The organism is Gordonia sp. CPCC 206044, assembly GCF_048537895.1.
GTDB lineage: Bacteria > Actinomycetota > Actinomycetes > Mycobacteriales > Mycobacteriaceae > Gordonia.
In genome coordinates this window covers 115,343-158,614 of sequence record NZ_JBCLVL010000014.1, presented here as the reverse complement: position 1 = coordinate 158,614, position 43,272 = coordinate 115,343, and the positions used below count along the sequence as shown (strand labels likewise).

Here is a 43,272-nt window from a genome sequence, read left to right as displayed (position 1 = left end):
CGCGTCCGCTGATCGAGTAGCGTCCGAGCGCAGCGAGGCCGCGTATCGAGAACTGGTGCCAGAGCGTTGGTCTCGATACGGCACCTCGGCTAACGCCTCGGCACCTACTCGACCAGCAAGCGGGGCACCTCAGCACCCACTCGACCAGCGGAGGAATCAGCCCCGTGCCCGGTGATCGAGTAGCGTCCGAGCGTAGCGAGGCCGCGTATCGAGATCTGGTGCGAAAACGCAGGTCTCGATACGGTGCCTCGGCTGGCGCCTCGGCACCTACTCGACCAGCAAGTGGGGCACCTCGGCGCCTACTCGACCAGCAACTGGGGCACCCCAGCCCCTACTCGACCAGCGGAGGAATCAGCCCCGCGTCCGCTGATCGAGTAGCGTCCGAGCGCTAGCGAGGCCGCGTATCGAGATCTGGTGCGAGAGCGTTGGTCTCGATACGGTGCCTCGGCTGGCGCCTCGGCACCTACTCGACCAGCAAGTGGGGCACCTCGGCGCCTACTCGACCAGCAACTGGGGCACCCCAGCCCCTACTCGACCAGCGGAGGAATCAGCCCCGCGTCCGCTGATCGAGTAGCGTCCGAGCGCTAGCGAGGCCGCGTATCGAGATCTGGTGCGAGAGCGTTGGTCTCGATACGGTGCCTCGGCTGGCGCCTCGGCGCCTACTCGACCAGCAAGCGGGCACCCCAGCATCTACTCGCGTACCCGAAGGTGCCGCGGTTTGACCGGCGCAACAGCCGTTAGGCGATCACGCTGCGACTACCCACTCGTCATACGTACCGCTAAGCGTTTTCCTTCCGGAACACCGCGGTCCCCCACCAGGTTCCGAGCGCGGCGAGGATCACCGCGGCGAGCAGCCCCCAGGTCAGGGTCGACGATGCGAGATCGCCTGCGAAGCTGTCGCGGACCGCGTCGACGATCCACCGGAACGGCATGAAGTCACTGATCTTCTGCAGCCACGTCGGTCCGAGCGTCATCGGCAGCAGAATCCCCGACAGCAACAGCACCGGCATCATCACCATGTTGATCAGCGGCGCCATCACGTCCTCGCTCTTGGTGGTCAGGGCCACCGCATTGGATGCTGCGGCACACGCACCTCCGACGAGCAGGGTGATCACGATACCGACGATGACACCGACGACCGAACCGCGCATCCCCATCAGGTAGCCGAGGACGACCAGGATGACCGCCTGGACGAACAGTTGCAGGATGTCGCGCCACAGCCGGCCGTAGAGCAGGGCGGTGCGACTCGCCGGGGTCACCCGTTCGGCCTCGATGACGCCTTCACGCCATTCGCCGATCAGGCTGAATCCGGCGAACATCGCGCCGAAGAGTCCGAGCTGCACCAACAATCCCGGCACCAGGAAGGTGTACGCATTGTCCGAACCGCCGGGGAACGAACTGACCAGCGGTTTCAACAACGGCCCGAACAGCACCAGATACAGGACCGGCTGGAGGACGCCGATCAGCACCCACGCCGGATTGCGGAGGTTCATGCGGATCTGGCGGCGGAAGACGATCGAGCTCTCCCGGAAGAAATTTCCCTTCGGCAGCACGGCCACCGGGTGGCGCGCTTCTGTGTCGATGGTCATCGTTGTGCTCCTGTCGGGGTCGGGGTGTCGGCCGGGTCGTCGGCTTGTTCGGTCTCGGTTTCCGCGTCGCGAAGCGAGCGGCCGGTGAGGGCGAGGAAGACGTCGTCGAGGGTCGGACGGATGACCTCGATGGAATCCAGTGCGACACCTGATGTCTCGAGATCTCGGAGCAGTCCGGGCACCTGTCGTCCGGCACGCTGCACGCGGCCGCGGACGTGGCGACCGTCGGTTTCCACGGTGGTGGCGATCCTGCCCAGCTTCTCCGCCGACACGGCAACCATCGAACCGTCGGCGACCTCGAGGTCTACCAGGTCACCGGAGACCTGCGCCTTGAGATTGTCGGAGGTGTCGGCCGCAACGATCCGCCCGTTGTCGATGACCAGGATGCGGTCGGACAGTTCGTCGGCCTCGTCGAGGTAGTGCGTGGTCAGGAACACCGTCGCGCCGCGCTCACTTCGCAACCGGCGGATGTGCTCCCACAGGTTGGCGCGGGCCTGCGGGTCCAGACCGGTGGTCGGCTCGTCGAGGAACACCAGTGTCGGCTCGTGGACGAGCCCCATCACGATGTCCAGGCGACGTTTCTGACCGCCGGACATGTTCTTGGGCATGCGTTCCCAGAGTCCGTCGAGCTGCAGATCCTCGAACAGTGCTTTGCCCCGCCGAGTGGCTTCGGCGCGCGAGAGCCCATAGAGCATCCCGTGGTCGACGACCTCGTCACCGGCCTGCGCCTGACTGAAGGTGCCACCTGCCTGCGACACGTAGCCGATACTGCGCCGCACCATGACCGATTCGGTGACCACGTCGTATCCGTTCACGACGGCTGTACCCGCGGTCGGACGCAGCAAGGTGGTCAACATGCGAAGCGTGGTCGTCTTGCCCGCGCCGTTCGGCCCGAGGAATCCGACCACCTCACCCTCGGCGATGTCGAGATCGACACCGTCGACCGCTCGGACCTCCCGCTTCTGCTTCCCCCGACCCGTGTGAAATGTCTGCACGAGTCCGCGTGCGTGAATCATGTGTTTCCCTTCTGGCCGCTGAACTGCCCGAGCCCTGTCCCGCATCCGGGACAGTGTTCAATTTTGAATACCTACGACTATCCCTGTGTGAACGTCGGAAGTCAACGCAGATTTCCGACGCTCGGCGCGTTGCCGAATCCGGCCATTCCAGCCTTCTCCGGGTCCGACTTGCCTGATGTCAAGGATTCATCGAATTGCGGACAGATCCGGTCCTCGTCCCCCGAACGGTCACGACGTCCTACGCTCGGGTGTCATGGGCGCGACGACGACTCGGATGCTGCTGCTGGGGGCGGTGGGCCTCTTCGAGCCGGTCAACGGATATCAGATCCGTCGAGAACTGATGTCGTGGCAGGTCGACCGCTGGGGGAACCTCAATCCCGGATCGATCTATCACGGCCTGACTCGACTGACCGCGAACGGCCTGCTCAGACGCCACGATCTGTCCGACGGGTCGCGTGAGGTGGCGGTCTACGAGCTCACCGCCGACGGTCGTGTCGAACTCGACTCGCTGATCGAGTCCGCGGTCACCACGGTCGACATCTTCGACCGACGAGACCTGCACGCCGCCTTCGGACTCCTACCGATGGTGGACGCAGACAAGTCCGCCGCGTGGCTGCGCACCCGCCTGACCGCGTTGACCGCAGCCGTGTCGGAGATCCCCGAGACGATCTCACCGGACGACCACCCCTACGCACCCCCGCACGCCTTGCGCGGCATGGAGTTGTGGGGCGCAGAGGCCCGCGCCGAGCTGACCTGGCTGGCCGGCGTGGTCGAAGACCTGACGTCGGGGCGATTGAGCTTCGCACCGTCGGAGACGTACACATGGCAGCCGCCCGCCGACGACCCCGGGCATCAGATGACGGCAGACCGGGAACGGTACCGTGCCATGATCGGCGGTCGGTCCGCCGAGCACGGGGCTACTTCCCAGTAGGCCCAGGGTGTGAGACCGTCTATGGCGGGTCACATAGTGAAAGGGACACTCATGGCTGTCATCGCGGACACCGCCGGGATCAACAACATCGGCATGCTCGGCATCGGTGCATATCGCCCCGAACGCGTCGTCACCAATGACGAGATCTGCGAACAAATCGACTCCTCCGACGAGTGGATCTACACCCGTACCGGCATCAAGACGCGTCGGTTCGCCCGGCGCGACGAGAACGTGATGGAGATGTCGGTCAACGCCGGCCGCAAGGCGATCGCGAACGCGCTGCTGTCGGGATCCGACATCGACGCCGTCATCCTGGCGACCAACACCCATCTGCTGCTGACCCCGGCAGGTGCCACGGCGGTCGCCACCGAGCTCGGCGCAAACGGTGTCCCCTCCTTCGACATCACCGTCGGATGCGCAGGCTTCGGCTACGGCATGGCCGTCGCCTCCGACATGATCCGCGGCGGCAGTGCGACCCATGTGCTCGTCATCGGCGCCGAGCAGCTCTCGGTGACGATGGACATGACCGACCGCACCAACTGCTTCATCTTCGGCGACGGCGCAGGCGCGGTCGTCGTCGGTCCGACCGAAGATCAGCAGCTCGGACCGGTCATCTGGGGTAGCGACGGGTCGCAGTTCAACGCGATCCGCCAGGACATCGACTGGGTGAGTTTCCTCGACAGCGACCGCACCCAACGCCCGTACCTGCGCATGGAGGGCACCGCCGTCTTCCGTTGGGCCGCCTTCGAAATGGGCAAGGTCGCCCAGCGTGCGCTCGAAGCCGCGAAGATCGGTGCCGAAGAACTCGACGTCTTCGTCCCGCACCAGGCCAACTCGCGGATCAACGACCTGCTCGCCAAGAACCTCAAGCTGCGCGAGGGCACCGTGGTGGCCAACGACATCGAGCACACCGGCAACACCAGCGCCGCCTCGATCCCGCTGGCGATGGAGGAACTGCTGTCCACGGGCGCCGCACAACCCGGCGACACCGCACTCCTGCTCGGTTACGGCGCCGGACTCAGCTACGCGTCGCAGGTCGTCAAGCTGCCGCCGGTCCCGTTCGAATAACCGACCGATCGTCGTCGGCAACCGTTGCCACGGGTCCGCTGACCCGTGGCAACGCCTGTGTCGTGACCCCGACGCGTTTTGCCCGGTGAACGGGTCCGACGGTAGTTTCGACGGGTGAGCTCTGACGTAGCCGGCGAGGTCAAACGGCGCCGCACCTTCGCCATCATCAGTCATCCCGACGCCGGTAAGTCGACGATGACCGAGGCGCTGGCGCTTCACGCGCGCATGATCAGCGAGGCAGGCGCCATCCACGGCAAGGCCGGCCGTAAATCGACGGTCTCGGACTGGATGGAGATGGAGAAGGCCCGCGGGATCTCCGTCAGCTCGACCGCCCTCCAGTTCAACTACTCCGGCGATCACTCCGACCCGGACGTGCCGAACGTGATCAACCTGGTGGACACACCCGGTCACGCAGACTTCTCCGAGGACACCTATCGTGTGCTCACCGCCGTCGACGCCGCAGTGATGCTCATCGACGCGGCCAAGGGCCTGGAACCGCAGACGCTCAAGCTGTTCCAGGTCTGTCGTCATCGCGGCATCCCCGTGGTCACCGTCATCAACAAGTGGGACCGTCCCGGGCAGACGCCCCTGGAACTGATCGACGAGATCACCGAACGCATCGGCCTGACCCCCACACCGCTCTACTTCCCCGTCGGCATCGCCGGCGACTTCCGCGGGTTGCTCGATCGACGCACCGGCCAGTACATCCGCTTCACCCGCACCGCGGGCGGCGCCAAGGTCGCACCCGAAGAGATCATGGACGCCGACGCCGCGGCCGCACGGGAGGGCGATGAGTGGACCACGGCACTCGAAGAGAGCGAACTGCTCTCCGAGATGGGCCAGGACCACGACCAGGAACTGTTCCTCGGCGGTCAGACCTCCCCGATGATCTTCGCGTCGGCGATGCTCAACTTCGGTGTGCGCCAGCTACTCGAGACGCTCGTCGAACTGGCACCCGCGCCGACCGGCCGAGCCGATGTGGACGGTCGGGTGCGCGAGGTGACCGAGCCGTTCAGCGCCGTCGTCTTCAAGGTGCAGGCCGGCATGGACACCAGCCATCGAGATCGGTTGGCGTACATGAGGATCGTGTCCGGCGAGTTCGAACGCGGCATGGTCGTCATGCATGCGCAGACCGGGAAGCCGTTCGCCACCAAGTATGCCCAGGCCGTGTTCGGCCGGGATCGTTCGACGGTCGACGTCGCCTATCCGGGCGATGTCGTCGGCCTGGTCAACGCCACCGCCTTGGCCCCTGGCGACACCCTCTTCATCGACCCCAAGGTCCAGTACCCGCCGATCCCGTCCTTTGCCCCGGAACACTTCTCGGCTCTGAGGGTCAACACCGCCGACAAATACAAGCAGTTCCGCAAGGCGATGGACCAGCTCGACAGCGAGGGCGTCGTCCAGGTGCTGCGCAACGACCTGCGCGGCGACGCGTCGCCGGTGCTCGCCGCGGTGGGCCCGATGCAGTTCGAGGTCGTGACCGCCCGGATGAAGTCCGAGTTCAACGTCGCCACCACCATCGAACCCCTGGGCTACTCCCTCGCACGCCGCACCGACGCCGCCAGCGCACCCGAACTGGACCGTCAGCGCGGCGTCGAGGTGTTCACCCGTTCCGACGGCGCACTCCTCGCCCTGTTCAGCGACAAATGGCGGCTGCAGTACATCGAGAAGGAACACCCCGATCTCACCCTCGAACCCCTTGTGGCGACGGCGGATTGACTCGAGGATGACCCCACTGTCCCGGATGGTCGTGCTCGCCGCGGCCGTCGTCACGATGACCGCGGCCTGCGGCTCCGACGACGGGGCGGCACCGTCATCGTCGTCGGCGACCTCGACGACGCCCGCGGTGTCGGCACGTCTCGACGACGCACAGTGTCGCGAATCGCCGCCGACCGGCAAGATCGACCGCAGCGCAAGCGATCTGGAGTTCCAGGGCGGTGGCATCCGAGTGGCCATACAGCACGGCCCCGCCGCCACGCCGGGCGACACGAACGCCGACAGCGACTGCTACGGATTCAGCCGCTGGGGCGATCCGAACCCTGAGGTCCCCCCGGATTCGCTGCTCTTCGTCTTCAAGGGGCCCGGCACCGACGGCGCCCAGATCGAATTCCTGGTCGGCGAGCTGACCGGCGGAGTGCTGCCACCGATCGGCCCGGTTCGACCCACCGTGGGTCCCTTGACATCTCCGATCAACGCCCAGATCGGCGTCTCGGTGGCGGGCACGTACTACCACGCGGCGTCGTGCGCCCTCAAGATCACCACGATGTCGTCACGCGAAGCGGCCGGAGCCTTCACGTGTCCGGTGGCCACCTACAGCGAGGCCAATCCGTTCGCTCCCGACGACGACGTCTCCTACGACTCCGATGAGTCGGAGACAGCGGCCCCGAGCACCGGACCCGTCGGGCCACCGGGGGGAGCATCGCCGTCGACATCGACGTCGACGAGCCCCGGCAACACCGCCTCGTCCCCGGCCGCGGTCGCGTTGTCGGGGTGGTTCGAGCTGACTCCCTGAGCCATCCGGTTGCCGTCGGCGGGGTTTCGGTTGCTGTCGACGAAAACTCGGTTGCCGTCGGCGGGATATCGGTTGCCGTCGGCAGGGTGTGGTCGTGCTGGGCTCAGCGTGCGCCGATGATGCGGGCGACCACGGCCGGGTCGACGTCGTCGAGGTTGGCGGGCTCGAACCGGGCATCGCGCGACTTGTCCACGAGAACGGCCCGCACGCCCTCGGCGAAATCGTCGGTGCGGGTGATCTGTTCGGCTGCATGCAGTTCGCGGTCGAAGCACTCGTCAAGTCCCGACCGCGCTCCGGCCGTGATCATCGCCGCGGTCACCCACAGGCTGGTCGGCGACGCGTTCTCGATCAGATCGACCATCTCGGCGGCCCACTCGTCGCCGACGGCACCACGCAGACCACCGACGATCGCGGTGACGTTGTCTTCGCCGAAGTACTCCCCCACCTTGCGCAGCGGGACGTCGGTCGACGGCGGATCACGATGCTCGGCGAACACCTCTACCAGCGGTGTGCCCGAACGCAGCCGGTCCGCCACACCGGGCAACTGTGCAGACGGCACGAAATGCGTTGCCAGACCGACTTCCACGGCCTCGGCGCCACGGATACGCGCCCCGGTGAGACCCAGCCACATCCCGACACCGGCGGGCAGACGCGGCAGGAAGTACGTCGACCCGATGTCGGGGAAGAACCCGATCGCGGCTTCCGGCATCGCGATCACCGCCTTCTCGGTGACCACCCGCACCTCGCCGTGCACGCTGATGCCGAGCCCGCCGCCCATCGCCGCCCCGTCCACCAGTGCCACATAGGGTTTCGGGTAGTTGGCGATCAACTGGTCCAGGCGGTACTCACTGCTGAAGTAGTGGGAGACGGCCTCGACCTCCCCCGCCACCGCGTGCTCACGGATCGCGCGGATGTCACCACCCGCGCAGAATGCCCGCTCGCTGCCCGAGGTCACCAGCACCGTGTCGATCGCATCGTCGTCGCCCCACTCGGCGAGTACCGAGTACATGTCGTCGATCATCGTCTGATCGAGCGCGTTGAGCGCCTTGGGCCGGTCCAGGACGATCTCGCCGACACCGTCGGCCACCGAGGTACGAATAAACGACATGCCGGCCAGGTTATCGCCTTGCGTCAAACGGCCGTCAGACGCCGATCTCTGCGACCGAGCCGGGGGCCGCTCGTGTCAACGCGGCACGCGTGGCCGTCTGCACCGATTCGGGAACGTCGGGCGCGAACCTGACCTGAAGGGCGCAGTTCGACGCGGCGGGCAGCCAGGGCACGTCGCGCAACCCTTCCGGCGACTTGTGGACGACGGGCAGCAACACCACGCCGAGCCCCGCACGCGCCGCGGTCAGCACCCCGGACAGATCAGCCGACTCCACCACGATCGAGAACTCGACGCCCGCACGCGAGAGGACGTCGATCGCCATCGCCCGCGTCGAACACGGCTCGTCGAAGACGATCAGCGGCAACGGACCAGATCTCTGCGCATCGAAGCCCTGCGCGGCGAACCAGCGTGTGGCCACGATCGGACCGAGCGCGAGGGTGTCCGGCCCCATCGGTTCCTGGTACACGGCCACATCGACCTCACCGTTGTCCATGGCGGCCATCACCCGCCGACTGCGTTCCAGACGGAAGTTCACCGGTCGGCCCGGCCACTGTTCGCGCAGGATCTGCGAGAGGAATGGCAATGCCCAGTCGGCTCCGTGTTCGGTGGTGGCGACCGTGATCGGCGGATCGGAGGTGCGAATGTTCAGTCGGCGTACGGCCTCGTCGTGCGCGGCGAGGATCTTGCGAGCCTCGACGAGGAGCATCTCGCCGTCCACGGTGAACCGTGTGATCCGCCCGTCGCGCTCGACCAAGGTGAGCCCGGTGACCACTTCAAGGCGACGGACGTGCTGGCTCACCGCTGACTGGGTGAGATGTAGAGCGGTTGCCGCGCGATGGAACCCGCCGCAGGTCGCGACCGCCACCAGGCTTCTCAGCGGCGTGATGTCCAGAACCGGGTTGGGCATACCGCGAGCGTAGTCCGATAAGCAACTGTGATCAATCACGATAACTGATCATTGTTGGACGTGGTCGGCGCGTGCACCGAGGCTGGGAACATGAGGATCCCGGTAGGCCCATCGACGCTGTTCGTCGTCCTGTGGGCCTTTGCCTATCCCCTCGGCGCCCTCGGCGTCGGGGCCATGTCACCCATGCTGCTGTTGACCTGTCGTTTCGCCGGATCGGCGGTCGCGATGACGGCACTCGCGCTGGCGACCCGACGTCGGTTTCCGCGTGGACGAGCGCTCACCCACGTCGCGGTCGTCGGCCTGCTCACCCAGGTGACCCAATTCGGCGGCATCTACCTCGGTCTACAACTCGGCGTGCCCGCGGTCATCACGGCGTTGGTGATCGCGCTGAACCCGGTGGCGACCGCGGTCTTGGCACGTCCGATGCTCGGCGAACGCATCGGGCGTCGACGGCTCATCGGGATTCTGATCGGCGTGGCAGCCGTCTCGGCCGCCTGTATCCCACGCATCGTCGCCGACGCCGACGCGATGGGTGCCGCGGTGGCTCTCGCCCTGGTCGCGTTGATCGGCGTCGCGGCGGGCGGAATCCACCAGCAACGCTTCTGCGCCGACGTCGACCCGATCGCAAGCAACGCCGTGCAGTTCGCCATCGCCGCCGTGCCGGTCGCCGTGATCGCCGTCGCCACACCACAATCGGTGCCCGATCCGGCCCGAGCGGCTTGGGTGGTGCCCACCATGATCGTGCTCTCCTCGATGGTCGCGACCACGCTGTTCCTGAGGTTGGTGACAGCGGCCGGGGCCAGCGCGACGTCGATGCTGTTCACCCTGATCCCCTCGGTCGCCGCACTGCTCGGCTGGGCACTGCTGGGTGAACGACCAGACCTCTGGATCGTGCTCGGGATCGCACTGGCCGCAACATCACTCGTCGTCGCAGCGAGAAAAGAGGTTGGCGGAATCCGCCACGAGCGCGCTATGGTGGTCGGCAAGACGGTGTCGTCGGCGATTTCGAGAAGCCGGATCTCCGTGTCCCACGACCAGAGGAGTGATCAGCCACTCATGAACGACTGAGGTAGGTACACCCCCGCGACAACAGGTTTCGCATGTGCGGACGTCGCGACCCACCACCACCTCAGGAGTCCTGACATGGCACCATCCTCTTCGTCGGCAGCTCAGCCGAACTCTTCGATCGCACTCTCGGATGTCTCATTCGCATGGCCCGACGGCGCGATGATCTTCGATCACGTCTCACTGACGATCCCCGACGCGGTGTATTCCCTGGTCGGCGCCAACGGCGCGGGCAAGAGCACCCTGTTGCGGATGATCGCAGGCGAGTTGGAACCCACGACCGGCAGCGTCACCGTCCGCGGCGAGGTCGGACGGGTCGGCCAGCATCCCTACGACGATCCGGACGCGACCATCGCCGTGGTGCTCGGCATCGCCGACATCCGTGCGGCGTTGCGCCGCATCGAGTCGGGGTCGGTCGACGAACGCGACTTCGAGATCGTCGGCGACGATTGGGATGCCGAACAACGGGCCGCAGGCCATCTGGCCGCGCTGGGGCTACCCGAGGATCTCGACCGTGCGGTCGGCAGCCTGTCCGGCGGTGAGGCGACGCTGCTCGCGATCGTCGCCCAACTACTCCGCCGACCCGACGTATTGCTGCTCGACGAGCCCACCAACAATCTCGACAGTGATTCGCGCACAAGGCTCTTCGACGTGATCTCCGGGTTCTCCGGCACGGTCGTGGTGGTCAGCCACGATCTCGAACTGCTCGAGCGTGTCGATGCCACGCTCGAGTTGTATCGCGGGGACATCCGGCTCTTCGGCGGACCGTACTCGCTGTACCGGGCCACTCTCGATGCCGAGCAGGAGGCTGCCGAGGCCGCGGTCGCCACCGCTGCCAACGACCTGCGCAAGCAACGCCGCGAGATGGTCGACGCACAGATCAAACTGGACCGGCGGGCGCGGACCGCAGCGACCGCCGAACGCGAGAAGCGAGTGCCCAAGATCATCGCCCACCTGCGTCGAGATGCCGCCCAGGTGTCGGCGGGCAAGTTGCGCAACGCGCATCGCGACGACGTCAGCGCCGCCGCCGACCGACTCGACTCGGTGCGCGACGAGGTGCGTGACGACCGCACCGCGCGCATCGCGATGCCCGAGGTCGACGTCGCGACCCGCGCCCAGATCGTCGACGACGACCGGCTCCGCATCGACGGCCCCGAGCGGGTGGCGCTGGTCGGGCACAACGGTTCGGGGAAGACGTCCCTGATCGCCGACCTCATCGCATCCGGGCACGTTCTGGTCCCGTATGCGCTTGTACCCCAACGCATCACCTTCGACGATCCGACACTGTCGATCGCAGCAGCGGTGGCAGGCGCGCATCCGGACATCCCAGTTCAGAACGTGCGCGCACACTTGGCACGGTTTCTGTTCCGAGGCGCCCGCGCCGACCGGCCGCTCGCCGAGTTGTCCGGCGGGGAACGCCTCCGGGTGGCCCTGGCCACCGCATTGCTGGCCGATCCCACGCCGAAGCTGCTCATCCTCGACGAACCGACCAACAACCTCGATCTCGACACCACCGAGGAACTGGTGTCGGCGTTGCGGGACTGGGCAGGCGCGCTCCTGGTGGTCTCGCACGATCCGGGCTTCCTGGACCGCATCGGGATCGACCGGACCCAGACGCTGTCGACTCGGTGATCCGGCCGCGGTGGACGATCGCGGGCATACTGACATCTCGATGAGCACCATCGACTCCGCGGCGCCCACACCCGTCGTCCTCGTGCACGGTCTACGCGTCAGCGGCTCCTCGTTGCGACGTATCACCGCCGGCATCACCGACAGACCGGTGCGCACCCCCGACCTCCCCGGCCACGGCACCCGCAGTGCCGACACCTTCGACATGGACGGTGCGGTTCGGGTCGTCGTCGAGGCGATCGATGCGCTCGGGGCCCCGGCAGTGGTTGCGGGCATGTCTCTGGGTGGCTACGTGTCGATGGCGGTCGCCGGACGCCATCCCGAGCGGGTGCGCGGATTGGTCGTGATGTGCGCGACCACCCAGCCCAGTCGCATGCTCGCGTCGCCGTTTCGGGCTTTCGGTGCCGCGACGAGCGTGCTGCCCGCCCAGGCAGCCGTGATCAGCAAGGTACTCACCCGGGCCGTCGTGGGACGACAGGTCGCCGAGGACATGGAGGCCGGTGGACTGGCTCTGCACTCCATCCGGGACGTCGTGGGAGCACTGTCGGATTTCGACGCCTTGGCGGCCGTCGGCGATTTCCCCGGGCCGACCGCATTCGTCAACGGCGGCCGCGACCAGTTCCGCCTGCACGAGCAGCGCTTCCTGGCCGCGTCCGACCACGCCGAACTGCAGGTCATACCGGGTGCAAGTCACCTGTTCCCGCTCATCCAACCGGCCCGTACCGCAGGCATCATCACCGCATTCGCCCAGCGCTGCGATCGCATCCCGACCAGGTGAATTTCGCACCGGTACTCGACTACCGGGCCCGGACAGGTGTGTCCTCCCCTACAATCCCTGGAAGTCTGCGGTGTGTATCGCACCGCTGGTCGAGGCGTCGTGAGGTGTGTTGGTGAGAGGACGTGGGTGGGGACGTGCGGCGGGTCTGTTGACCATCGCACTGACACTGATGATCGGGGTGGGCACGGTGAGCGTGTCGTCGGCGCAGGCCGCCCCGACTCCGACGCCGGTGCGCTACACCGGCGGACCGTACGTGGCGATGGGCGATTCGCGGGCGTCCGGGGGCTTCTTCACCCCGACGCCCGACTACTTCCTCGGGTGTAAGCGCTCGGCGTTGAACTACCCCACGATCGTCGCGGCGATGACGTTGCCCCGGCGTTTCGTCGACACGTCGTGTGCGGGCGCCCAGGCACCTCAGCTGTATCGCGCAAGCCAGCACACGGCGTTCGGCAACAAACCGCCCCAGGTGTGGCTCGTGCCGCGCGACGCCCAGGTCGTCACCGTCAGCATCGGCGGCAACGACATGCGGTGGGGCGCCATCGTCGGGCGGTGCAACACCGCACCGTTCACCGATCGTCACTGCCGATCCAACCGTGGGCTCGCCGGCGAGGTGTCCTGGCGAATCGCCCGGATGGAGAATCGGGTGACCCCTGCCCTGCGGGCCATCCGGCGCAAGGCCCCGCGTGCCCAGATCATCGTCGTCGGCATCGGAGGTTTCATGGGCAGCCACGGGTGCTGGCCCGCGGTGCCGATCAGCGATCCCGATGTCCGCTGGCTCAACCGCGTGTTCGGCCGGGCCAACCAGGCGCTGCACCGTGCGACCGACAAGGTCGACGGCACGTTCATCGACGCCAATCGTCGGTCGGCCGGTCATGACCCGTGCAATCCGATCGGCGCATGGTACGAGAGCGCGATGTCCAACGGCAGTATCGCCTACGCCTACCACATCAACCAGCAGGGAGCGGTGGCCGTCGCGCACATGGTCAACGGCGCCATCCGACGCTGACACGGCCGAGCGCTCCGGCTGCCGCAGCAGCCACGCACGCGTGGGGCGTCATCGAACGGCGCGTCCACACACCGTCGGTACGGACCCGCCCGTGCGCGACCGCCTCGTCACTGCGGTCGGAATCCTTTTGGGCACCGACGATCTCACCGACGGCGGGTCGGCCGCCACGCCGCCCACCCGAGGAACAGGGCGGCGACGACCACCAGGATCGCACCCACCCAGATGTTGGCCCCGTCTCCCACCGACATGTCGATCGGGTTCGTGGACGGTGCACGCTCGTCTGCTCCGGCGGATGCCGACGCCGGGATCAGGCCCGCGATGAGCAGGATGATCCCGTAGATCAGCATCAGCGCACCGACGATGTTGCGGATGTCGAACAGACGTAGCAGGAGTTGGTTTCGCTTGTCGTTGTTCATGTCTCGAGCCTCCGGTGGGTCGGGTCAGTGGAAGACGATGTTCAGCACGATGACGAGCACGATGACGATCGCACCCAGGGGCACCGGCCGCGCGATCCACGGGGTTCCGCGGTCGTCACCCTGCAGCGTCGCCTTGTCGGTGAGCGAGTAGACGAATCCGGCGAGTTCGGCCTCGGGTCGCGGCTTGGTCACCAACGAGACCAGCACCGACACAACGATGTCGACGATGAACGCGCACGACGCGGCCACGAATGCCATTCCCTGCCCGGGCAGATCGATGACACCCGTCTCCTGCATGACGAAGACGACCACGGCCGCGGCGGTACCGCTCACCAAGCCCATCCACCCCGCGGTCGGCGTCATCCGTTTCCAGAACATGCCGAGGATGAAGGTGGCGAACAACGGAGCGTTGAAGAAGCCGAAAAGCGTTTGCAGGTAATCCATCAGGTTGGAGTAGCCGGCCGCGATGGTCGCCGTCCCGATGGCCAGGAGCACCGCCGCAACCGTCGCCACCCGGCCGACGGTGATGTAATAGCCGTCCTCACGGTCCTTCACCACGTACTGCTGCCAGATGTCGTAGCTGAACACGGTGTTGAAGGCCGAGACGTTGGCGGCCATACCGGCCATGAACGACGCGATGAGTCCGGCCACCGCCACACCCAGCAGACCGTTGGGCAGGATGTCGCGCATCATCAACAGGATCGCGTCGTTGTACGTCACCCCGTCGCCTGCGCCGGTGTTCTTCAGATGGATCATGTCGCCGATGGCCGCCGCGCAGATCATGCCCGGAACGACGACCACGAAGGGGATGAACATCTTCGGGATCGCACCGATGATCGGGGCACGCCGCGCCGCCGACGTCGAATCCGACGCCATCGCGCGCTGCACCTCGACGAAGTTCGTCGTCCAGTAGCCGAACGAGAGCACGAACCCCAGGCCGAACACGATGCCGACGACCGACCAGACGGGCGAGGAGAAGCCCGACAACGCCTGGCCCGGCCACGAGTTCAACTGTTCGTGCACGGTTGCGGTCACCGCACCGTCCGACGCGTGGGTGTCGATCACCTTGTCCTTGAGCCCACTCCAGCCACCGACCTTGATCAGGCCGATCACGGTCAGCGGGACGAGCGCGGCCAAGATCACGAAGAACTGCAACACCTCGTTGTAGATGGCGGCCGACAGACCGCCCAGAGCGGTGTAGGTGAGCACCACGGCGGCGGCCACGATCAACGACACCCACTCCGGCCAACCGAGCACGGCGTTGATCACCGTCGCCAGCAGGAACAGGTTGACACCCGCGATGAGGACCTGCGCCACCGCGAAACTCAGCGCGTTGACCAGATGGGCCCCGGTACCGAATCGTCGGCGCATGAACTCCGGGACGCTGCGCACCTTTGACCCGTAGTAGAACGGCATCATCACCAGGCCGAGGAAAACCATGGCCGGGACGGCGCCGATCCAGTAGTAGTGCATGGTCGCCAGACCGATCTGGGCCCCGTTGGCCGACATGCCCATGATCTCGACGGCACCGAGGTTGGCCGACACGAAGGCGATACCGGTGACCCACGCAGGCAGACGCCGACCCGACAGGAAGAAGTCGATACTCGTGGCGACCTGTCGTCGAGCCATGTAGCCGATCCCGAGCACGAACACGAAGTAGATGGCGATCAGGACGTAGTCCATCACCCCCGTGTTCAGCCGCAGGATCGCATCGGATGCCAGATTCACGGCAGCCCCCTTGGTGCGCTAAGCAATCAATGACCGTCAGAAACTAACAGAAGACAACATCAGATCGGTACGGGTCTGTGAATTTATGTGCGTTTTGGTTCGACCTTGCTACGATTTCGGACATGCTTGCAGCGGAACGGCGAGGACGTGTCCTCACCGCGGTGATCTCTCGCGGCGCGGTGAGGGTGGCCGACCTGGCCGCCGAACTCGGCGTCTCCGAGATGACGATCCGTCGAGACCTCGATCAGCTCGAGTCCGAGGGAGAGGTGAGCAAGGTCCACGGAGGTGCCGTCCGCGCGGACGTCGACCTGGCGGTGCGGGGTCTGGAACCGCCGTCATCGTTGAAGGCCACCCGGGAACCGCGGGCCAAACAGATCATCGCCGCCGACGCCCTGCGGTTCGTCGAGGACGGGATGACCATCGCCATCGGCGCCGGCACCACCACCCTCGAGCTCGCCAGACTCCTACGCGGCCGGGCCATCTCGGTGGTGACCAACTCGGTGTCGATCTTCCATCTGCTCACCGACCCGGGTGACGAACCCATCGACACCTCGACCGTGCAGCTGACCGGCGGGCAGCGCACCCCGTCGGACGCGCTCGTCGGCCCGATCGCGAATGCGGCGCTGGAGCGATACCGGACCGACCGAGCATTCATCGGCACCCATGGCATCGATCCGGCCGCGGGATTCACCACGCCGAATCTCGGGGAGGCGGAGACCAACCGGAAGTTGCTCGACACCGCACGCTCGACCGTCGTCCTCGCCGACCACACCAAGTACGGCGAGATCGGCGCACATCTGTTCGCCGGGTTCGACCGCATCGACCGACTGATCACCGACGACGGCCTCGCCGATGCCCAGCGGGCCGAGCTCTCCGACGCCGTCGCAACCACCATTGCCGAAGGACAGCCTCGATGACCTCAACGGACGACTCCCCCGGCGCCGACGATACCGGCCGCGTGATCCGCGAGCCTGTATCCGCACCGCTAGCCGACGGACGGGAGATCCTGTTCTACTCGGCCGGCGACGAACCTCCGGTCCCGGGCGTCGACCACCGCGATCTTCCTGCAGCACCCCGTGATTCGCCGACCAGGATACGACGCGATCCGCAGACCCGGGATTGGGTGATGATCGCCCCCACGCGGCAGGAGCGCACCTACAAGCCGCCGCGCAAGATGTGCCCGCTGTGCCCGGATCCCACGGGACGGTCGAGCGAGGTGCCCGCCGAGGATTACGACGTCGTGGTCTTCGAGAACCGATTCCCGTCGTTGTCGACGGCGCACGCCGGGACCGGCTTCACACTCCCCGAACCCGTCGACGAACTCCTCGTCGAGGCGCCGGGTTACGGTCGCTGCGAGGTGGTCTGCTTCACCAGCGATCACGACGGCGCCTTTTCTCGACTGTCACCCGAGCGCGCCCGGATGATGGTTGATGTGTGGTCGCAGCGCACCGACGACCTGCTCTCGCGTGACGGTGTCGAGGAGGTGTTCTGCTTCGAGAACCGTGGCGAGGAGATCGGCGTGACACTCACGCACCCACACGGGCAGATCTACGCCTATCCCTTCCGGACTCACCGCACCACGACGATGACCGAAGCCGCACGCGAGCACCGAAGCCGCACCGGTACAGACCTTTTCGAGACGATCCTGGCGACCGAGGTCGCCGACGGCCGCCGCGTGCTGCGTCGCACCGAGTACACCACCGCCTTCGTACCGTTCGCCGCACGGTGGCCTGCCGAGGTGCACATCTACCCCAACCGCCACGTACGGCGGCTTGCAGAACTCACCGATGCCGAGGCCGACGACCTCGCGCTCACCTACCTCGACGTCCTCCGCGCCTACGACGACCTGTACGGAAAACCGTTGCCCTACATAGCATCGTGGCATCAGTACCGTCCCGACGCCGACGAAGGCCATCTACACGCGGAGTTGTTCTCGATCCGCCGCAGCGCCGACAAGCTCAAGTATCTCGCCGGATCGGAATCCGGCCGCGACGCGTTCGTCACCGACAAGACCCCCGAGGACGTCGCCGCCGACCTGCGGAAGGTGCTCCGATGAACGACCGCCGCGCGTACGCGCCCGGACGCCTCAATCTCATCGGTGAGCACACCGACTACAACCTCGGCTACGCGTTGCCCATCGCGCTGCAGTTCGGCACCACGGTCACCTTCCGCGCCGACCCCGAGAGCACCGTACTGACCGCGGTCTCGGATTCCGAGGACGGCCGGGTGGACATCGGTCTCGACACCTCCCCCGGCGCGGTCGAGGGGTGGGGTGCGTACCTGGCCGGTTGCGTGTGGGCGCTCCGCGAGGCCGGGCACACGACTCCCGGTGGGCGCCTGGAGATCACGTCGACGGTGCCGGTCGGCTCGGGCCTCTCGTCGTCGGCGGCGCTGGAATGCGCCGTGCTGCTCGCACTCACCGCCGACCACGACCTACCCCGGCACGAGCTGGCCCGACTCGCACAGCGCGCGGAGAACGACTACGTCGGGGCACCCACCGGACTCCTGGATCAGCTGGCCAGCCTGTTCGGTGAACCCGACAACGCACTGCTCATCGATTTCCGTTCGCTCGACGTCACCCCCGTGCCGATTCCGTTCGACCAATCGGTACGGATTCTGGTCATCGATTCCCGTGCACCGCACCGCCATGCGGCCGGTGAGTACGCCGCGCGACGCGCGTCCTGTGAGGCGGCCGCGGCACATCTCGGTCTGCCGTCGCTGCGCGAGGCCACACCGGATGCCTGGCGCGAACTACCGGAGGGCACCGAGAAGCGAAGGGCTCGGCACATTCTCACCGAGAACGCGCGCGTTCTCGCGGCGGTCGACGCACTGCGCGGGGCCGACCTGGTGCAACTCGGGCGCCTCATGAACGAATCGCACACCTCGATGCGCGACGACTTCGAGATCACCACCGACCACATCGACCTGATCGTGGAGACGGCGAGCGAACTCGGCGCACTCGGCGCCCGCATGACCGGCGGCGGCTTCGGCGGATCCGTGGTCGCCCTGTGCTCGGCAGACGACGCACGGCGTATCACCGCCGACCTCCCCGCGATGATCGAACGCGCCGGGCATCCGACGCCGACGATTCGGGATGTCCGGCCCGGCGCCGGTGCACACCTGTTGTGACAGAACCGTTTGTCACCAGGTCCATTCGGCGGTGACCACGAGCTCGTCGCCCGGTCGAACCACGACCGGTGCGGTGTTGAGCCCGTCCGGTGGCCCCGACTGCGGCTCGACACACACCGCGAAGTCGCGGTGGTCGTAGACCACCACGAAGCGGGCATCGCTGCGGATCCGCAAACGCAACCGGTCCGGCCAATTCACCACGACGTCGACCCCGTCGGGCATGCCGAAACAGTCATCCCATGGTGGCGGCTGCGGGGCGATACGGCGACCCGTCGGCAGGTGATCGTCGCCGCGCTCCTCCTGCCAGGCAGGGTCGAACTCGACGCGCAGCGGTGCGCTCGAACCGTCGAGGTGACGACGGAACCACGGATGCCATCCCGCCTGCGCCGGAAAAGGCCTGTCCTGCGCGCGAATCCGCATCGTCATCGACATCGCGTTCGGCGCGAGCACGAACTCCTGGGTGACGGTGCCGCCGAAGGGCCACCGCGAATCGAGCTGCTGCACCAGCGTGACCCGGTCCGGGCGTGCGGCCTGCACCTGCCACGGGCGGTCGCGGACCAATCCGTGCAACGCATGTGGCGGGTCGTTGCGGTCGAACCGGTGCGTCGCGCCGTCGAAGGCGAGCTCTCCGTCGCGCATCCGGCCGCACCACGGCGCCATCGGGAAGCTGCCGAACCCGTCACCCCGGTGCAGCACCTCGACACCGTCGACGATCAGCGAGGCCAGGCTTCCGGTGGACGAATCGATCTGCGCCGCAGCACCTTCGACGTCCAACGAGACATCCGGGTGTGCCCCGGACATCACTCCACCTTCTCGGCCGCCTCGAGCCACTCCGACTCGGCGGTCTCCTTGTCGGCGACCACCTGTCGCAGCTCGGCGTTAAGCGTGGTGAGGCGTTCGGGATCGGTCGCGGCATCCACCAGCGCGGCGTGCAGGTCGTCCTCGCGCCGGGTCAGTTGTTCGAGCCGACGTTCCAGCCGGTTCATCGCCTTGCGCGCCTCCCGATGTTCGGCGGCGCTCACCGCCGGCGTCGAGGACTCGGCTGCCGCGGTGGTCGACGACGCCTGCGATGCGCGCGGTGCGGGTGCGGAAGCGATCTCGCGACGACGCTGCAGGTATTGCTCGATGCCACCGGGCAGGTTGGTGAGCTTGCCGTCGCCGAACAACGCCCAGGTGCTGTCGCAGATCCGTTCGATCAGATACCGATCGTGGCTGATCACCACGAGCGTGCCGGCCCAGCCGTCGAGGAGATCCTCGAGTTGCTGCAATGTGTCGATGTCGAGGTCGTTGGTCGGCTCGTCGAGGAGCAGCACATTGGGCTCGGCCATCAGCACCCGCGTCATCTGCAGGCGGCGGCGCTCGCCGCCGGACAGGTCGCCGACCGGCGTCCGCTGCCGTGCCGGGGTAAAACCGAGCCGTTCGGCGAGCTGCCCTGCGGACATCTCCTTGTCCCCCACCATGATCCGCGTGGCGACGGACTCGACTGCGTCGAGCACACGCTGATCGGGATCCAGATCGTCGAGTTCCTGGCGCAGCCAGCCGATGGTGACGGTGGTGCCCTCCACACGGCGTCCGGGTGAGACGTCCACCTCGCCTGCCAAGGCGCGGAGCAGGGTCGTCTTGCCCGAACCGTTGACACCGACCAGGCCGATACGCTCCCCCGGCGCCAGACGCCAGGTGAGGTCGTCGAGCAGGACCTGTCCACCTCGGTTGTCGTCGGACCCGGCGGCGGGTGTCGTGATACGCGCGTCTTCGAGTTCGATGACGACCCGGCCGAGCCTGCGTTTGGCGAACGCCGACAACGTGACGCTGTCGCGCGGTGGGGGCACGTCGGCGATCAGTCGTTCGGCAGCTTCGATTCGATAGCGCGGCTTGGACGTACGGGCGGGCGGTCCACGGCGCAGCCACGCCAGTTCCTTGCGCGCCAGATTCTGTCGCCGTTCCTCGGCCGCATCGGCCAGCCGCGACCGCTCGGCCCGTGCGAAGATCCAGTCGTTGTAGCCGCCTTCGTATTCGTCGACCCGCCCCGAGTGCACCTCCCAGGTGCGGGTGGCGACGGTGTCGAGGAACCACCGATCGTGGGTGACGACGACGAGAGCGCTGCGGCGCGCGACCAGGTGATCGGCGAGCCACTGCACACCTTCGACATCGAGATGGTTGGTCGGCTCGTCGAGGATCAACAGATCCGCATCCGAGACCAACGCGGCTGCGAGCCCCACCCTGCGCCGTTGACCGCCGGACAGTTCGTCGACGCGCGCATCGAGCAGGGCGGCGATGCCGATCCCGTTGAGAATCCCCCGGATTCGTGGGTCACCTGCCCATTCGTGGACGGCCACCTCAGGACCGCCGACAACGACCTCCGCGACCGTCGCACCGGCAGGCAACTCGCCGCGCTGGGTCACGGTCGCGATCCGGACGTCCGACGCGTGCGAGACGCGGCCCTGATCCGGTTCGGTCAGGCCGCCGAGGATCTCGAGCAATGTGGTCTTGCCGCCGCCGTTCAGACCGACGACCCCGATGCGTTGCCCCTCGTGCACACCGAGGGACACCGACTCGAGCAACGGCTTGATGCCGTAACTCTTGCTGATGCGATCGGCGTTGATCAGCGCGGTCGGATTCGCGGGTGCCACCGGTCGACCCTAGCAACGTGCCATCCGGTATCAGCGGTGGCCACCGGCGCACGACTGTGCCCGCACGTGCCGGGACGGAGTCGGCGATGCAGAGCGCATTGTCATCGTGACCCGGTCACCGGTCCACCTCTGTGCACCAATGGTCTGCGCCGGTGAAGAAGATTCTTTACCGTGAATACCCATGATCCTCAGACGATCACTCATCACCTTGTCGATCGCCGCCACCGTGGGCCTCACCGGTGGGCTGAGCACCGTCCCGGCCGGCGCGGCTCCCCAGGTCGGACCCGACGTCTCCAGCCACCAGCACCCCGGCAATGCCTCGATCAACTGGTTCGCCGTCCGGGCCGCGGGCCAGCAACTCGCGATGGTCAAGGCGACGGAGTCCACCTGGTACGTCAACCCGTATTTCGTGACCGACAGCCTCGCCATGCGGGCCGCAGGCCTGATCCGCGGTACCTACCACTACGCCGATCCAAGCCGGCCCGCCGCTCCTCAAGCACTCTTCTACGCGACGGTCGTCCTCGGACAGAACGGCATCCTCGACCTGCCGCCGGTCCTCGATCTCGAACATTCCGGCGGTCTGGGGCCACGCGCGTTGGCAGCCTGGGTCCGTGAGTACTTCGCCGTGCTCGAACCCCTCACCGGGCGCAAGACGATCATCTACACGTATCCGCAGTTCTGGAACACGGCGATGGGTGCCACCCGTGAGTTCGCCGACCATCCGCTGTGGATCGCGTCGTACAACGGCGGCGCGGGACCGCAGATGCCGCGCGGCGGCTGGCGGACGTGGCGGTTCTGGCAGTTCACCGACAGCGGGCGGTTGCCCGGCGTCCCCACCCGGGTGGATCTCAACCGCTACAACGGTTCGATCGGATCGTTGCGCGCCTACGGCAACGCCATCAACGTCTTCGGCAGCTGAGACCTCACTCGTCGAGGACGCGCGCTCCCGGAGCCGGGCCGCTCGCGGTGCGCACCGCTCGCGCGACACCGGCCCCCGACAACTCGGCCGCGACGTCGACCGCCGACGTGGCATCTGCGCACAGGAAGGCACATGTGGGCCCGGAGCCCGAGACGATTCCGCCCAGAGCGCCGGCGTCGACACCGGCGCGCAGGGTCCGCCGCAGGGTCGGCTGCAGGCTGAGCGCCGCAGCCTGCAGATCGTTACGCAACAGCGGTGCCACCACGTGCGGATCCCCGGACGTCAACGCGGCCATCAGTTCATCGGGCCGCGTGATCTCCGCGGTCGATTCGGACCTGTTGTCGCGCAACCTGTCCAGCTCCCGGTACACCGCCGGGGTGGACAGCCCGGTCTTGGACAACGCCAACACCCAGTGGAACTCGCCGCGAGCCAGGATCGGCATCAGTCGTTCGCCACGGCCGGTTCCCAGCGCGGTGCCCCCGCGCAATGCGAACGGCACGTCGCTGCCGAGCCCGGCGGCGATCTCGGTGAGTTCGTCGCGGTCCAGGTCGGCGTGCCACAGATTGGCCACCGCCACCAGGGCACCCGCGGCGTCGGCGCTGCCCCCGGCCATGCCCCCGGCCACCGGTATCCGTTTGACCACGTCGATCGCCACCTTCGGCGGACGGCCGACCCGGCGTCCGACCTCGATCACCGCCTGAGCCGCGAGGTTGGATTCGTCGGCCGGAACGTCGCCGGCACCTTCCCCGCTCGTGGCGACGCGCAACTCGGTGGCCGGACTGACCCGTACGTCGTCGTGGAGAGAAAGCGCCTGGAAGACGGTCATCAGGTCGTGGTAGCCGTCGTCACGGAGCGGGCCCACGGCCAGGTAGAGATTGACCTTGGCGGGGACACGCACGGTGACCGCGTCGGACACCACCGACAGCGAGGCTCGAGACACAGGGATCCAGGGTAATCGATCGCGGCAACACAGCCCGGAAGTCACCCCGCCGACTCAGCCCCGCCGACTCAGTGCGCCGGATGACTCCTGGGGCCGTCGGACGTCTGTCCGCGATCTCGAGGACAGACGGATCGCGCCGTGGGTTCAGTCGAGCGAGGCGAGACGTACGTAGTCGTCCACGGCGAGACGCTCCCCGCGCATCCCGGGGTCGATACCGGCCGCGCGCAGACGGCGCTCGGCCTCCACGGGACTGCCCGCCCAGGCCGACAGCGCCGATCGCAGCGTCTTGCGGCGCTGCGCGAACGCCGCGTCGATGACGGCGAAGACCCGGGCGCGCAGGTCCGGGTCGTCGGGGTAGGTGTCGGTCCGATCCACCCGGACCAGACCGGATTCGACCTTGGGCTCGGGCCAGAACACATTCCGGCCGACCGCACCGGCACGCCGGACATCGCCATGGTAGCGGGCCTTGACGCTGGGTACCCCGTACACCCGGCTGCCCGGAGCGGCCGCGAGTCGATCGGCCACCTCGGCCTGCACCATCACCAGAGCCGTTGCGATGCTGGGGAATTCACCGAGCAGGTGCAACAGCACCGGCACGGCGACGTTGTACGGGAGGTTGGCGACCAGGGCGGTCGGGGCGACCGGGAGATCCCCGCGGCGCACCGTCATCGCATCGGCGGTCACCACGGTGAGGTCGGCGGCCCGCGAGGGCGCATGGTCGGCGACGGTGGTCGGCAACCGTCCGGCGAGTGTCGGGTCGATCTCGACGGCGATCACCTGTCCGGCCTTGCCGAGCAGGGCGAGAGTCAGCGAGCCCAGCCCGGGCCCCACCTCCAGGACCACGTCGTCGGCGCCGACACCGGATTCGGCGACGATACGTCGCACGGTGTTCGCGTCATGAACGAAGTTCTGGCCGAGCGTCTTGGTCGGCCGGACACCGATCTCGGCAGCGAGTTGCCGGATCTGGGCGGGACCTAGGAGACGGGGTTCGTCGCTCAGCGCAGGCCCAACCGTGACGAGCAGGACGGCCACGCGCCCCACCCCTGTGCATCGAGGGTCTTCTGCGCGATGGCGATCTGCTCTTCACGCGACGCCAGGTCTGGTCGCGCGGCGTACTCCTGACCGCCCCACCGATCCCAGGTGTTCTGGTCGAACTGGATGCCACCGTAGAAACCGTTGCCGCTGTTGATCGCCCAGTTGCCGGTCGACTCACACTGCGCGAGCTGATCCCAGACCGATCCGGCCTCGACGTACGGGGCCCCGGGCTTGGTACCGACCTTGACGGTCGAGGCCAACGGCTCGGTGAGCACCTCGGAGTCGAGCTTGTCGCGCTTGACGACCTTTCCGTTCACCATCGTCACCGAGTATCGCACGCGCTGCTGACCGGGCTTGCCGCGCTTGAGGACGACCTTGCGGTCCCGGACGAGCGTCGGATCCTGCTGGGTGACCTCCGGCGGTGCGACGGCCTCGGTCTCGGTGGAGTCCATCGTGCGGATCCGGGTGACCTTGATCTTCATGCCGGGAGTGACCGGCGTGTCGGCGGCGGGGACGACCTCGTCCTCCTGGGCCAGCGGCTTGCCGGTCTCGGCCAGTAGGTCGCGGACCGTCTTGGCGGCGACCGTCGGACGGTAGGTCACCCGCCCGTCGGTGAGCGTGACCTTCTTGGGCAGCGTCACGTCGACCACACCCCCGGTCACCGGCAGAGACGCGGTGCGCGCGAAGTTCGTGTCGCCGGCTGCGGCGTGCTGGAGCCCGTGCTCGTCGAGGAGCTGGTGGATGTCGTCGGCGGTGGTGGTGACGTGTTTGCGCTCCCCGTCCACGTCGAGGGTCAGCTTCTTGAGCCGATGCAGCGTGATGGTCTGGCCGTCGGAGACGCCGGAGTCGGGCGACGGGGAGATGTCGTCACCGTCGACGGGCTCGAGCCCCTGGGACCGCAGGACGGAGTCCACCGACATCGCCATGGTGGAGACGTTCCGGACCTGGCCGTCGACGTTGATCTTCACGTCCTTCTGCATGGCGACACCCATCACACCCCCTGCGGTGAGCGTGGCCAGCACAGCGCCGACGGCGACGCGGGCACCGGTGGAGTGCGAACTGTTGATGCGAGCGAGAACAGACAAGATGAACATCCTGGTCGGGGACAACTGCGTCCACGCCACAACCAGAAGCGACTCTCAACCCCCCGGACTCACACACAGCCCTCACCGGCCGGAATCGCTGCCTGAGCAGCGGGATCACAATACGATAACGAACGGGTGCAGTTATCGCAAAGGTAACCCGTACACGCGTCGCGCGTTGTCGCCCAGAATCCGGGCCATCTCGACGTCGTCCACGCCGCGGACCTCCGCCAAAGCACGAGCGGTGTATGGCAGGCAATACGACTGATTTGGCTGGCCACGGTAGGGATGCGGGGTGAGGAACGGCGCATCGGTCTCCACCAGAAGCGCGTCGTCTGGCACCAGCCGGGCCGCCTCGCGAAGCTCCGCGGCGTTGGAGAAACTCACCGTGCCGGCGAAGCTCAACATGAACCCTCGATCGACACATTCCATTGCAACGTTTCGGTCACCGGAGAAGCAGTGCATGATCACGGTCTCCGGCGCCCCTTCGGCCGCCAGGATGTCCAGCAAATCGCGGTCGGCCTCGCGATTGTGGATCATCAACGGCTTGCCGACGCGCTTCGCGAGATCGATGTGCCAGCGAAACGCGTCGGCCTGCACTCGGGGGCTCGCGCACGATTCGGACCGCCCGGGCCAGTAATAGTCCAGGCCCGTCTCCCCCACGGCGACGACCCGTGGGTCGGCGACCATCTCCTCGAGTTCGGCCTTCGCCGCGTCGTCGAGCTCACCGGCGTGCATCGGATGCAGGGCCACCGCCGCGAAGGCACGGGTGTCCCAGCGCGCCGCGTCCATCGCCCAGCGCGCGTCGACCATGTCGTCGGCGACGGTCACCACCGCCTCGACGCCGACACGTTCGGCATGATCGAGGATCGATCGCACCGCATCGGGGTCACGGCCGCCGCAGGCCGCGAGATGGGTGTGGGCGTCGACGAGTCCCGGTAGCGGCGTCGGATCCGGTGGCGGCTCCCGGCGACGACGCTTGCGGGCCGCCTTGTTGCTCTCGGTTTCGCTGCGTTCGCCTCGGCTGGGTTCGGTGTCGCCGCGTTCGGTATCGCGCCGTCCGTGGGTGGATTCTGGCGTGCCGTCGGCGGAGGCGCGGGTGCTGTCGGCGGTGTCGCTCACAGGTTCACTGTGCCAGCGATGACCGTGGTGGCCGCACCCCCCACCCAGATGTCGGTTCCGTCGTCGGTCACGTGGATGCGTCCGGCGCGGCCCAGTACGGTTCCCTGCGCCGCGACATAGTCGGCGGGCGCCTTGCCCTCGCGGCGCAGCCAGACGGCGATTCCGGCGTTGAGGCTGCCGGTCACCGGGTCCTCGGGGACGCCGATGCCCGGGACGAAGGCGCGGACCTCGAAGGCGACCTCCGGTTCACCGGGCAGGCCGTCGGGATGGGCGCCGAGAAGGCCGACATTTTGCGTACCGAGCGCGGCCATGTCCGGCGTGACCTCACGGACCAGGTCGCCCGAGGTCAGTGCCACCACCATCCAATCCGGCCCGTTGGCGACCCATTCGGCATCGACGACGTCGGCGGGCTGCAACCCCAACGCGGCGGTGACCTCGCGGACGGTGTCGGAATCGACCGGCCCCGACCGGATCAACGGGGGTGCCGCGAACGCCAGTTCGGCGCCGTCCCGCCGGATCTCGACGAGTCCGATACCGCACTCCTGCACGATCCGCTCGCCCTTGGGCACGCCGCCCGATCCCAACCAGGCATGCGCAGAACCCAACGTCGGGTGCCCGGCGAAGGGCAGTTCACCGCCGGGGGTGAAGATGCGCAGTCGGTAATCGGCCGCGGCTGACGTCGGCGGCAGCAGAAAGGTGGTCTCGGACAGATTCGTCCATCGCGCGAACGCGGCCATCGCCTCATCGGCAAGCCCTTCGGCATCGATGACGACGGCGACCGGATTGCCCGCGATGGGAACGGACGAGAAGACATCCACCTGCTGGAAACGTCTGGACATCCCTTCATCTTGGCCGTCGGATGTCGGCCGGCCAAGCGAATTCCGCCCGGGTCATGGATGAAGTTTGTGATTTCATATATGTGACCTGATACGGTACGTTCTCGTTGCGATGCAGCTCACAGCCACGGTCGGGGTGGCTGTGCATCTCACCACTGCATCGGGGGAACGGGGGGAAGTGCGATGGCGTTTGAGCTGCCCGCATCAAAGGGGCCGCTGCGCGATCTGGCCAACGAAGCCGGTCACACGCTCGGGTTCGCTTTGCAGGCCATCGGTTCGCTGGTCGTGGCGATACTGCGCCGACGACTCTCGATCACCGAGACGCTCAATCAGGTGGTGTTCATCGGTCGGGTCAGCACCGGCCCGTCGCTGTTGCTGATGATCCCGGTCGGCGTCTTCATCGCCGTCTCGGTCGGCGAGCTCGCCGGACGTATCGGCGCGGGCGGCTACTCGGGCGCCGTCGTCGCATTCGTCATCGTCGGGCAGGCCTCCGCACTGGTGTGCGCGCTGATGATGGCCGGCGTCGCCGGATCGGCGATCTGCACCGACCTCGGTTCGCGCAAGATCCGCGAAGAGGTCGACGCGATGGAAGTCATGGGGCTCAACGTGATCGAGCGACTGGTCGCTCCTCGCATCGCCGCCGCGATCATCGTCTCGCTGGTGCTCTGTTCACTCATCACGGTGACCGGCGTCGGAGCCTGCTACCTCTACCACATCTACGTCCAGCACCTGCCTGCCGGCGCCTTCATGTCGACGTTCAGCCAGTACGGCCGGATGTCGGACTTCGTGATGGCTCTGGTCAAGGCCGCGATCTTTGCGTTGCTGTCCACGATTGTCGCCTGCTTCAAGGGATTACACGCCCGCGGCGGCCCGCGTGGGGTGGCCGACGCGGTCAACGAAGGAGTCGTCATCGCGTTCGCACTCGTGTTCATCTTCAACACGATCCTCTCGCAGCTCTACACCGTGATGGTGCCGGCCGTGGGGGCGTACTGATGGTGTCCGCGGACCTGACGCTGCGTGCGCGGCGCTCCTCTCAGCGACGTATCGACAATGCGGTCGCCGGACTCGTCCGGCTCGGCGAGTACGTCACCTTTGTCATGCGGGCCATCATCGCCGTGCCGTACACGCTCGTGCACTACCGCAAGCACGTGCTCAACCAGATCGCCGAGGTCACCTTCGGCACCAAGTCGCTGCTGTCCGGCGGCGGCACCCTCGGCATCGTGTTGGCGATGTCGTTGGCAGCAGCCATGATGCTGGGCGTCGAGACGTACCGAGGTCTGCAACTCGTCGGCATGACGACGCTGTCGGGCATGCTGTCGGCCATCGCCAACACGCGTGAGCTGGCACCGGTCGTGGTGGCGATCGCGTTGGCCGCCAAGGTCGGAACCGGTTTCACCGCGCAGGTGGGTGCCATGCGCATCTCCGACGAGATCGCCGCGCTCGACGTCATGGCGATCCGGTCGATCCCCTTCCTGGCCACCACCCGGATGATCGCCGCGATGGTCTGCGTGCTGCCGATCTACATGATCGGTCTGCTCGCGAGCTACATCGCCACCCGCCTCGTCGTCGTCTGGTACAACGGCGAGTCCTCCGGCACCTACGACTACTTCTTCCACCTCGCGCTGACCCCGATGGACCTCGTCTACTCGGCGACCAAAGCGATCGTGTTCGCCGCGATCGTGACGCTGGTGCACTGCTCATACGGCTACTTCGCCAGCGGCGGACCCGAGGGCGTCGGTCAGGCCGCGGGCCGCGCGTTGCGCACCTCGATCCTCGCGATCGGCATCTTCGACGTGATCTTCACCTTCGGACTCTGGGGTCTGGTGCCACAGATCCCGGGAATGGGGATCTGACGATGTCGACGATGCTCCCGGGCAACCCGGTGTCCAAGTTCGGCTATATCGTGCGGGCATTGATCGCCGTCGTCCTGATCCTGACCTTCGCACTCTGGATGGTGTCCCGAAGCGCCGGCTCGCTGACCTCGAAACCTGTTGTGCACGCCAGCGTCCCGGCTCAGGCCGGCCTGATCACGTCGGGATCGCCGGTGCGTTATCACGGGGTCAAGATCGGCGAGATCGGCGGCATCGACGCAGGCGCCACCTCGTCGCGGGTCGATCTCGACATCGACGAAGGCGCGATCGGCACAATCCCGTCGAATGTCATGATGCGGGTGCTGCCGCGAACGTTCTTCGGCGACATCTACGTTCAGCTCCTGCCGGACCCGACTCGCCCCGAGGCGGCGGGATCGCTGTCCGACGGCGACGAGATCCGTGTCGACAACGGCCCCGACGCGATCAACCTCTACGACATCTTCACCAAGCTGTCGGATCTGCTCGCCGAGGTGCAGCCGGACAAGATGAACATCGCTCTGGCCGCGGTCAGCCGTGCGCTCGGCGACAACGGCGACGAACTCGGTGTCATGATCGATGACTGGTGGCAGGCATCGCACGAACTCGAAGGTTCGCTCAACCGCTTCATCGACGCCACACCCCGGTTCCGCCAGGTGATGGAGAGCCTCAAGCGGGCCACTCCGGACATCGTGAAGACACTCGGCTCGGTCACGTCCATCTCCCGCGGCATCGTCGAGCATCGTGACGGACTCGCCGAGTTCTTCGCATCGGCGTCGGGATTCCTCGGGGTCGCAGGACCTTTCGTGGCCCGGCAACGACACAACCTGATCACCGTCCTCGATTCCACGAGCACCATCTTCGGCACCGTCGCAGACAACTCGGCAGGCGTCTCACGCACTCTTTCCGAGGCCGACAAGTTCGGCGCCGCAGGCACCGTCCTGTTCTCGAGCGGGCGCTTCAACATCACCGCGGTGCCCACCTTCTCGCAGCCGATGCCCTACACCGCTGCCGATTGCCCCACCTACGGATCCATGCGCGGCTCACAGTGTTTCGGATCGGGCACCGGCCTCGGCACCGGTCGGGTCCGAAAGCCGGGGCAAGGCAACGGCACCATCCTGCGCCCCGAGGCCGAGCCGGCGTCGGCGGACCTGTCACCTGCCGGTGCTGCCGGGCCACCGGTGATCGACGGCTCGGCCGAGCGTGGAGCGCTGGCCGGTCTCGAGGCCGTCGTCCGCGGCGGTGATCCGAGAGCCGCGGCCAAGGGCACACCCAATCCGGCGACCGTGATGATGCTGGGCCCGATGGTCCGGGGAACCGAGGTGAAGGTCTCATGACGACGTTGTCGAAGAAGACGATCATCAAGTCACTCGGCTTCGTGATCATCGGTATCGTCGCCGCGATCCTGGTGAGTAACACGTTGCGCGTACCGGTGCGCGGCGCCACCGACACCTATCAGATCCAGTTCACCGATGCCGAAGGTGTTGTCGAGGGCAATCCGGTCACCATGTCCGGCGTCCGGGTCGGCCGGGTGCAGTCGGTCGAACTGCTCCCCCGCCCCGACGGCTCGGCACTCGCCTCGGTGGAGGTCGCCGTCTCCCGCGATCATCCGATCCCACAGAACGTGCATGCCGCCATTCGCTACGGGGACATGCTGGGCGCCAGGTACATCGCACTCTCGCCCGGTGGTGCCGAACAGCCTGCCCGCGAAGGGAACACGATCCCGATGGGCGCGACCACGGCACCGGTGAACCTGACCGCACTGATGAACGGCTTCGAACCGCTGTTCTCTGCGCTCGATCCCAAACAGGTCAACGAACTGGCCCGAGGCTTCGTCGACACCTTCGAGGGACGGTCGAGTTCGGTACATCTACTGCTCGAACAGATCGCGTCCATGGGGTCGAACCTGTCCGCCAACAGTGCGGTGTTCGCCCGCCTGGTGACCAACATGAACGTCCTCATGACGACCGTCGATCACCACACCCCACAGATGAACGAACTGTTCACCGGGTTGAGCCAGCTCACCTCCGCGATGGTCGGCGACAACGGACAGTTCGCCGCGCTGATGGACAGCGGCGATCGGGCCGTCGCCGCGCTCGCCGGCATGATGACGGCTTCCGGGGACAGTTTCCGCAAGAGCCTGACCGGACTGAAGGACGTGACCGGATCGTGGATTCCCAACACGGCAGCGTTCACGACATTTCTGGATCGGCTTCCGCAGATGGCCCACAAGATCAACCAGAGCGGACGCTACGGCGGCTTCATGACCCTGTACCTGTGCAACTTCACGCTGAAGGCCGGTGGCGCCGAAGCCAACATCTTCGGCCCCCTGCACTCCCCGTCATGTCTGTAGAGCCCGTCATGTCCACAGATCGTCACGACGTGCCCACCGCCGCCATCCCCTCGGCGGTAATCCCCTCTGCCGTAATCCCCTCTGCCACCGTTCCGTCTGCGACGCGCGCCGCCCTGATAGGAAAGTAGGAGATCAACCCGTGTTTCTCGTCAGGCTCATCGACGTCTTCGTCGGGGTCTTGGAGTTCGTCTTCAAGTCCGACAAGCGGGCCCAGGGGGCGTCGCCTGCCGTATTGGGCTCGGCAGGCATCATCACGCTGGTGGCGCTGATGCTCGTCGCGGTCGGTGTGCCGCAGATGAGTTACTTCTCGCGGACCTCCCCGTTCACCGCCGAACTGGCCAACGCAGCCGGCCTCACGACCTCCGATCCCGTTCTCGTGGCGGGCGTACCGGCGGGGCGTATCGAGCGGATCGACCTCGCGGGCGACCGGGTCCGGGTCGGGTTTCGCCTCGACAACGACCAGCCGCTCGGCAACCAGACGCGTGCCGGTGTCCGCTTGCGGACCGTCCTGGGCAAGCGCTATCTGGAGATCACGCCTGGCGGTACCGGAAAAGTCGGACCGGACAACACGATTCCGCTCACCCGAACCGAGACGCCCTACAACCTCGACGACATCTCCGCCGCAGCGGTACACAGCTCCACGGAGATCGATCCCGAGGCATTGCGGACGATGATGACCACGATGGAGTCGATCATGCCCTCTTCGTCGACCCTGACCGCGTCGATGACCGGTGCGTCCGGTGCCACCGCCGCGATCACCGGCACCGGCAAACAACTCGACCAGCTCCTCGTCATGTCCCAGCGGCTGGCCCAGATCACCGCGCAGCAAAGCGATTCGGTGTCCGACGCATTGTCCGGAACACAGGCCATCGTCACGACCCTGGCGGTGCGCCGCACCCTGTTGACCCGGCTGGTGGACAACCTGCGCACCATCCTCGCGCAGATGGCCGCGACCTTCCCCCAGATACCGATGGGTGAACTGACCGGCAATCTGGTGAAGGTGACCGGGACGTTGCGGGCCAATGTGGCGAGTATCGACGAGATCCTGACGAAACTGCCGCCCGCGATGCGCACCGTGACCGACGCGACCGGCAACGGCAACTGGACCGACGTCCTCTCACCGTCGGCCGTGATCCCCGACAGCATGCTGTGCGTGCTCGGCGTGATGCAGGGGTGCCGCTGATGACCTTCCGTCAAGTCCGTGAGGTCCGCCGTCGAAAGCGCTACGGCGGCAAGATCTTCGTCGCACTGATCATGGTGGCCGCGATCGTCGCCGGTCTGTGGTACACGGTCGGCCGCGACCCCGACATCCGAACAGTCAACGCCGACTTCGCCTTTGTCAACGGCCTCTACGCCGGATCCAAGGTCACCGTGCTCGGTGTGCCGGTCGGGCAGATCACCGAGGTCACCCCGCGCGGCGACCACGTCCGGTTGACGCTCACCGTCCCCGGCGGGGTGAAGTTGCCCGCCGACGTCGAGGCATACGTCCTCAATCCATCGGTCATCAGCGACCGACACCTGGAACTGGGCCCCGCATACACCGAAGGTCCGGAGTTGGCCGACGGTGCCGTGATCCCGTTGACCCGCACCCACTCCCCCATCAGCTGGGATCAGCTGATGGACAGCATCGGTGTCCTGACCAAGATCGTCGGACCGGCAGACAAGGCTGCCAACAAGTCCGGCGACCTCGGTTCGCTGCTCGCCGACACCGCCCGCACCTGGAAGGGCAGCGGCAACGAGTTCGGCTCGGCGATGTCCGATCTGGCGTCGGCGTCCGGGATCGTCGGTGCCCGCACCGACGACATCCAGGATCTGATCGACAGTCTCAACCAGCTGATGCAGACCTTCCACACCAAGCAGGTCTCGCTCGACGGGTTGGTCCGGTCGATGAGTACGCTCAGCACCCAGTGGGCGCAGGCCAACCAGGACGTGGCCGGCCCCCTGCGTGATCTGCGAGTCGTGTTCGAACAGATCAACACGTTCGTCATGGAGCACGGCAACGACGTCGGTGTGGTCGCACAGAACCTCGAGGTTCTCGGAAAGACGTTGGCCGACAACAAGGCGGGCTTGGCAGAGTTCATGGACCTGGCGCCGCTGATGCTGCAGAACCTGTCCAGCACGATCGGACCCGACCGACGCGGACGCATCCGATTGAACGTGTCGACGACCCTGACGCAGTTCAAGACGCTCAAACCGCTCTGCGACCGGTTCCCGATGCCCCTGTGCGTGGGCGCCGGACTCACCAACCCGATCTCCTTCCCGATCAGCACGTCGGACCCCCTGGGCATCGTCTCCGCCATCACCGGCGGCGCACTGCCCCCGAAGGCAGGTGGATGATGGCCGTCACGATTCGCCCGGGCGGGCGCACCCTGCGCGGCGCACTCGCCGCCGCACTCGCCACCGTCGCGGTCTCCGGTTGTTCGGTCGGCCTGCAGGATCTGCCCGTCGACGCAGGCGGTCGCAGTTCGTTCGACGTCACCGCCACCCTGGTGACCGCCGACGGCATCGTGTCGGGTGCCGACGTCCGCACCGGTCAACTCATCATCGGCCGGGTCACCGACATCGGATTGGATGCCGGACACGCCGAACTCACGTTGGCGCTGGATGATTCGACCGACCTTCCGGGCAATGTCACCGCAACGGTGGAATTGCCGTCGGCGCTGGGCAACCCCTTCGTCCGGCTCACCGCGCCCGAACACCCGGAGGGTCGATTGTCCGACGGCGCGCACATCGCGCTGTCGGACACCTCGGTGGGCCCGCAGGTCGAGGGCACGCTCGCCGCGCTCGGCAACATTCTCGGCGGGAGCGGCGTCAGTCAACTCCAGTCGGTCATGTCCAGCCTCAACACCGCGTTCGCCGACCGGTCGGACAAGGTCGTCGACCTCATCGACACCCTGAACCGGCTGCTCGCGCGCTCCTCGCGCTACACCGACGATTTCAACCAGGCGATGGCCGCGGCCGCCGACGTCAGCGATCTGTTCGTCGCCCAGCAGGAGCTGGTCGATGATTTCCTCGGCCAGGTCCCGCAGGCGGTGAATGTGCTGGCCTCGCAGCGGGATCGGATCGCCTCCTTGATGCAGCAGACGACCGCACTGGCCGGAAACCTGGACCAGGTCGTGAAAGGTCGGCAGCCAGAACTCAATTCGATGGTCTCCGATGCACAGACCCTGGTGGATTCGCTCGGCACCTTCAACAACGACGTCGGACGCACGTTGGGTCACATGAACTCGTTCATGACCAACTTCAACCGCTCGGTCCGCGGCGACTACCTGGTGTTCGATGGTGCCCTCGACATCCCCGGCGGCATCGACAAGATCATCACCGGCGGGCTCCTGGCCTCCGGTCAGCCGCTGCCCGGACCGGCAGACCTGCGTGACGCGCTGACCGGTGGACTCACCTCGGCGAAGAAGAAGCATGCCAAGAAGTCGGCGAGCAGCAAGCAGACAAAGCCGACCGACAAGAGCGCACCGGCCGGATCACGGCAGGGAGGACAGCGATGAAACTGCGCCTACCCACCGGGATGCTGCAATTCCTGATCTTCCTGGCGATCTCGGCATTCGTGGTCCCCTACGGCATCAACTTCATCGCCGGGCCGGAAGGCTTCGGCGACAAGCTGACACTGCACGCCACCATGGACGACGCGTTCGGACTCACCCCGGGTACGGGCGTCACCCTGCGCGGGGTCGATGTGGGGACCGTCAAGACCGTCGCGCTGTCGGGGGACGGTGACGGCGCAGACGTGGAGGTCGTCGTCCGCGGCGGCACCCAGGTCCCCGCCGACTCCTACATGCAGGTGACGATGGCGTCGATGGCAGGCATCCAGAGCGTCGACATCATCCCGAGTTCGGCCGATGGCCCGTATCTGAAGACCGGCGACACCATCTCCGCTCCCGCCGACAAACAGCCCAAGCAGATGGACGCGATCATCTCCGATGCCGCGAATGTGTTGCGCAGCATCGGCAGCGGGCACGTGAACGTGATCGGCAACGAGCTGTACCAGGCGTTCGCCGGCCACGACAAGTCCCTCTCGGAGCTGGTCACCAACGGCACCGCCCTGGCGAGCCTGGTGAACCGCAACGCACCGATCCTGCGTGGACTGTTCGACGATTGGCTAGATGTGCTCGACGCCATGGCCGACAACACCGACGCCTTCGAATCCGGAATGCGGTCGACGGCCAGCTTCACCGACCAGCTCGACGCCAACCAGCCGGTGTTCGTCTACCTGCTCGATCATTCTCCGGCTGCGCTCAGCCACGCCCAGGGGCTGTTCGACAAGTACCGCGGCACCTTCGGCGGCGTGTTGGCGAACCTCGTCACCGTGGAGCCGATCATCAGCAACCGGGAGCAATCCCTGGCGACCGGACTGAAGACGATTCCGCAAGGGCTGCAAGACCTCCGCTCGATCGTGAAGAACGGGCGGGCCGACTTCGCACTGGTGGGCACCCAGGGGCCGGTGTGCATGTTCTACGACGAACCACGACGCGCCGTCGGAGATCTCACACCCTCGAACCCCAACCTCACACGGTATTGCCCACCGGGCAAGGGGCTCGGGCAGCGCGGCGCGGTCAACGCGCCGCGGCCCGACGCACTAGGGACATCGAACTGGCAGTCACCCGGGCAGACCTCCGGGCCGGCAGCCGTCGACGATCCCCTCCTCATACCCAACGGCGCCGAACTCCTCGAGTGGTGGCGGCTGCTTCTAGAAAGGGCACGACATGGCAACTGAAACCGAGATTCGCACGGACGACGACACCACCGCGGACGTCGACGCGACCGAACAGGCCGACGACACGACGAAACAGAAGACCACGGCCACGCGCACGGCCCCGGTCTCGTCGCGACGGCGGGAGAAGAGCGGACGTCGTCCGCGGGTGAGGACGGTGGTGACCGCGGTCGTCGGTCTCGTCCTCATCGCAGCCACCGTCTTCTTCGGTTACTCCTATTTCGCCGATCGTGACAACGGCGACTCGGTCTCCACGCAGACCCGCTCCGAGGCGGTGGGTGTCGCCCGCGACTACGCGATCAAGTTGTCCAGCTTCGACTATCGCGATCTGAACAAGAACCGCGACGAGATCGACTCGATGTCCACTCCCGATTTCGCGAAGAAGTACGGCGAGATGGTCAAGGCCCTCGGCGAGATCGTCACCAACGGCAAGGGCGAGGCCACCGCGACGGTGTCGCATTCGGCAGTGGAGTCCATCTCCCCGGAGAAGGCAACCGTGCTGCTGTTCGTCGATCAGAAGGCCAAGAATGTCGTGGCGCCCGACGGCAAGGTGCAGCCGTACCGGATGCTGGTGACGCTCAAGCAGTCCGATGATCACTGGCTCGTCGACAACGTCGAGACCCTCTGACCTCCACGCCGTCACGCGGCGTCCACCCCACTCGAAAGGCACGACCCATGGCAGCGAGCTACCTGCCCGTGATCGAGGACGCGACACCGGAGCTGACCACAGCGAAGACCCGGATCGAGATCACCACCCGCAAGAGACGGGCGACCGGTCTGCGTAAACCCGCGGTGATCCAGGAAGCCCTGGACTTCTGGTCGTTCGCCGGAGGCGCGGCCAACGTCGTCATGCAACTGGGCTGGCCCGAGGTCGCCTACGGCGTCATGGAGAGCAAGGTCGAATCCGGCGCACTGACCAAACACCCGTGGAAACGGGCCCGCACCACCGGCCAGTACCTGACCGTGGCGATCCTCGGCACCGACGAGGAGAAGGCCGCGTTCCGCGAGGCGGTCAACTCCGCGCATCGACATGTTCGGTCCGACGAGCAGAGTCCGGTCAAGTACAACGCGTTCAACCGTGAACTCCAGATGTGGGTCGCCGCATGCCTGTTCATCGGGTTCGAGGACACCCATCAGCTGCTTCACGGTGTGATGACCGACGAGGAGGCCGAGACGTTCTACGAGTCCGCCAAACCGTTGGGCACCACGCTGCAGGTCCCCGAGGACATGTGGCCCGCCACCCGCGCGGACTTCGACCACTATTGGAACATCGCCTGCCAACGAGTCGTCATCGACGACGCCACCTGCGACTTCCTCAACGACCTCGTCGACCTCAAGATGATCAACCCACTCATCCGGCTGCCATTCGTCAATCTCCTGCGCTTTCTGACCATCGGTTTCTTGCCGCCGCTCTACCGTGATCAGCTCGGCTTGGAATGGACCGAAGACGACCGCCGCCGCTTCCAACACCTGTTCACCTTCGTGTCCGTGGTCAACAAGTTCCTGCCCAAATCGATCCGATTCGGCGGCAATCGGATGCTCATGCGCGATCTGCGCCGCCGGATCAAACACGACAAGGCGATGGTGTGACGAGTCGATCGGGCGCAGCCCACCGGGGCGCATGTGTCGCAGCACACAGTACGGTGGGATGAGACCATCATGTCACATATATGCGTAGACGAGCGGAGACGACGATGACGACCGGACTGCGGCGCAAGCAGTTGACCGACGAGGTCGCCGATCACCTGCGCATGCAGATCATGACCGGCCACTTCCACCCCGGCGACTACATCCGGCTCGACGAGACCGCATCCGCGTTGGGTTGCAGCGTCACCCCGGTCCGTGAGGCATTGGTCACCCTGCGTGGCGAGGGTCTGGTGCGGTCGTCGCCACACCGCGGCTTCATCGTGGAGACGCTGGGTCGCGGCGACATCGTCGACATCTTCTGGATGCAGGCGGAATTGTCGGCGCGGTTGGCCACCCACGCCGCCGACAATCCGGAGCTCAGCAAGCACCTGGCGACGATGCAGGCCATCGTCGACACCCTGGAAGAAGCCGTGGGCGTCGGCGATCAGTCACGGATCCTCAACGCCGAGTTCGCGTTCCACCGTCAGGTCAACATCACCGCCAACAGCAAGAAGCTGGCCTGGTTCGTCTATTCGGCGAGCAAGTACAACCCGCACGAACTCTATGCCCGCGACCCGGAATGGGGCCGTCAGGCGGTGGCCAGCCATCGTCGGCTCATCGGCTATCTGCGGACCGGCGACACGGCCGCCATCCGCACCGAGATCCACACCCGATTCGACGACGCACGCGATCGTCTGATCCGCCAACTGGAGTCGATCGACTTCTGGGACGAGTCGACCTCGAACGCCGCTGCATCACCCGCCTGACGAATCGCCGCGACCCGATAGCCCGCATGACGCGCCAGTCATGGCGCGGACAGGTAGCGTTTCGTTCGTGTTGGGTTTGCCAGAGACCACAACGGTCGCGTTGTTCGATCTCGACGGGGTGTTGACGTCCACCGCCGTGCTGCACCGACGCGCGTGGAAACAAGCGTTCGACGCGTTCCTGTCGCAACGGGATCCAGAAGGCTTCGCGCCGTTCACCGAACAGGACTACCTCGACTACGTGGACGGTCGACGCCGCGAGGACGGGGTGCGCGCATTCTTGCACTCCCGCGAGATCGACGACGTCGACGAACAGACGTTGGCCGCCATCGGGGACGGCAAGAACGAACTGTTCCTCGCGACCCTGGAGTCAGACGGGGTCGACCCCTACCCTGGGTCGGTGCGTTACCTCGAAGCGGCCCGCCGGGCCGGTTTGCGCATCGCCGTCGTCACGTCGTCGAAGAACGGAGCAGCTGTGCTCGATGCGGCAGGCATCAGCGAATTCGTAGAGGTGCGGGTGGACGGAGCCGAGACCGCCGCCCGCGGCCTACCCGGGAAACCCGCGCCCGATTCCTTCCTCCTCGGCGCCGAGCTGATGGGGGTGAGCCCCGACGGCGCAGCCGTTTTCGAGGATGCGATCTCCGGGGTGCAGGCCGCTGTCGCGGGCAAGTTCGGCTATGTCGTCGCGATCGACCGGGTGGGCGGCGGCCAGGCCGAGTCGATGCGTTCGGCAGGCGCCGACATCGTCGTCGGTGACCTCGACGAATTGCTGCCGGCATGAGCGGGCTCGAGCACGGCTTCGACGTCCACCCCTGGCAGCTGCGCTGGCGCGGACTCGATGTCGACATGCTGGGCCGCACCGAGACGCTGTTCGCGTTGTCGAACGGACACATCGGTCTGCGGGGCACCTTCGAGGAGGGTGAGCCGGTCGATCATCCGGGCACCTACCTGAACGGTTTCTACGAGCTGCGGGGCCTGCCCTACGCCGAAAGTGGCTACGGTTACCCGGAATCCGGTCAGACCGTGGTGAACGTCACCGACGGCAAGGTCATCCGGCTCCTCGTCGAGGACGAGCCGATGGATCTGCGCTACGGCCGCACCGTGGAGCACGAACGCGTGCTCGACTTCCGCACCGGCACCCTGCGCAGGCACACGCTGTGGACCTCCCCCACCGGACGGACCGTTCGGATCCGGTCCGAACGACTGGTGTCGTTCACCAAACGCACCATCGCGGCCATCCACTACGAGGTGGAGCCGATCGGCGAGGACATGAAGCTGGTCCTGCAGTCCGACCTGCTCGCCAACGAACCGGTACCGCCGCCCGGCAACGATCCACGTCTGGCCGCAGCGCTCGATCAGCCGCTGGTGTCGGATCTGCACGCCTGCCGCAACTACTGGGGCATGCTCGTCCACCACACCAAGCAGTCGGGTCTGCACGTGGCGGCCGGGATGGATCACGAGATCGACCTGCCCGATCGGGCCGACACCTTCATCCGTGCCGATCCGGACCTGGCCCGCCTGACCGTCGCGACGAATGTGCCGCAGGGAACGAAACTCTCGGTGACCAAGTACATGGGTTACGGGTGGTCGGCGCGCCGATCGGTGCCCGCGCTGCGCGCCCAGGTCGACGCCGCACTGGCGATGGCCATGGAAACCGGTTGGGACGCTTTGAAAGCCGATCAGATCCAGTATCTGGAGGACTTCTGGCGCGACGCCGACATCGAACTCGACGGCGATCCGGAACTGCAGCAGGCGGTGCGGTTCGCCCTGTTCCACGTGTTGCAGGCCGGCGCCCGCGGGCAGTCCCGCGCCATCCCGGCCAAGGGGCTCACCGGTCCGGGTTACGACGGCCACACCTTCTGGGACACCGAGAGTTTCATCCTGCCGATGCTCACCTACACGGTGCCCGCCGCGGCCGGAGAAGAGCTGCGATGGCGACATGCCACGATGGACAAGGCCAAGAGCCGCGCGGCCGAGCTGGGTCAGCGCGGTGCGATGTTCCCGTGGCGATCGATCAACGGCGACGAGTGTTCGGGCTACTGGCCTGCGGGCACCGCGGGTGTGCACGTGTCCGCCGACATCGCCAACGCCACCGCCCGATACCTGAGGGCCACCGATGACGAAAAGTTCGAGACCGAATGTGGCGTCGAACTGCTGGTGGAAACCGCTCGCCTGTTCGCTGGCCTCGGGCACCACGACGTCAACGGCAAGTTCCGCATCGACGGGGTCACCGGTCCCGACGAGTACACCGCCGTCGTCAACAACAACGTCTTCACCAATCTCGCTGCGCAGCAGAATCTTCGGGACGCGGTCGCGGCCGTGCACCGTCGACCCGATCTGGCCCGCGACCTGGGTGTGACGGTGGCCGAGGCGGCGCACTGGGAATCTTGTGCCGACGACATGACCATCCCGTTCGACGATGCACTCGGGGTGCACCAGCAATGCGAGTCGTTCACCTTGCTCGGCGCGTGGGATTTCGAGTCGTCGGTCGGCAGATATCCGCTGCTGCTGAACTATCCGTATTACGACCTCTATCGCAAACAGGTCGTCAAACAGGCCGACCTGGTGTTCGCGATGTACACGTTCGGGTCGTCGTTCACCCCCGAGCAGAAGCTGCGCAACTTCGACTACTACTACCCGTTGACGGTGCGCGACTCCTCGTTGTCGGCGTGCTGCGAGGCGGTCGTCGCGGCAGAGGTCGGCTACCTCGACCTCTCCTACGACCTGATGTGCGAATCGGTGTTCACCGACCTGCACGACCTGCACGACAACGTGTCGAGCGGATTGCACATCGCCGCGTTGGCGGGCGCATGGACCGACTGCGTGGCCGGTTTCGGCGGGATGCGCGACTTCGGGGGCAAGATCACCTTCGCGCCGCAATTGCCGTCCCGGCTGACCTACCTCTCGTTCCGCATGTGCATCGGCGACTCGAAGATCGTGGTGGCCATCGACCGCGCCAAGGCAACCTATCGGCTGCTGTCGGGTCCCGGCATCGAACTCTCGCATCACGGGTCGAAGTTCACCCTGGACGGCAATCCGGTCACGCTCGACATCCCGGAGCCGGCCAAGCTGGAAGCGCCCAAGGCGCCTCCGGGTTGCGAACCGTATCGTCGGGTCGACTGACTGGCCGCTCGGCCAAAGCACCCGGCGTCAGTGCGCACCTCGACGCAGCCACCCTCGACGTCAGCAAGCACCTCGACGACAGGCACCTCGTCTTGCGGTTGCCACCTTCGCGCGCGCGAAGGTAGGAACCGCGAGATGAGGTGGCTGTGTTCGGGCGGAGATCGTGGGAGCCGATCGATCCCGTCGAGCGTCCAATTGTCATGGACGACTTCGGTAGGTTTCGGCACGCCGTCAACAAGCAGGAACTCATCGCGGCCGGGTTCACCCGTGACGACGTGCGCGCCGGCGTGCGCGGCGGCCGTCTCGAGGCGCTCGCGCCCGGGGTGCTGATATCGGTCGACCTGCTCGACGGCACTCCCGAGCAGCGTCACCGTGAACTGTCGACAGCGTGGATACGTCGGCACCGCGGTCCCGACCGCGCCCTGGGCGGGGTGTCCGGGGCGTCGGTGCTCGGCCTGCCCGTCTGGGGCCTGGCGACCGATCGTGTCGTGATGGTCGACCACACGCGGCCGCCGGGAAGCCGCACGACGTCACGCATGCGGCTCGTCACCGACCGTCGGCCACCGTCGGTCGAGATCGTCGACGGTGTGCCCGTGCAGTCTCCGGCCCGGATCGTCGTCGATATCGCCCGGACTGCAGCCCGCATCCCGGCCATTGCCGTCGGCGACGCGGCCCTGCATGCCGGACTTTGCACGGTCGACGATCTCCAGAACGAACTCGACCTCATCGATCGCATGACCGGCGCGGCACGGGCACGGCGCATCGTTCCGGAGATGGATGGCCGCGCCGAGTCCGTCCTCGAGTCGCGAAGCCGGATCGAACTGATCGATGCAGGTCTGCCCGCACCGGATCTACAGGTGGATCTGTACGACGCGCTGGGCCAGTGGGTCGCACGTGTCGACTTCTATTGGCGCGAGCTACGAACCGTCGGCGAGTGCGACGGACGGCAGAAGTACGAGGGAGAGCAAGGCCAGGCGACCATGCTCTACGAGAAGACGCGCACCGACGCCATCGTCGAACTCGGCAACAGGGTGGTGCATTGGGGATGGGCCGACGTCGACGAGTCGGCGCCACTGGCCGCGCGACTCCGTCGGGCCTTCAATGGTCCGACCGGATAGAGCCACCTCATCTTGCGGTTGCCACCTTCGCGCGCGCGAAGGTGGCAACCGCGAGATGAGGTGGCTACGTCGGCCCGCACGGGCACGCGCGCGGTGCGAGGGACGCCGAGCGCAACGACGCGGAGCGCGGCACGTGCGTGGTTCGTCCGCGGCGCCGACCACCAAGTATTCTGGCGGACACTATGGCCTCTGACGCATCAACCTCCCACGGCGCAGGCAAGCCGTACTACATCACCACGGCGATCGCCTACCCGAACGGTGCACCGCACATC

General features: G+C 66.6%; 40 protein-coding genes (1 of these 40 running past the window's edge). 27 read left to right on the top strand and 13 right to left on the bottom strand.

The features are described from left to right. Positions 1–779: 779 nt before the first annotated feature. Positions 780–1,589 (bottom strand): ABC transporter permease, encoded by an 810-nt coding sequence (locus AAFP35_RS20790; RefSeq protein WP_419223543.1) that lies wholly within the window; start codon positions 1,587–1,589, stop codon positions 780–782. Beyond that, entirely contained in the window at positions 1,586–2,605 is a 1,020-nt protein-coding gene (locus tag AAFP35_RS20785) for an ATP-binding cassette domain-containing protein (RefSeq protein ID WP_419223542.1), read from the bottom strand. The genes AAFP35_RS20790 and AAFP35_RS20785 overlap by 4 nt, the downstream gene beginning before the upstream one ends. Positions 2,606–2,858: 253 nt before the next feature. On the opposite strand from AAFP35_RS20785, the gene AAFP35_RS20780 reads away from it, so the two are divergent. From AAFP35_RS20780 to AAFP35_RS20765, 4 genes are all read left to right on the top strand, one after another. Next, positions 2,859–3,536, top strand: a complete 678-nt coding sequence (locus tag AAFP35_RS20780) for a PadR family transcriptional regulator (protein WP_419223541.1) — start codon at positions 2,859–2,861, stop codon at positions 3,534–3,536. A 51-nt stretch (positions 3,537–3,587) separates the two neighbouring features. Further along, entirely contained in the window at positions 3,588–4,604 is a 1,017-nt protein-coding gene (locus AAFP35_RS20775) for a beta-ketoacyl-ACP synthase III (protein ID WP_419223540.1), read from the top strand. Between the two features lie 114 nt (positions 4,605–4,718). After that, positions 4,719–6,323 carry a peptide chain release factor 3 gene (locus AAFP35_RS20770; RefSeq protein WP_419223539.1) on the top strand — a complete coding sequence of 535 codons (1,605 nt, stop codon included), beginning with the start codon at positions 4,719–4,721 and terminating at the stop codon, positions 6,321–6,323. Positions 6,324–6,330: 7 nt separating this feature from the next. Further along, entirely contained in the window at positions 6,331–7,116 is a 786-nt protein-coding gene (locus AAFP35_RS20765; protein ID WP_419223538.1) for a hypothetical protein, read from the top strand. A gap of 103 nt (positions 7,117–7,219) precedes the next feature. Here the strand turns inward: AAFP35_RS20765 and AAFP35_RS20760 are convergent, their stop codons facing one another. Then, positions 7,220–8,224: an enoyl-CoA hydratase/isomerase family protein gene (locus AAFP35_RS20760; protein WP_419223537.1), complete on the bottom strand. Its 1,005-nt coding sequence runs from the start codon at positions 8,222–8,224 to the stop codon at positions 7,220–7,222. A gap of 34 nt (positions 8,225–8,258) precedes the next feature. Then, entirely contained in the window at positions 8,259–9,131 is an 873-nt protein-coding gene (locus AAFP35_RS20755) for a LysR family transcriptional regulator (RefSeq protein ID WP_419223536.1), read from the bottom strand. A 90-nt stretch (positions 9,132–9,221) separates the two neighbouring features. On the opposite strand from AAFP35_RS20755, the gene AAFP35_RS20750 reads away from it, so the two are divergent. From AAFP35_RS20750 to AAFP35_RS20735, 4 genes are all read left to right on the top strand, one after another. Then, positions 9,222–10,199, top strand: coding sequence for a DMT family transporter (locus tag AAFP35_RS20750; RefSeq protein WP_419223535.1), 978 nt, complete (start codon positions 9,222–9,224; stop codon positions 10,197–10,199). 75 nt (positions 10,200–10,274) lie between these two features. Then, a complete protein-coding gene (locus tag AAFP35_RS20745; protein ID WP_419223534.1) occupies positions 10,275–11,828 on the top strand; it encodes an ABC-F family ATP-binding cassette domain-containing protein in 1,554 nt (517 codons plus the stop codon). A gap of 40 nt (positions 11,829–11,868) precedes the next feature. Then, complete coding sequence (locus AAFP35_RS20740) at positions 11,869–12,603, top strand: alpha/beta fold hydrolase (protein ID WP_419223533.1); 735 nt, start codon at positions 11,869–11,871, stop codon at positions 12,601–12,603. A 169-nt stretch (positions 12,604–12,772) separates the two neighbouring features. Next, positions 12,773–13,609: an SGNH/GDSL hydrolase family protein gene (locus AAFP35_RS20735; RefSeq protein ID WP_419223553.1), complete on the top strand. Its 837-nt coding sequence runs from the start codon at positions 12,773–12,775 to the stop codon at positions 13,607–13,609. 143 nt (positions 13,610–13,752) lie between these two features. On the opposite strand, the gene AAFP35_RS20730 is transcribed toward AAFP35_RS20735, so the two are convergent. Both AAFP35_RS20730 and AAFP35_RS20725 read right to left on the bottom strand, forming a co-directional pair. Continuing rightward, positions 13,753–14,025, bottom strand: coding sequence for a hypothetical protein (locus AAFP35_RS20730; protein WP_419223532.1), 273 nt, complete (start codon positions 14,023–14,025; stop codon positions 13,753–13,755). 24 nt (positions 14,026–14,049) lie between these two features. Further along, complete coding sequence (locus tag AAFP35_RS20725) at positions 14,050–15,753, bottom strand: sodium:solute symporter family protein (RefSeq protein WP_419223531.1); 1,704 nt, start codon at positions 15,751–15,753, stop codon at positions 14,050–14,052. Between the two features lie 122 nt (positions 15,754–15,875). On the opposite strand from AAFP35_RS20725, the gene AAFP35_RS20720 reads away from it, so the two are divergent. The 3 genes from AAFP35_RS20720 to galK are packed head-to-tail and all read left to right on the top strand — an operon-like array spanning position 15,876 to position 18,882. Then, the gene (locus AAFP35_RS20720) at positions 15,876–16,670 is read left to right on the top strand and encodes a DeoR/GlpR family DNA-binding transcription regulator (RefSeq protein WP_419223530.1); all 795 of its coding nucleotides are present in this window, start codon (positions 15,876–15,878) and stop codon (positions 16,668–16,670) included. Next, complete coding sequence (gene galT / locus AAFP35_RS20715) at positions 16,667–17,809, top strand: galactose-1-phosphate uridylyltransferase (protein ID WP_419223529.1); 1,143 nt, start codon at positions 16,667–16,669, stop codon at positions 17,807–17,809. Before AAFP35_RS20720 ends, galT begins: the two co-directional genes overlap by 4 nt. Then, complete coding sequence (gene galK / locus AAFP35_RS20710; protein WP_419223528.1) at positions 17,806–18,882, top strand: galactokinase; 1,077 nt, start codon at positions 17,806–17,808, stop codon at positions 18,880–18,882. The genes galT and galK overlap by 4 nt, the downstream gene beginning before the upstream one ends. Positions 18,883–18,894: 12 nt before the next feature. Here the strand turns inward: galK and AAFP35_RS20705 are convergent, their stop codons facing one another. Both AAFP35_RS20705 and AAFP35_RS20700 read right to left on the bottom strand, forming a co-directional pair. Continuing rightward, the gene (locus AAFP35_RS20705; protein ID WP_419223527.1) at positions 18,895–19,683 is read right to left on the bottom strand and encodes an aldose 1-epimerase; all 789 of its coding nucleotides are present in this window, start codon (positions 19,681–19,683) and stop codon (positions 18,895–18,897) included. Next, positions 19,683–21,512: an ATP-binding cassette domain-containing protein gene (locus AAFP35_RS20700; RefSeq protein ID WP_419223526.1), complete on the bottom strand. Its 1,830-nt coding sequence runs from the start codon at positions 21,510–21,512 to the stop codon at positions 19,683–19,685. The genes AAFP35_RS20705 and AAFP35_RS20700 overlap by 1 nt, the downstream gene beginning before the upstream one ends. Before the next feature lie 181 nt (positions 21,513–21,693). Between AAFP35_RS20700 and AAFP35_RS20695 the strand changes: the two genes are divergently transcribed. Further along, positions 21,694–22,431 carry a glycoside hydrolase family 25 protein gene (locus AAFP35_RS20695; RefSeq protein WP_419223525.1) on the top strand — a complete coding sequence of 246 codons (738 nt, stop codon included), beginning with the start codon at positions 21,694–21,696 and terminating at the stop codon, positions 22,429–22,431. A gap of 4 nt (positions 22,432–22,435) precedes the next feature. Here the strand turns inward: AAFP35_RS20695 and AAFP35_RS20690 are convergent, their stop codons facing one another. From AAFP35_RS20690 to AAFP35_RS20670, 5 genes are all read right to left on the bottom strand, one after another. Continuing rightward, entirely contained in the window at positions 22,436–23,371 is a 936-nt protein-coding gene (locus AAFP35_RS20690) for a 4-(cytidine 5'-diphospho)-2-C-methyl-D-erythritol kinase (RefSeq protein WP_419223524.1), read from the bottom strand. 144 nt (positions 23,372–23,515) lie between these two features. After that, positions 23,516–24,403, bottom strand: a complete 888-nt coding sequence (rsmA, locus tag AAFP35_RS20685) for a 16S rRNA (adenine(1518)-N(6)/adenine(1519)-N(6))-dimethyltransferase RsmA (protein ID WP_419223523.1) — start codon at positions 24,401–24,403, stop codon at positions 23,516–23,518. Then, on the bottom strand, positions 24,367–25,500 hold the full coding sequence (locus AAFP35_RS20680) for a transglycosylase family protein (protein ID WP_419223522.1): 1,134 nt from the start codon (positions 25,498–25,500) through the stop codon (positions 24,367–24,369). Before AAFP35_RS20680 ends, rsmA begins: the two co-directional genes overlap by 37 nt. Before the next feature lie 132 nt (positions 25,501–25,632). Next, a complete protein-coding gene (locus AAFP35_RS20675) occupies positions 25,633–26,610 on the bottom strand; it encodes a TatD family hydrolase (protein ID WP_419223521.1) in 978 nt (325 codons plus the stop codon). Next, positions 26,607–27,449 carry a PhzF family phenazine biosynthesis protein gene (locus tag AAFP35_RS20670; protein WP_419223520.1) on the bottom strand — a complete coding sequence of 281 codons (843 nt, stop codon included), beginning with the start codon at positions 27,447–27,449 and terminating at the stop codon, positions 26,607–26,609. Before AAFP35_RS20670 ends, AAFP35_RS20675 begins: the two co-directional genes overlap by 4 nt. A 180-nt stretch (positions 27,450–27,629) precedes the next feature. Here AAFP35_RS20670 and AAFP35_RS20665 point away from each other — a divergent pair, with 180 nt between their 5' ends. The 15 genes from AAFP35_RS20665 to metG form a co-directional block, all read left to right on the top strand. Beyond that, positions 27,630–28,439, top strand: coding sequence for an MlaE family ABC transporter permease (locus tag AAFP35_RS20665; RefSeq protein WP_419223519.1), 810 nt, complete (start codon positions 27,630–27,632; stop codon positions 28,437–28,439). Continuing rightward, positions 28,439–29,299, top strand: a complete 861-nt coding sequence (locus tag AAFP35_RS20660) for an MlaE family ABC transporter permease (protein ID WP_419223518.1) — start codon at positions 28,439–28,441, stop codon at positions 29,297–29,299. Before AAFP35_RS20665 ends, AAFP35_RS20660 begins: the two co-directional genes overlap by 1 nt. Before the next feature lie 2 nt (positions 29,300–29,301). Beyond that, positions 29,302–30,630, top strand: coding sequence for an MCE family protein (locus AAFP35_RS20655; protein ID WP_419223517.1), 1,329 nt, complete (start codon positions 29,302–29,304; stop codon positions 30,628–30,630). Next, positions 30,627–31,646 (top strand): MlaD family protein, encoded by a 1,020-nt coding sequence (locus AAFP35_RS20650; RefSeq protein WP_419223516.1) that lies wholly within the window; start codon positions 30,627–30,629, stop codon positions 31,644–31,646. The genes AAFP35_RS20655 and AAFP35_RS20650 overlap by 4 nt, the downstream gene beginning before the upstream one ends. 139 nt (positions 31,647–31,785) lie before the next feature. Next, positions 31,786–32,829 (top strand): MlaD family protein, encoded by a 1,044-nt coding sequence (locus AAFP35_RS20645; protein WP_419223515.1) that lies wholly within the window; start codon positions 31,786–31,788, stop codon positions 32,827–32,829. Next, positions 32,829–33,983, top strand: a complete 1,155-nt coding sequence (locus AAFP35_RS20640; RefSeq protein ID WP_419223514.1) for an MCE family protein — start codon at positions 32,829–32,831, stop codon at positions 33,981–33,983. The genes AAFP35_RS20645 and AAFP35_RS20640 overlap by 1 nt, the downstream gene beginning before the upstream one ends. Next, positions 33,983–35,146 (top strand): MCE family protein, encoded by a 1,164-nt coding sequence (locus AAFP35_RS20635; protein WP_419223513.1) that lies wholly within the window; start codon positions 33,983–33,985, stop codon positions 35,144–35,146. Before AAFP35_RS20640 ends, AAFP35_RS20635 begins: the two co-directional genes overlap by 1 nt. Further along, positions 35,143–36,372 carry an MlaD family protein gene (locus AAFP35_RS20630; protein WP_419223512.1) on the top strand — a complete coding sequence of 410 codons (1,230 nt, stop codon included), beginning with the start codon at positions 35,143–35,145 and terminating at the stop codon, positions 36,370–36,372. The genes AAFP35_RS20635 and AAFP35_RS20630 overlap by 4 nt, the downstream gene beginning before the upstream one ends. Then, on the top strand, positions 36,362–36,997 hold the full coding sequence (locus AAFP35_RS20625; RefSeq protein WP_419223511.1) for a hypothetical protein: 636 nt from the start codon (positions 36,362–36,364) through the stop codon (positions 36,995–36,997). Before AAFP35_RS20630 ends, AAFP35_RS20625 begins: the two co-directional genes overlap by 11 nt. Positions 36,998–37,044: 47 nt before the next feature. Then, positions 37,045–37,959 carry an oxygenase MpaB family protein gene (locus AAFP35_RS20620; protein WP_419223510.1) on the top strand — a complete coding sequence of 305 codons (915 nt, stop codon included), beginning with the start codon at positions 37,045–37,047 and terminating at the stop codon, positions 37,957–37,959. Positions 37,960–38,063: 104 nt separating this feature from the next. Then, positions 38,064–38,762, top strand: coding sequence for a GntR family transcriptional regulator (locus AAFP35_RS20615; RefSeq protein ID WP_419223509.1), 699 nt, complete (start codon positions 38,064–38,066; stop codon positions 38,760–38,762). A gap of 67 nt (positions 38,763–38,829) precedes the next feature. Then, positions 38,830–39,540, top strand: a complete 711-nt coding sequence (locus AAFP35_RS20610; RefSeq protein WP_419223508.1) for an HAD family hydrolase — start codon at positions 38,830–38,832, stop codon at positions 39,538–39,540. Then, positions 39,537–41,882: a glycoside hydrolase family 65 protein gene (locus AAFP35_RS20605; protein ID WP_419223507.1), complete on the top strand. Its 2,346-nt coding sequence runs from the start codon at positions 39,537–39,539 to the stop codon at positions 41,880–41,882. Before AAFP35_RS20610 ends, AAFP35_RS20605 begins: the two co-directional genes overlap by 4 nt. A gap of 200 nt (positions 41,883–42,082) precedes the next feature. Continuing rightward, a complete protein-coding gene (locus tag AAFP35_RS20600; RefSeq protein ID WP_419223506.1) occupies positions 42,083–43,000 on the top strand; it encodes a hypothetical protein in 918 nt (305 codons plus the stop codon). Positions 43,001–43,182: 182 nt separating this feature from the next. Further along, a protein-coding gene (metG, locus tag AAFP35_RS20595; RefSeq protein WP_419223505.1) for a methionine--tRNA ligase crosses the window boundary here: on the top strand, positions 43,183–43,272 show its start. It continues 1,470 nt past the right edge of the window; the window shows 90 of its 1,560 coding nt (coding positions 1–90); it begins with the start codon at positions 43,183–43,185; its stop codon lies off the right edge, out of view.

Excerpts from the sequence above, each read along its gene's own strand:
- AAFP35_RS20790 (WP_419223543.1), bottom strand. The coding sequence starts at position 1,589 with ATGACCATCGACACAGAAGCGCGCCACCCGGTGGCCGTGCTGCCGAAG.
- AAFP35_RS20785 (WP_419223542.1), bottom strand. The coding sequence starts at position 2,605 with ATGATTCACGCACGCGGACTCGTGCAGACATTTCACACGGGTCGGGGG.
- AAFP35_RS20780 (WP_419223541.1), top strand. The coding sequence starts at position 2,859 with ATGGGCGCGACGACGACTCGGATGCTGCTGCTGGGGGCGGTGGGCCTC.
- AAFP35_RS20775 (WP_419223540.1), top strand. The coding sequence starts at position 3,588 with ATGGCTGTCATCGCGGACACCGCCGGGATCAACAACATCGGCATGCTC.
- AAFP35_RS20765 (WP_419223538.1), top strand. The coding sequence starts at position 6,331 with ATGACCCCACTGTCCCGGATGGTCGTGCTCGCCGCGGCCGTCGTCACG.
- AAFP35_RS20760 (WP_419223537.1), bottom strand. The coding sequence starts at position 8,224 with ATGTCGTTTATTCGTACCTCGGTGGCCGACGGTGTCGGCGAGATCGTC.
- AAFP35_RS20755 (WP_419223536.1), bottom strand. The coding sequence starts at position 9,131 with ATGCCCAACCCGGTTCTGGACATCACGCCGCTGAGAAGCCTGGTGGCG.
- AAFP35_RS20750 (WP_419223535.1), top strand. The coding sequence starts at position 9,222 with ATGAGGATCCCGGTAGGCCCATCGACGCTGTTCGTCGTCCTGTGGGCC.
- AAFP35_RS20745 (WP_419223534.1), top strand. The coding sequence starts at position 10,275 with ATGGCACCATCCTCTTCGTCGGCAGCTCAGCCGAACTCTTCGATCGCA.
- AAFP35_RS20740 (WP_419223533.1), top strand. The coding sequence starts at position 11,869 with ATGAGCACCATCGACTCCGCGGCGCCCACACCCGTCGTCCTCGTGCAC.
- AAFP35_RS20735 (WP_419223553.1), top strand. The coding sequence starts at position 12,773 with ATGATCGGGGTGGGCACGGTGAGCGTGTCGTCGGCGCAGGCCGCCCCG.
- AAFP35_RS20730 (WP_419223532.1), bottom strand. The coding sequence starts at position 14,025 with ATGAACAACGACAAGCGAAACCAACTCCTGCTACGTCTGTTCGACATC.
- AAFP35_RS20720 (WP_419223530.1), top strand. The coding sequence starts at position 15,876 with ATGCTTGCAGCGGAACGGCGAGGACGTGTCCTCACCGCGGTGATCTCT.
- galT (WP_419223529.1), top strand. The coding sequence starts at position 16,667 with ATGACCTCAACGGACGACTCCCCCGGCGCCGACGATACCGGCCGCGTG.
- galK (WP_419223528.1), top strand. The coding sequence starts at position 17,806 with ATGAACGACCGCCGCGCGTACGCGCCCGGACGCCTCAATCTCATCGGT.
- AAFP35_RS20705 (WP_419223527.1), bottom strand. The coding sequence starts at position 19,683 with ATGTCCGGGGCACACCCGGATGTCTCGTTGGACGTCGAAGGTGCTGCG.
- AAFP35_RS20695 (WP_419223525.1), top strand. The coding sequence starts at position 21,694 with ATGATCCTCAGACGATCACTCATCACCTTGTCGATCGCCGCCACCGTG.
- AAFP35_RS20680 (WP_419223522.1), bottom strand. The coding sequence starts at position 25,500 with ATGTTCATCTTGTCTGTTCTCGCTCGCATCAACAGTTCGCACTCCACC.
- AAFP35_RS20670 (WP_419223520.1), bottom strand. The coding sequence starts at position 27,449 with ATGTCCAGACGTTTCCAGCAGGTGGATGTCTTCTCGTCCGTTCCCATC.
- AAFP35_RS20665 (WP_419223519.1), top strand. The coding sequence starts at position 27,630 with ATGGCGTTTGAGCTGCCCGCATCAAAGGGGCCGCTGCGCGATCTGGCC.
- AAFP35_RS20660 (WP_419223518.1), top strand. The coding sequence starts at position 28,439 with ATGGTGTCCGCGGACCTGACGCTGCGTGCGCGGCGCTCCTCTCAGCGA.
- AAFP35_RS20655 (WP_419223517.1), top strand. The coding sequence starts at position 29,302 with ATGTCGACGATGCTCCCGGGCAACCCGGTGTCCAAGTTCGGCTATATC.
- AAFP35_RS20650 (WP_419223516.1), top strand. The coding sequence starts at position 30,627 with ATGACGACGTTGTCGAAGAAGACGATCATCAAGTCACTCGGCTTCGTG.
- AAFP35_RS20640 (WP_419223514.1), top strand. The coding sequence starts at position 32,829 with ATGACCTTCCGTCAAGTCCGTGAGGTCCGCCGTCGAAAGCGCTACGGC.
- AAFP35_RS20635 (WP_419223513.1), top strand. The coding sequence starts at position 33,983 with ATGGCCGTCACGATTCGCCCGGGCGGGCGCACCCTGCGCGGCGCACTC.
- AAFP35_RS20630 (WP_419223512.1), top strand. The coding sequence starts at position 35,143 with ATGAAACTGCGCCTACCCACCGGGATGCTGCAATTCCTGATCTTCCTG.
- AAFP35_RS20625 (WP_419223511.1), top strand. The coding sequence starts at position 36,362 with ATGGCAACTGAAACCGAGATTCGCACGGACGACGACACCACCGCGGAC.
- AAFP35_RS20620 (WP_419223510.1), top strand. The coding sequence starts at position 37,045 with ATGGCAGCGAGCTACCTGCCCGTGATCGAGGACGCGACACCGGAGCTG.
- AAFP35_RS20615 (WP_419223509.1), top strand. The coding sequence starts at position 38,064 with ATGACGACCGGACTGCGGCGCAAGCAGTTGACCGACGAGGTCGCCGAT.
- AAFP35_RS20605 (WP_419223507.1), top strand. The coding sequence starts at position 39,537 with ATGAGCGGGCTCGAGCACGGCTTCGACGTCCACCCCTGGCAGCTGCGC.
- AAFP35_RS20600 (WP_419223506.1), top strand. The coding sequence starts at position 42,083 with ATGGACGACTTCGGTAGGTTTCGGCACGCCGTCAACAAGCAGGAACTC.